This is a genomic window from Thauera chlorobenzoica, from assembly GCF_001922305.1.
In the GTDB taxonomy this organism is placed as follows: Bacteria; Pseudomonadota; Gammaproteobacteria; order Burkholderiales; family Rhodocyclaceae; genus Thauera; species Thauera chlorobenzoica.
Map to the genome: position 1 here is coordinate 2,422,701 of NZ_CP018839.1, position 55,882 is coordinate 2,478,582.

The window sequence follows — 55,882 nt, forward strand, 5'->3', positions numbered from 1 at the left end:
AACAGTGTCGAGAAGCGGTAGCCGGCGAGGTCGATGCCCGCCATGCGGCGGTATTCGCGGCCGCCGGCGAGCGCGTCGCTGAGCTCCTCGCTCGCCATGCGCACCATGGCGACGTTGGTGATGCCGTTGGCTGCGAGGTTGGCGTGGGCGGCGCGCACCGAGCTCTTGCTCAGCTCGGTGGCGAGCACGCGCTCGAACAGCGGCGCCAGGGCGACGGTGAAGTTGCCGTTGCCGCAGTACAGCTCGAGCAGGTCGCCGCCCAGGTCTCTGGCCTGCGCGCGCGCCCACGACAACATCTGCCGGTTCACCCCGCCGTTGGGCTGGGTGAAGCTGCCTTCGAGCTGCTGGTAGGACAGGCGCTTGCCGTCGACCTCGAGCACCTCCTGCACCCAGTCGCGTTCGAGGACGATCTTCTGCTTGCGGCTGCGGCCGATGAGCTGGATCTGCAGGTCGGTGGCGAGCGTGCGCGCGGCGGCCTCCCAGGCCTCGTCGAGCGGGCGGTGGTAGACCAGGCTCACCAGGCACTCGCCGCTCAGGGTGGCGAGGAACTCGACCTGGAAGATCTTGCGCCGCAGGGGGTCGCTGGCCTGCAGGCGCTCGCGCAGCAGCGGCATCAGGCGGGCGATCGGTTCGGCGGCGGCAGCGAAGGTGTCGAGCAGGATCGGCTGCTTCGGCTCGGCGCTGTCGAACATCGCGTAGTCGATGCGGCCCTCGTGGTGCCACAGGCGGAACTCGGCGCGCAGCCGGTAGTGCAGCGGGGCGGAGCGGAAGACGGCGGGCGCGGGCAGGCCGAACTCGGCGAACTCGGCGCGGTAGCGCGCGAGCTTGGCGGCGAGCTGGTCCTCGTAGCGGGCGGGGTCGATGGCGGGCAGGGCCATGGGTCAGGGTTCCTCGTCTTCGCTGCCGGCCTCGTCGGGCAGTACGTCGGCGAGTGCGAAGGCGTTGGTTTCCGGCAGCGGGTGGCCGGCGGCGGCGAGGACCTCGCCGAGCGTGCCGTGGATGATGCGGTCGGCGAGCACGCGGTAGTCGAGGGCGACGTCGAGCAGCGGGCCTTCGCTGATCAGGCCGTTGCGGCGCTCGATGAAGCCCAGCCGGGCGAGCTTGCCGAGCATGAAGTTGCGCACCTTGGTGCGTCCGCCCAGGCGCGGGCCGAAGTCGGCGATCAGCGAAGCTTCGGTGAGTGCGCCCGATACGCTGTCGCCGTGAGCGACCGGCTTGTCGGTGCCGAACAGATCGCTCTGGCCGTCGTCGACCCGCTCGCGGCGGGTGACCTGGCGCTCGCGCTTGGGCAGCACGATCAGCGCCCAGATCACCACCAGCAGGGCGATTTCGTCGCGCGTGAGGCCGAGGTTGCTGGCGGCGTACTCGCGGCCGGCGCCGAACACTGGATCGGCCAGCTCGGCCTGCAGGGCAAGGCCGACATGGGCGGCATAGGGGTTGTCGAGCAGGCGCAGGCCGACTTCGCCCAGGCGGCGGTCGAGTTCGTGGCGGAAGGTCTCGTCCACCAGCGCGCGGCGTACCAGGCGATCGCTGCGCGGCAGCCAGCGCTGGGCGAGGAGGCGGGCGGTGAGGGTCTTGAGTTCGTGTTCCATGCGGGAGGGGGGCGGATGGCGGGTCAGGCTGTGGGGCGGGCGGCGGCCCCCGGGCCGGCGGCTGGCGTCGCCGCGGTGGGCTGCGGTGGGCGCGGGCGCACTTCGCCGAGCGTGATGGTGGCGATCTCGTCCTCGCCGACTTCGGTCAGGCCGTCGGTGAACTCGACCTCGAGCGGCAGGCGCATGAAGGCGCCGACCGGGCCGTCTTCCGGGCCGCTGGCGCCGCCGTCGGCGAGCAGGGCGAGCAGCGACAGGCGGTAGCTTGCGGAAGCGAAGCCGTCGCCGGCGACGAGGTGGTGCAGGGGCCGGGGCGCCGGCAGGGTGGCGAGGCGATGGCTGAAATGCTCGAGCAGGCGCAGGTCCTCGGTCTGCGGTGCGGCATCGGTCGGTGCCCGCTCGGGCGGGGGCAGGCGGGGGTCGATTTCGGCGGCCGCAGTCTTGCCGTCGAGCATGCTTTCGGCGCGGTCGAGCAATTCGTGGCCGCCCGCCAGCAGCGCCAGCTCGGGTACTGCGGCGAGGGTGCCGGCCCCGAGTGCGGCGAGCGTGGCGGGATCGAGCCCGCGCAGCCAGGCGGTGACGTCGGACGACGAGATGCCCGATGCGCCCAGGGTCACGCGCTGCGCCTCGATCTTGTTGAGCGCGCGCTGGAAGGCCGCATCCACCCGTGCCAGGCGCGACTGGGCGAGCCCGATGCGCTGGGCGATGCGGGCGAGGTCGAAATCGGCTTCGGGGTCGGCGAGCAGGGTGTTGAGGATCGCGGTGCCGCGCTCGAGCCAGCGCCCGTTGGCCGACAGGCGGCGACGGGCGTCGAGGATGCGGAACTCCGAGCCGGAGGCGATCGCCTCCTCGAAATGCCAGGTGAGGTCGTTGAGCTTGGACAGCAGGTGGCCGAGCGCCTCGGGGGTGACGCTGCCCACCGCCTGCAGGCCGGCGAGCTGGGCGGTGAGGAAACCGAGCTCGGCATCCTCTTCCGCGCCGAAACGCAGCAGCATCGCGATCGCCGCCACCGCGTTGCGGCCGATGTCGGACAGCGCGTAGTGGCCGTCCTCGCCGATCGCCAGCAGGGCGTTGTCGCGCAGGCGCTTGAGCACCGTCTCGAGCTTGACCGCATCGAGATAGCTGAAGCGCGCGCGCAGCGCCTCCGGCGACCAGCGCGGGGCGTCGGCCTCGCGGCCGATCTCGCGCAGCACCAGGAGGCGCATCAGCACCTCGGCCTCGGTGCCGCGGAACAGCGTGATGAAGGCGTCGAGCAGCGGGCGCGCAGAATTCAGCGCCGCCAGCTCGGGCACTTCGTCGGCGTCGACGCCTGCAGCGAGGAAGTCGGACAGGAAGGGGTCGTTCAAGCCTGCAACGCCCTTGCCTTAGACACCCTGCTTGAGGCTTGCGCCGATGAAGTCGTCCAGGTCGCCGTCGAGCACCGCCTGGGTGTTGCCGACTTCGTAGTTGGTGCGCAGATCCTTGATGCGTGACTGGTCGAGCACATAGCTGCGGATCTGGTGGCCCCAGCCGATGTCGCTCTTGGAGTCTTCGAGCTTCTGCTGTTCGGCCTGGCGCTTGCGCAGTTCCAGCTCGTACAGGCGCGCCTTCAGCATCGACATCGCCTCGGCCTTGTTCTTGTGCTGCGAGCGGTCGTTCTGGCACTGCACGACGATGCCGGTCGGCTCGTGGGTGATGCGCACCGCGGAGTCGGTCTTGTTGATGTGCTGGCCGCCGGCGCCCGAGGCGCGGTAGGTGTCGATGCGCAGGTCCGCCGGGTTGATGTCGATCTCGATCGAATCGTCCACTTCCGGGTACACGAACACCGAGGTGAAGCTGGTGTGGCGGCGGGCGTTGGAGTCGAACGGTGACTTGCGCACCAGGCGGTGGATGCCGGTCTCGGTGCGCAGGTAGCCGTAGGCGTAGTCGCCGCTGAGCTTGATCGTGCAGTTCTTGATGCCGGCGACTTCGCCTTCGGTTTCTTCCATCAGCTCGACGGCGAAGCCCTTCTTCTCGCCGTAGCGCAGGTACATGCGCTCGAGCATCCCGGCCCAGTCCTGGGCCTCGGTGCCGCCGGCGCCGGCCTGGATTTCGATGAAGCAGTTGTTCGGGTCCATCGGGTTGCCGAACATGCGGCGGAACTCGAGCTTCTCGACTTCGGCGGCCAGCGCGCCGAGGTCGGCCTCGACCGCCTCGAAGGTGTCGTCGTCGTCCTCGGCTTCGGCGAGCTCGAACAGATCCTTCAGGTCGCGCGATTGCGTGTCGATGTTCTGCAGGGTGACGACCACGTCCTCGAGCTGGCGCTTTTCCTTGCCCAGCTCCTGGGCGCGTTCGGCGTTGTTCCACACCGCCGGGTCTTCCAGCGCGCGATTGACTTCTTCGAGCTTCGATGCTTTCACATCGTAGTCAAAGATACCTCCGTAGTTCGCGACCGCGGGCGGCGAGGTCGGCGAGTTTTTCGGCGATGGCGTTCTGGCGTTCGGCTTCCATGGCTGCGGCTCCGGCTGAATCTGGGAAACCGCGCATTATACCCGGGGGCGGGGAGCGCCGGACGGGCGATCGCACGCCCGCGGCACGGGGTATCGCCCTGGTCTATGTTGTAGAAGGAGGGCGGCTTGCGACTTGGGGCGATGAAGATGGCCGGCGCCGGATGTTGGTCGAGGGCGGCCGTTCGGGCGGAAGACGGGGGGTGACAGTGGATGCAGCATGGGCAGGGATGGCGGACGCCATCGATTACCGCACCGATCCATCGCGCTACCGGCACTGGTCGCTCGCGATCGATGGCGAAGTCGCGACGCTGACTCTGGACGTCGACGAGGACGGCGGCATCCGCCCAGGCTACAGGCTCAAGCTCAACTCCTACGACCTCGGCGTCGATACCGAACTGCACGACGCGCTGCAGCGCATCCGCTTCGAGCATCCCATGGTCCGCACCGTGGTGCTCACCTCGGGCAAGCCGAGAATCTTCTGTTCCGGCGCCAACATCCAGATGCTGGGGGCCTCTTCGGCGGCCTGGGTCGCGAACCTGTGCCGGTTTTCCAGCGAGATCCGCAACGGCATCGAGGACGCCAGCGAACATTCCGGCCTCAAGTTCATCGCCGCGTGCAACGGCACCACCGCCGGCGGCGGCTACGAGCTGGCGCTGGCGTGCGACGAGATCATCCTCGTCGACGACCGCAATTCGGTGGTGTCGCTGCCCGAACTCGTACTGCTGGGGATGCTCAGCGGCACCGGCGGCATCGTCCGCATGACCGACAAGCGCAAGGTCCGCCGCGACCACGCCGACCTCTTCTGCACCACTTTCGAAGGCGTGCGCGGCAAGCGCGCGGTGGAATGGCGTCTGGTCGATGCGGTGGTCAGGCGCAGCCGGTTTGCTGCGTACCTCGCCGAGCGTGCGCAGGCGCTCGCCGCCGGCTCCGACCGCCCCGTCGGCGCCAGGGGGGTGGCTCTGCCCACGCTCGAGCGCAGCGTCGAGGTCGCAGCCAACCACGACGCCCGCTACCACTACGAGTTCGTCGATGTCGCGATCGACGCCGCCGCCCGCAGCGCGACCCTGACCGTGCGCGCCCCCGCCGCCGTCACCGCGACCACGGTTGCCGAAATCGAAGCCCAGGGCGCCAACTGGTGGCCGCTGAAGATGGCACGCGAACTCGACGACGCGATTCTCAACCTGCGCACCAACCACCTCGACATCGGCCTGTGGCAGCTGCGCACCGAGGGTGATGCCGAGGTCGTGCTGGACATCGATGCCACCCTCGTCGCCCACCAGGCGCACTGGTTCGTGCGCGAGACGATCGGCATGCTGCGCCGCACCCTGGCGCGCCTGGACGTGTCCTCGCGCAGCCTCTACGCGCTGATCGAGCCGGGCTCGTGCTTTGCCGGCACCCTGCTCGAGATCGCCCTCGCCGCCGACCGCAGCTACCTGCGCGACGACGAGGGCGGCGCCAACCGCATCGGCCTCACGGCGATGAATTTCGGCCCCCTGCCGATGGTCAACGGCCTGTCGCGCATCGCCTCCCGCTTCTACCAGGAAGAGGGCCCGGTGGCGGCGGTGAAGGCGCGCAAGGGCGAGCTGCTGAGCGCGGCCGAGGCGATGGCGCTGGGCCTGGTGACGGCGATCCCGGACGACCTCGACTGGGCCGACGAAGTGCGCATCGCCTGCGAGGAACGCACCAGCCTGTCGCCCGATGCGCTCACCGGGCTGGAAGCCAACCTGCGCTTCGGCATCACCGAGACCATGAACACGCGCATCTTCGGTCGCCTGTCGGCATGGCAGAACTGGATCTTCAGCCGCCCCAACGCGGTCGGCGAGAACGGCGCGCTGAAGCGCTTCGGTTCGGGCAGAAGCGCGCGCTTCGATTGGGATCGGGTTTGAGCAGGGCCGTGCACCGCACCTTCCCGGAGTCGTGCCCATGAACGTGTTCCGCCGCCATCGCGAGCACCACCGCACCGAACGCAGCGGCTGGCTGCGCGCGAGCGTGCTCGGCGCCAACGACGGCATCGTCTCCACCGCGAGCCTGCTGGTCGGAGTCGCGGCCGCCGGTGCGGACAAGCACAGCGTCCTGGTGGCCGGTGTCGCCGGGCTGGTGGCAGGCGCGATGTCGATGGCCGCCGGCGAGTATGTTTCGGTGCATTCGCAGGCCGATACCGAAAAGGCCGACCTGTCGCGCGAGCGTGCCGAACTGGAGGCCGATCCGGTCGCGGAGCGCCGGGAGCTGACCGCCATTTACGTCGCCCGCGGCGTCGAGCCCGAACTCGCAGCACGGGTGGCCCGCCAGCTGATGGCGCGCGATGCGCTCGGCGCTCACGCGCGCGATGAACTGGGCATCACCGATGCGCTCGGTGCCCGCCCGGTGCAGGCGGGCCTGGCCTCGGCGGCCAGCTTCGCGCTCGGCGCCGCCCTGCCGCTGACGGTGACGGTGGTGATGCCGGCGCACGGCCTGATCCCCGCGATCGCCTCGAGCTCGCTCGCCTTTCTCGCCCTGCTGGGGGCGGTGGCGGCGCGGGTCGGTGGCGCCGATGCACTCGCCGGAGCGGGGCGGGTAAGCGTGTGGGGCGCGCTCGCGATGGCGATCACCGCCGGGGCGGGGGCCTTGTTCGGTGCCGCCGTTTGAGCGCCGGAGCACCGTCGACCCCGAAATGGATTGGCAGCATGTTCCGAACGGGGAGATGTCTCATGAACGCTGCCCGGGAAGCGGATCGGGCATGGCGGGCCCACTACGCATCGACGAGCGCAATTTGTAGCGGTTGCCCGGATGAATCAGGCGGGCATAGCTGATCAGATGATCGTCCGACCAGGTGCGGCGGGTCATGCTCAGACAGGGCGTCGTGGTATCGATGTCGAGCAAGTGCGTCACTTCGGCATCGACCAGCACGGCCTCGACCACATGCTCGACATCGGAAATCGGGCAGCTCGCGACCAGGACCTCATTGGGCGTCTGCTTGGAGAAATCGGTCCGCAAGTAATCGGGAGCCCAGCGCGGATTGACGAAACGATCTTCGAGCTGAATCGGAACGCCATCTTCCCGGTGCACCAGGACGGTATGAAAAACTCGCGCCCCCAAGCGCACGCCCAGACGCAGTGCGACCTCGTCGTCGGCCTGAACCTCCTCGCAGCGAATCACATCGTTGCTGTATTCGTGATCGCGACTGCGCACCTCGGCTGCGATATTGAACACTTCGAGCAAGGAGGACTCCGCCTTGCGGTCGGTGACGAAGGTGCCCAGCCCGGCTTGGCGCACCAGGTAGCCTTTCTGCACCAGGTCGCGGATCGCCTTGTTCGCCGTCATCCGGCTGACGCCGAAATCGCGCGCGAGCTGTTCCTCGGGCGGGATCTGGTGATGAACCGGGAATTCGCTGCTGCGGATGCGCTCGAGCAGGTAATCCTCGATCTGTCGATAACGCGGGGAAGTGCTACTCACGTGTCGTCCTCTGGCTGTCGCTGCGATGCCGGCATGATACCGGCCGATGCTGCCCGCTGCCTCCACGCGTCGGTGCACTGCCCGCTGGGCGCCGGTCAAGCCCACGAGGGTAACAGGCCCGCCGGCATCAGTGCCGACAGCCGGCGCTCGAGCAGCAGCGTGTTCGCCGCTTCGATGTCGGGGGCGAAGAAGCGGTCGCAGTCGTAGAACGGCACCTGCGCGCGCAGCAGGGCGCGCGCCTGCTCGAGCTTCGGCGAACTCTTGTGGCCGTCGCGGAAGTCCAGCCCCTGGCAGGCGGCGAGCCACTCGATGGCGAGCACGCCGCGGGTGTTGGCCGCCATCTCCCACAGCCGGCGGCCGGCGTTGGGCGCCATCGAGACGTGGTCTTCCTGGTTGGCCGAAGTCGGCAGGCTGTCCACGCTGGCCGGATGGGCGAGCGCCTTGTTGTCGCTCGCCAGCGCCGCGGCGGTGACCTGGGCGATCATGAAGCCGGAGTTGACGCCGCCATTGGCGACGAGGAAGGCCGGCAGCTGCGACATGTTCTTGTCCATCAGCAGCGACACCCGGCGTTCGGCCAGGGCGCCGATTTCGGCGAGCGCGAGGGCAAGGTTGTCGGCGGCCATCGCCACCGGTTCGGCGTGGAAGTTGCCGCCGGAGAGGATGTCGCCCCCTTCATCGCCCTCCTCGGCGAACACCAGCGGGTTGTCTGACACCGCGTTGGCCTCGACTTCCAGCACCTCGGCGGCCTGGCGGAGCTGGGTCAGGCAGGCGCCCATGACCTGTGGCTGGCAGCGCAGCGAGTACGGGTCCTGCACCTTGCCGCAGGCGAGGTGCGACCGTGCGATCTCGCTGTCGGCCTCGAGCAGGTGGCGGTAGGCGGCGGCGGAGTCGATCTGGCCGCGCTGGCCGCGCGCCGCGTGGATGCGCGCATCGAAGGGCACGCGCGAGCCGAGCGCCGCTTCCACGGTGAGGCTGCCGCACACCGTGGCGGCGGCGAACAGGTCCTCGGCCTCGAACAGGCCGCGCAGCGCGTAGGCGGTGGACACCTGGGTGCCGTTCAAGAGCGCCAGGCCTTCCTTCGCCGCCAGCGTCAGCGGCGCCAGCCCGGCTACCGCGAGCGCCTCCTTCGCCGCCAGCCACTGGCCGCGGTGGCGCGCTTTGCCCTCGCCGAGCAGGACCAGCGCCATGTGCGCGAGCGGGGCGAGGTCGCCCGAGGCGCCGGCCGAGCCCTTGGCCGGGATGTGCGGATAGACCTCGGCATTGAGCAGCGCGATCAGGGCGTCGATGACTTCGCGGCGGATGCCGGAGAAGCCGCGCGCCAGGCCGTTGACCTTCATCAGCAGGATCAGGCGCACGGTGGCGTCGTCGACCGCCTCGCCGATGCCGGTCGCGTGCGACAGCACCAGCGAGCGCTGCAGCAGCTCGAGGTCCTCGTGGGCGATGCGGGTCTGCGCGAGCAGGCCGAAGCCGGTGTTGATGCCATACACCGTGCGGTTCTCGTCTATGACCTGACGCACGCAGGCGACGCTGCGCTCGATCGCCGCCGCGGCGTTGGCGGCGAGGCGCACGCGCACGGGTTCCTGCCAGGCCTGGCGCAATTGGGAGAGGGTCAGGTGGCCGGGTTGCAGATCAAGGTCGAACATGAGGAGCAAGGTCTCCAGGGGGTGAAGGCAGCGCCGGAGTGCGGTCGTCGACGACCGCGCTCCGGCCCGGGTCTCCGCAACCGGGCAACTCAGGCGGTGGCGGAGACCTGGATGTCGAGATCGCTCCAGATCACGTCGAAGTGCTCGTTGAACTTGGCGGAACGTCGCAGGGCGATCGGATCATCTCCCTCGACCCCGAGATCGATCGGGTAGATCGACTTTACGGTACTCGGTCGATGCGACAGGACGAGAACCCGGTCGGCCATCGCGATAGCTTCGCCGATGTCGTGCGTCACCAGGATGGCGGACTTGTTGCGGTCGCGGATGATCCGCTTGACGTCGCCCTGGAGCACAAGCCGCGTCTGGAAGTCGAGCGCAGAAAACGGTTCGTCGAGCAGGATCACCTTCGGATCGAGCGCCAGAGTCCGCATGAAGGCGACCCGTTGTCGCATGCCGCCCGAGAGCGAGCTCGGTTTGGCCGCCTCGAAACCCGCCAGTCCATAGCTTCTGATCAGCCCTGAAGCGCGCTCCTTGGCGATCGCTGGATCGGTCCCGCGGACCTCGAGACCGAGGGTCACGTTCTCCATGACGGTTCGCCAGGGCAGGAGCAGGTCCTTCTGCAACATGTAGCCGACGTGTCCCCGTGCGCCATCGACCACTTCGCCGTCCACATGGACCGCCCCGGCGGTCGGCGCGAGCAAGCCGGCGATGATGTTGAAGAGCGTGGACTTGCCGCAGCCGGACGGACCGATGATGGCGAGGATCTCTCCCGCGTGGAGCTCGAAGTTGATGCCTCGAAAGACGTTCACCTCTCGCTCGGTACCCTGGTTGAAGGTCATCGAGACATCCCGTGCCTCGAGGACCGCTTCCTTCTTGATCTTCACCATTTGAACCTCGCTTCGACCTTGACCAGCAGGAAGTCGAGAACCAGCGCCATGACCATCAGGCAGAAGATGCCCACGAAGACCGAGTTGAGGTCGTAGAGTGCGCCGGCGTTGTAGATGAAATAGCCGAGACCGACCTTGGCCGAGATGTACTCGCCGACCACCGCGCCAATCATCGCGAAGCCGATGTTGAGGCGCATGGTGGCGAGGATCCATGGGGTCGCTCCGGGGACGATGACCTTTCTCCAGATCGTCAGCCGACGTGCACCGAGCGAGCGCATGAGCTTGACCAAGTCGGGATCCACCTCCTGGGTGCCCTGATACACGGAGATGAGCGCGACGATGAAGGTGAGGCTCGCAGCGATCGCCACCTTGGCACCGATATCTACGCCGAACCACACGACCACCAGTGGCGCAAGCGCGATCTTGGGCACGCCATTGATGGCCACGATGATCGGCCGGAGGATACGCGCCACCGTGTCGGACAGCCAGAGTGCAAGTCCGGTGATGCTGCCGAGGGTGGTCCCCACGACGAAACCCAGGATCGCCTCGAAGGCCGTCGCGCCCGCGTGGGTGAACAACTCCCCGCTGGTGGTGAGCGCGACTAGCTTCTGCAGGATTCCGGAAGGCTGACCGTAGAGGTACACCGGGGCCACGCCGGTACGGACGAGGACTTCCCACAGGATGAGGATGCCGGCGATCAGCAGGGTCTGGTAGATCGGGATCCGTGCCTTCGATGCGGTGGCCTGCGAACCGGTGGCACGGCGCGCAGGCGTCGCCTCGATTTGGGTCACTGTGCTGGCCATCGCGCTCACCCCGCCACACCGAATGCTGCGGTCGCCTTCTGCGCGAACCGGTTATCGACCATCTCCTCGAAAGGCAACTGCTTGCGGATCGTGCCAGCGAGGAAGTCGTGCTCGACACTGGCATCCCATTCGGCCTTGTCGACGATTGGATTGAGCGGCACGTAGCCCGGGGTGGCGAGCAGGCGGGCGCATCCGGCCTCGATGACCTGGCGATCGAGGTTGGAGAACTCCGCTCCCATCGCGCTCACGTAGGCGGCGGAGTTCTCGCGGATGAGCTTCATCGAGGCCGCGAGGGCATTGCAGAAGCGCTGCACGAGATCGGGGTTGGCCTCCAGGTAATCCCGCTTGACCATCACCGAGGTCAGCAGGATCGGCCCCATCTGCTCGGCAAACCCGTACGCGACCTGCAGCCCCTGTTGGGCGGCGATGCTCGCATCCCACTCGAACACCACCCCTACGTCGGCGCGTTTGTCGCGCACCGCCCCCACGATCGAGCCCGGAGGGCCTTCGATGAACTCCACGCCGTCGGCCTTGGGATCCATGGTGGCGAACTTCCTCATGGCGAAAGTCGGTGAGGTGATGGTGTTTGAGGGGTAGCGCAGGCACGCAACCTTCTTGCCCTTAAAGTCGGTGAGTGAGGTGAAGGTAGTCCCCGGCGGCGTGATCACCCACATGCCGAGCGCACCGCACATTTTGGCGACGACGGTCATCTTGCCGCCTTCGAGGGTGGAGTTGACCGCCATGCCGGTGCCGGTCGCGGCGAACTGGCCGCGCCCGGACAACGCGATGGAGACCGGCTCGACCACCGTTCCGCCCACGTTGATGGTGACCTCCAGGCCTTGCTGCGTGAACAGACCATTGCGCGCGGCGACGTAGATGGGGCCGTAGTTGGCGAGCTTGAGGCCGGTTGTCAGGGTGACGGGAATCGCGGCCTGGCCGTAGGCGTCGCGGATGGTGAGCGATGCCAGTCCGGGTGCGGTGCCGAATGCGCCGAGCATCCCGAGCGCCTTGAGCGCGCTGCGTCGACCGGGCCTGTGGTTTTCGTCTTTCATGTTTGAGTCTCCTCCTGTGCTGCGTAGTGTGGGCGTATGAGTCGATGCGCTCTAGCTTGTTACGGCCGGCCTTCCAGCCCGGCAGCCTCTTCGGCGGACGCCATCGGGATCCGCATCTCGAAGGTCTCGTCGACCACGGTGTAGTCGTAGTAGCCGAGACGAGCGATCGGCCGCGCCTTCTTGATGTCGAGCTTGCCGAACGCGTCGATGTATTCGTCCTTGATGTGGATCTTGACGACCTCGGCGAAGACGACGTCCACGGTGCCGACGTTCGAATTGCCCTTCAGCCGGTGGGTGGAGAGGTAGCGGCATTCGAAGTGGCAGGGGCTGTCGGCGACCATGGGCACGTCCGAGAGGTCCGCCTTGACCGTCCGCAGCCCGGCGAGCTTGATCTCGCTTTCTCCGTAGGGGACGGCCATGGCGCTGGTGTTCATCGCCTCGCGCAGATCCCAGGTGACCATGTTCCAGACGAACCAGCCGGTCTTTTCGGCGTTGATCACCGTGTCCTTGCGCCGACCATCCGGGTACTGGTTAGCTGCGAACATCACCATGGGCGGATCGAAGGTGAGGTTCTGCCACTGGCTGTAGGGCGCCAGGTTCTCGACACCGTCCGGGCTGATCGACGATAGCCAGCCGATCGGGCGCGGCACCGTGCACGCCTTGAAGGGAGAGAATGGCAAGGGGCACTTCTCGCTACCGGGCATGTATTTCATGATGGGTCCTTTGTTTTCGCTTACTTGATCATCGGCAGGTCGAGGCCGTTTTCACGGGCGCTATCGATCGCGATCGGGTAGCCGGCATCGGCGTGGCGCATCACCCCGGTACCCGGGTCATTGCGCAGCACGCGGCCGAGGCGGGTGTGGGCTTCGGGCGTGCCGTCGGCGACGATGACGACGCCGGAGTGCTGCGAGAAGCCCATGCCGACGCCGCCGCCGTGGTGCAGCGACACCCAGGTGGCGCCGCCCGCGGTGTTGAGCAGGGCGTTGAGCAGCGGCCAGTCGGAGACCGTGTCCGAGCCGTCCAGCATCGACTCGGTCTCGCGGTTGGGGCTGGCGACCGAACCGGAGTCGAGGTGGTCGCGGCCGATGACGATCGGGGCCTTCAGCTCGCCCTTCGCGACCATCTCGTTGAAGGCCTGGCCGAGGCGGGCGCGGTCCTTGAGGCCGACCCAGCAGATGCGCGCCGGCAGGCCCTGGAAGGCGATGCGCTCGCGCGCCATGTCGAGCCAGTTGTGCAGGTGCGGGTTGTCGGGGATCAGCTCCTTCACCTTGGCGTCGGTCTTGTAGATGTCCTCGGGGTCGCCCGACAGCGCCGCCCAGCGGAAGGGGCCGATACCCTGGCAGAACAGCGGACGGATGTAGGCGGGGACGAAGCCGGGGAAGTCGAAGGCGTTGTCGACGCCCTCTTCCTGCGCCATCTGGCGGATGTTGTTGCCGTAGTCGAAGGTGGGCACGCCCATTTTCTGGAAGTCGAGCATCGCGCGCACGTGCACCGCCATCGACTGCTTGGCGGCCTTGACCACCGCCTCGGGCTCCGTCTTGCCGCGGGCGACGTAGTCGTCCCAGCTCCAGCCGATGGGCAGGTAGCCGTGCAGCGGATCGTGAGCGCTGGTCTGGTCGGTGACCATGTCCGGGCGCACGCCTCGGCGGACCAGTTCGGGCAGCACCTCGGCGGCGTTGCCGAAGAGACCGATCGACACCGCCTTGCCCTCCGCGGTGTAGCGCGCGATGCGGGTGAGTGCGTCGTCGAGGTCCTTGGCCTGCTCGTCCAGGTAGCGGGTGCGCAAGCGGAAATCGAGGCGCGACTGCTGGCACTCGATGTTCAGTGAGCACGCACCGGCGAGCGTGGCCGCCAGCGGCTGCGCGCCACCCATGCCGCCGAGGCCGGCGGTGAGCACCCAGCGCCCCTTCAGGCTGCCGCCGTAGTGCTGGCGACCGGCCTCGACGAAGGTCTCGTAGGTGCCCTGCACGATGCCCTGCGAGCCGATGTAGATCCACGAGCCGGCGGTCATCTGGCCGTACATCATCAGGCCTTTGCGGTCGAGCTCGTTGAAGTGCTCCCAGTTGGCCCAGGCCGGCACCAGGTTGGAGTTGGCGATGAGCACGCGCGGGGCGTCGCGGTGGGTCTCGAACACGCCGACCGGCTTGCCCGACTGCACCAGCAGGGTCTGGTTGTCCTCGAGGCGGCGCAGCACCTCGACGATCTTGTCGAAGCACTCCCAGTTGCGCGCGGCGCGGCCGATGCCGCCATAGACCACGAGCTCCTTGGGGTTCTCGGCCACGTCGGGGTCGAGGTTGTTCATCAGCATGCGCAGCGCGGCTTCGGTGAGCCAGCTTTTGGCGGTGCGCTCGGTGCCGCGCGGGGCGCGGATTTCGATGTCGCGGAACTTGGTCATTGGAGTCTCCGTGGGTGGGATGTTGGGATGGAAGGCGGGGCTGGGGGTTTGCGCGGCGGTCATAGCCAGCCGAGCTTGTGGGCGAACTGCGCGAACGGGATGGTGAACACCAGGCTCAGGAAGGTGCGTTGCAGCCAGACCAGCAGCAGGTCACGCATGCGTAGCGGGATGCGCGTGGCGATCACGCAGGGGATCGAGGCCGACAGGAAGAGCACGCTGCTGACCGAGACCACGGCGACGGTGAAGCGCACGACCACGTCGGCCTCCTTCATCAGCATTGCGGGCAGGAACATCTCGGCGAGGCCCGAGGCCACCGCACGCGCCACCGCCATCGGCTCGTCGAGGCCGAAGGCCCAGGTCACCGGGTAGAGCAGCACGCCGAGGATGTCGAACACCGGGGTGTATTTGGCGGCGAGCAGGCCGAGCAGGCCCACGGCGAGGATGCTGGGCAGGATCGCGGCGGTCATGCGCAGGCCGTCGGTGAAGGTCTCGCGCAGCGAGGCCCATAGCGGCGGCGCGCTGCGCGCATGTTCCAGGCCGGCGTCCCAGGCGGCCTGCACGCGGCTGCGGCCGGTGGGTAATGCCGGATCGGCGCTGCCTTCGCTGGGTAGGCGCGAGATCGGGTAGATGCGCGCGCTTACCGCGGTGACCGCGAAGGTGATCGCCATGCAACCCCAGAAGTACAGGTTCCACGCCGGCATCAGGTCCAGCGTCTTGGCGACGATGACCATGAAGGGCGCCGACACGGTCGAGAAGCCGGTGGCGATGATCGCGGCCTCGCGCAGGGTGTAGTGGCCTTGGGCGTACATGCGGGCCGTGATCAGCAGGCCCACCGAGTAGCTGCCGACGAAGGAGGCCACGGCGTCGATTGCCGACTTGCCCGGCGTACGCCAGATCGGCCGCATCACCGGCTGCGTCAGCACCCCGGTGAGCTCGAGCAGGCCGAAGCCGATCAGGAACACCAGCGCAAGCGCGCCCAGCGGCACGATTAGCGCCAGGGTCAGCACCAGCTTGTCGAACAGGAAGGGCAGCATGCCCGGCGCGTACACCGCCTCGGGGCCGACACGGAACAGGAAGGCAACGCCGATCGCCAGGCCGAGCACCTTCAGCACCGAGAAGGCGAGCGCGACCGCGTTCTCGCGCCAGGTGCCGTGGATCCACGGCTGGAGGGCGCCATAGGCCATCAGCAGCATTGCGATCCCGATTACCAGGGGGCGCGCTTCCTTGAGCAAGAAGCTGGCCGCATGGTCGAGGACGATGGTGGACTTGCCGCCGATCTCGAAGGGCACGAAAAAGATCAGCAGGCCAACCAGGCTGTAGCCAAGCAGGCGCACCAGCGCCAGGTTCCGGGCAGGCGTAGGCACGGCCGCAGTGGGTTGTTCGGTCATCGGGGTCTCCTCCGGTGGATGGGTTTCGTTTGAGCTTGAGGGCGACGGCGTCGTGTTCAGCCGTTGAGGGTGAGCAGGTGGACCAGGCGCCCGGCGACACGGGCGGTGCGATGGTCGATGTCGTGTTCGGGGTTGAGTTCGGCGAGGTCGGCGACGCGCAGCTTGCCGCTGTCGCGCAGGTGTTCGACCAGCGCCTCGAGCAGCACCAGTGGCACGCCGCGTGCGGCCGGTGCGCTGACGCCGGGTGCCTCGCTGGCGGGCAGTACGTCGAGGTCGATCGTCAGGTAGAGGTGGTCACAATCGGCGATGAAGGTGTCGAGCGCGGCGCGCACCTCCGGCAGTGTGACCGGGGTGATCTCGCGGTCCTCGCGCACCAGCACGTCGAGCTCGGCGGCGCGGCGGAACAGCGCGCGGGTGTTGGAGGTCCGGCTCACGCCCAGGCAGGCGTAGCGGAAGGGCCAGCCGCGCGCCGCGGCGGCCTCGGCGATCTGCGCGAAGGGGGTGCCCGAAGAATGTGCATGGGCCGGGTCGCGCAGGTCGAAATGGGCGTCCAGATTGACGATGCCGATGCGCGGCGTGCGCTCACCGTTGTGCTTGAGATGGGCGGCGAGCCCCTGCCAGGTGCCGAAAGCGACCTCGTGGCCACCGCCTAGCACGAGCGGGAAATGCCCGCCGGCGAGGATCTCGGCGAGGTTCTGCGCCAGCCGCACCTGCGCGCCTTCGAGATCGCCGTCGGTGCACACCACGTCGCCGGCATCGTAAGCGGGACCGCTGCGGTGCCAGGCCAGCCCGGCGAGCGCCTTGCGGATCGCTGCCGGGGCGGCAGCCGCGCCCGGGCGGCCCTGGTTGCGGCGCACCCCCTCGTCGCAGGCGAAGCCGAGCAGCACCGCGCCCGGTGCGGCGGCGGTGGAGAATGGGACGATCACCTGATGCCAGCGCGGGCTGTCGGGTTCAGGGTCGATCCGGCCCATCCAGGCGTCCATCGTATTGCGGTCGGTATTCATCGTGCCTCCGGCGTGCGGCAATGGGTGATGCGGCCGCCGAACACGCGCTGGCGCAGACGACCCGGCTGCACGGCGTAGGCGAGTTCGGCACTGTGAGCGACGTCCCATACGCACAGATCAGCGCGCTGGCCGACCGCGATGCGGCCGATTTCGGCCAGGCCGAGCGCGCGTGCGCCGTGCGCGGTCATGCCGGCGAGCGCTTCGCGCGGAGTCAGGCGGAACAGGGTGCAGGCAAGGTTGAGCATCAGCGTCGGCATGAACAGCGGCGAACTGCCCGGGTTGGCGTCGGTGGCGAGCGCGATCGGTACGCCATGGCAGCGCAGCAGTTCGACCGGCGGCAGTTGCGTCTCGCGCAGGGTCAGGAAGGCGCCGGGCAACAACACGCCCACCGTGCCGGCGGCGGCCATCGCCTGCACGCCAGCTTCGTCGAGGTATTCGAGGTGGTCGGCCGACAGTGCGCCGTAGCGTGCGGCGAGCGCCGCGCCGCCCAGATTGGACAACTGTTCGGCGTGAACCTTGATCGCCAGGCCGTGGTGGTGTGCAGCCTGGAACACGCGCTCGCACTGCGCGGGGCTGAAGGCAATGCCCTCGCAAAACACATCGACCGCATCGGCCAGCCCTTCGGCCGCGGCCGTCGGGATCATCCGCTCGCACACCTGGTCGATGTAGCCGTCGGCGTCACTGGTGAATTCGGGCGGCAGGGCATGGGCACCGAGCAGGGTGGTCGTCACGCGCACCGGCAGCCCGCCTTCTTCCGGCTGGCCGAGGCGGCGCGCGACGCGCAGCATCTTCAGTTCGCCGGCCACGTCGAGGGCGTAGCCCGATTTGATTTCGACCGTGGTGACGCCATCGTCCACCAGTGCCTGCAGGCGGGGCAGGGCGGCCTCGAACAGAGCGTGTGCGCTCGCTGCGCGGGTGGCGCGCACGGTGCTCAGGATGCCGCCCCCGGCGCGCGCAATTTCGGCATAGCTGACGCCTTCGAGGCGTCTCTCGAACTCGCCGGCACGGCTGCCGCCGAACACCAGATGGGTGTGGCAGTCGACCAGGCCGGGCGTGACTAGACCGCCTCGCCCCGCCTCCCTGCAGCCTTCGGCCTGCGCCGGGTCGAAGCCGGCCTCGGGCCACAAGCCCGTGATCCGCGCCCCATCGATGCGCACCACCATCGGCTGCGGCAGCGTCTGCAGGCCGTCGAACACGGTTGCTTCCCGCCACAGCATTGATTGGCCGTTTTGTGTACTCACTTATCTGCTCATTAGTCCGGTATTTGTCTATACAATAGAGAAGCATCGAGAGCAGGTCAACACGCTTTGAAAGAAATTTTCCTGCCCGCCCCAGCGCTCTGTATAGGTACCGCAGCGGACTCGCCCTCAGTCGATATACCCGCTGGATCCACGACCCGTGGAAGCAGCGCTGGCCGCGTGCCTTTTCGTCTTCTTCCGCCACAGCAGCCCCAGGAGATCGCACATGGCATTTTGTGTATACAAAATCTCTACCCCCCTCACTCACAGGCCTCGCCGATGGAACTGAAATGGTTGGAAGATTTCCTGAGCCTCGCTGACAGTGGCAGCTTTTCGCGCTCGGCCGAGCAGCGCCATGTGTCGCAGCCGGCCTTCTCGCGCCGGATCCGTGCCCTCGAGGCTTGGCTCGGGGTGGTGCTCGTTGACCGCAGCACCTTCCCGACCCGCTTGACCGAGGCGGGCGAGGCCTTCAAGGGGCCGGCAGCCGACCTCATCAACCGCCTCCATGGGGCGCGTGCGCTGGTACGCGGCCACCAGGCCGCCGCCGGGGATGCGCTGGTGTTCGCAGTGCCGCATACCCTCGCGTTCGCCTTCTTTCCGGCCTGGCTCGGCCGTCTCAAGACCGGCTTCGGCGAACTGCCGGTGCGGCTGGTCGCCGGCAACGTTCATGACGTGGTGACCATGCTGGTGGAAGGTGGCTGCGATCTGCTGCTGTGCTACCACCACCCGGCGCAGCCAGTGTGGCTCGATCCGGGGCGTTTCGAGGGTCTGCGCCTGCCGCTCGAGCAGGTCCGCCCCTACCTGCCGCGGCGGCTCGTCGGGGCCGCCGACTGGCAGTTGCCGGGCCGCCCAGAGGAGCCGATCCCGTTCCTGCGCTACGGTTCCAATACCTATCTGCGGCGCATGGTCGACACCATCCTCGACCGCGCCGTCCGCCCCGCCCACCTCGCCATGCAGTACGAATCGGACATGGCCGAGAGCCTCAAGGCGATGCTGCTCGCCGGCCACGGATTGGCTTTCCTGCCGGTGAGCGCTGTCGCTCGCGAAGTGGAGCGTGGCGAGGTGGTGGTCGCCGGTGGGCCGGAATGGAGCCTGGAGATGGAAGTGCGGCTCTACCGTGACCGCGCCAACAGCCGGCCCGGATTGCTCCGGTTGTGGCAGTACCTGGCCGCGCAAACGGCACACCCCCCGGGCTGAGCAAGGCTGCGTAGGAGAAGCTCGCGCCTGGTGCCGCTCCCCCTATGCGCAATACGCATGGCCCGATGTAGCAACGGCATGTGCTTACGCCTTGCCGATCCACACAATGCACGCACCTTCCACCCCAGCCAGAGGCACACAGATGAGTGCGACACGACAAGACAAGACGAGCCCGGACCGGCTCGCCGGCCTTTCCTACCTCAATCCGGCCGCGCCCGAGCCGTGGGCGAGCTTCGTCGAGCAGATCGAGCGTGTGCGTCCCTACCTGGGTTCGCTCGAACGCTGGATCGAAACCCTGAAGCATCCCAAGCGCACCCTGATCGTAGATGTGCCGATCGAGCGCGACGACGGCACTGTCGCCCACTACGAGGGCTACCGGGTGCAGCACAGTCTGTCGCGCGGGCCGGGTAAGGGCGGCGTGCGTTTCCACCCCGACGTCACCCTCAACGAGGTCATGGCGCTCGCCGGCTGGATGACGATCAAGAATGCCGCGGTCGGTCTGCCCTTCGGCGGCGCCAAGGGCGGCATCCGGGTCGATCCAGCGAGCGTCAGCAAGGGCGAGCTGCAGCGCATCACCCGCCGCTACACCTCGGAGATCGGCATCGTCATCGGCCCCGATAAGGACATCCCGGCACCCGACGTTGGCACCAACGCAATGACGATGGCGGTGATGATGGACACCTTCTCGATGAACCGCGGCGGCACCGCCACCGGCGTCGTCACCGGAAAGCCGATCGCGCTCGGCGGCAGCCTCGGCCGCCAGGAGGCGACCGGCCGCGGCGTCTTCATCGCCGCGCGCGAAGCCGCCCGCCACCTGAAGCTGCCGATCGAGGGCGCGCGCGTGGTCGTGCAGGGCTTCGGCAACGTCGGCGGCATCGGTGCGCAGCTGTTCCACGAGGCCGGTGCGCGCGTGATCGCGATCGCTGACCACAGCGCCACCCTGGTCAACGAAGCCGGCATCGACATCCCCGCCGCGCTCGAACACGCCGCCGCGTACGGCGAGCTGGCCGGCTTCGGCGGTGCCGCGTCGCTCGACCTCGAGGCGTTCTGGCGCCTGGAATGCGAGTTCCTCGTCCCCGCCGCACTCGAAAGCCAGCTCACCGCCGAGCGCGCCGCCGGAGTGCATGCCTGCATCATCGTCGAAGGCGCCAACGGCCCGACCACCCCGGCGGCAGACGACGTGCTGCGCGAGCGCGGCATCCTGGTGGTGCCCGACGTGCTCGCTAATGCCGGCGGCGTCACCGTGTCCTATTTTGAGTGGGTGCAGGATTTCTCCAGCTTCTTCTGGACCGAGGACGAGATCAACGACCGCCTTGAGCGCATCATGGTCGGCGCCTTCGGTGCGATCTGGAAGGTGGCGCAGGAAAAGCAGGTGTCGCTGCGCACCGCCGCCTTCATCATTGCCTGTCACCGCGCGCTGGAGGCGCGCGCCGAGCGCGGGCTGTATCCCTGAATCACCGTCCCGGGACGTCCTGCCATTCCCGCCACGCGGACGTGCTCGATCGCGGGCAGTAGCCTGTCATGGGCCACCCGCGAATCGTTTTCGACCGCGACCGCGGCCGGCATTGTCCGGAGGCCGAATGCTGCGACGGGTGCAGTGGCTTCCGTGGGAAAGGCCATCGCCCTGATCAGCCGCCGTGCGCCGGATCCTTTAAGTCGGCTGCTGCAGATCGGCGATCACCGCGGCGAGGAAGCGGCCAGCTTCGCCGCCGGTGACCACGCGGTGGTCGAAGGTCAGGCTCAGCGGCAGCACCCGATGCACCACCGCGACCCCCTCGACCGCCACGACCTGGTCGTGGGCACGGCCGGCGCCGAGGATGGCGACGGTGGGCGGGACGACGACGGGGGCGGCGTACTTGCCCGCGATCATGCCGAAGTTCGACAGCGTGATCGTGCTGCCGCGCAGTTCCTCGGCGGGAATCTTGCGTGCGAGGACGTCGGCGCGCATGCGGTCGAGGCCGCGGCGCAGGTCGGCGGCGTCGCGCTGGGCGACGTCGCGCAGCACCGGCACGAACAGGCCCTCGGCGAGGTCCACGGCGATGCCGACGTCGACCCGCTCGAGCCGGCGCAGGCCCATCGAGTGGCCGTCGTACCAGGCGTTGAGCGCGGGCTCGGCGCGGCAGCCGGCGACCAGCGCACGCACCAGGCGGATGGTGATGTCGCTGCCGGGGGCCCAGGCGTGGATGTCGGCGTCGTCGATCACGGTGGCGGCGGCGACTTCGGCCTGGGCCAGCGCCATGTTCTGCGCCATCGCCCGGCGCACGCCGCGCAGCGGCTCGGCGGGGCCGGCGGCGGCGAGCTCCTTCGCCGCGCGCTGGACGTCGCTGCGGGTGATGATGCCGTCCGCGCCTGAAGGCGCGACCATCGCCAGCTCGATGCCGAGCTGACGTGCCAGTGCGCGCACCGCCGGAGTGGCGCGGACCGCCGACGGGCCGGTGCCGATCGCGGCCGGGGCTTCGGCATGGACTTCCTCGCCGACCTGCACCTCGCCCACCACGGTGCCGCTGTCGGCGTCTTCGTCCGTGCCCTCGAAGCCGGCCAGCGGGGCGCCGACATGGACGAGCCGGCCGGCTTCGCAGTACAGCTTGACGACGCGGCCGGAATGCGGAGAGGGAATCTCGACGATCGCCTTCGCCGTCTCCACCGACACCAGCGGCTGGTCGGCGGCGATGTCGTCGCCGGCCTTGACGTGCCATTCGACGATTTCAGCCTCCTGCAGGCCTTCGCCCAGGTCGGGCAGCTTGAAGATCTTCATGATGCCTCCTCCAGGGTGCGCCGCGCCGCGGCGACGATGCGCGCCACGCTCGGCAGGTACTGCTGCTCGAGCCGCGCGAGCGGGATCACGGTGTCGTAGCCGGTGACGCGCTGCACCGGGGCGAGCAGGGAATACAGGCCTTCCTCGGCGAGGCCGGCGGCGATCTCGGCGCCGAGCCCGGCGGTGCGCGCGGCTTCATGGACGATCACGCAGCGCCCGGTGCGCGCCACCGACTCGAGGATGGTCGCCATGTCGAGCGGCTTGAGGGTGGCGAGGTCGATGACTTCGGCCATCACCCCCTCGGCGGCGAGGGCGTCGGCGGCGGCCTCGGTCTCGTGGATCATCGCCCCCCAGCTCACCAGGGTGAGATCGGTGCCGCCGCGCAGGGTGAAGCACACGTCCAGCGGCAGGGCCTCGCCGTCGTCGGCGACGTCCTGGCGGAACAGGCGGTAGAGCCGTGTCGGCTCGAGAAAGATCACCGGATCGGGGTCGCGGATCGCGGCCAGCAGCAGGCCGTAGGCGCGTGCCGGCGAGGACGGCATCACCACGCGCAGGCCGGGGACGTGGGCGAGCATCGCCTCGGGGCTTTCGGAGTGGTGCTCGGGGGCGTGGATGCCGGCGCCGCAGGGGGTGCGCAGCACCAGCGGGCAGGACAGCCGCCCGCGGCTGCGGTTGCGCAGGCGCGAGGCGTGGTTGATCAGGTGATCCAGCGCCGGGTAGAGGAAGCCGGAAAACTGGATCTCGGCCACCGGCTTCAGCCCCATCGCTGCCATCCCCACGGCGGTGCCGGCGATCGCCGTTTCGGCGAGCGGGGTGTCGATCACCCGCTCCGCGCCGAAGCGCTGCTGCAGGCCGAGGGTGGCGCGGAACACGCCGCCGTTGGCGCCGATGTCCTCGCCCAGCAACACCACCGCGGGGTCGTGCTCGAGCGCGTGGGCGAGCGCCTGGTTGACTGCTTCCACAAGGTTGAGCTCAGCCATGTTCCCCTCCGAGCGTGTCGATGAGTCCGTTGTGCGGGTGAGGCCGGGGCCGCATGCCGGCCGCGCTGCGCTCAAGACGATTGGTCGTGGTCCCCGCCGTTGTGCGGCGCAAAGCGCAGCGCGCTGGCGCGTTGTCCCTGCAAGGCGACGGGCAAGGTGGCGTAAAGATAGTCGAACATCGCCGCGGTGTCCGGGGCCGGGGTGGCGAGATAGGCTTCGACCGCGGCGTTGACCGTCTCGGCGCATTCGTGGGCGAGAGCTTCTTCCTGCGCCTTGCTCCACGCGCCCAGGTGCAGCAGGTGCTTGCGCAGGCGGGCGACCGGCTCGAGCGCCCATTGTTCCTGCACCAGCGCGGGGTCGCGGTAGCGCGAGGCGTCGTCGGCGGTGGTGTGGTCGCCGAGGCGGTAGGTCAGGGCTTCGATCAGGGTCGGCCCGCCGCCGCTGCGCGCGCGCTCGATCGCCTCGCGGGCGATGTGGTGCACGGCGACGACGTCGTTGCCATCGACCTGGATGCCGTCGATGCCGGCGGCGATCGCCTTCTGCGCCAGCGTCGCGGTGGCGCTCTGCGCGCTGCGCGGCAGCGAGATCGCCCACTGGTTGTTGCTCACCACCAGCACCATCGGCGCCTTCCACACCGCGGCGAAGTTCATGCCTTCGTAGAAATCGCCCTTGGAGGTCGCGCCGTCGCCCATGAAGCACACCGCCACGCGTGCTTCGCCGCGCAGCTTGAAGGCATAGGCGGCGCCGGCGGCGTGGCACACCTGGGTGGCGATCGGCACGCAGTTGGGGAAGTCGCTGCGCGGCCCGGAGAAGTCGCAGCCGCGCTCGTCGCCGCCCCAGTAGCGCAGGCTTTCCTCGATCTTCACGCCGCGTACGAGCTGGGCCGCATGCTCGCGGTAGGACGGCAGCAGCACGTCCTCGGCGCGCATCGCCGCGGCGACACCGACGCCGACCGCCTCCTGGCCGAGCGCCGAGGCGAAGGTGCCGAGCTTGCCGGTGCGCTGCAGGGCGATCGCCTTGGCGTCGAAAGTGCGCGTCAGGTACATCGCGCGGTAGAGGGGAACGAGGGCGGCCGGGTCGCGTGCGAACGCGGGCAGCGGCGCGAGGGCTTCGCCTTCGGCGTCGATCAGGCGGACGTGTTCGATGTGGAAACGCGCGACGGTGCTCATGGCAATCTCCCTTTCCGGCCGAGGCTGGTGTGCAGGGGCGCGGAGTGATGCGGTTTCGGTCGCGGCCCGCCGTGCACGCCGCACAGCGACCTGCGGCGGGGGCATCGGGCGGTTCTCGTCATTTGTCTGTGCCGCCGTTTGCATATTTGGAACGTCCTGCCGCGGCGATGTTCCCGGTTCGGTGCACGCCGGACCGATAAAAGCGGGCTTGCGCCGTGCGCCGGGGCGGATGGCTCAGGGGAGCTGCGGCAGGGGAACGATCGACCAGCCGCGGGCTTCGAGCTCGGTGCGCAGGTGGCGTGCGCTGTCCACCGCGCCGCGGGTGTCGCCGTGCACGCAGATGCTGTCCATCGCCGTGCGCAGGATCTTGCCGCTCTGGCTGACCACCCCGCCGGCGTCGAGCATGCGCAGCACGTGGGTGACGAGCGCGTCGTGGTCGTGGATCACCGCGCCGGGCGCGCCGCGCGGGACCAGCGTGCCTTTGTCGGTGTAGGCGCGGTCGGCGAAGATCTCGCCGGCCACCTTCAGCCCGGCGCGTTCGCCGGCGAAGTAGAGCTCGGACAGCACCGGGGCGAGCAGGATCAGTCCGGGGTCGATCGCTTTCACCGCGCGCGCCACGGCGTCGGCCAGCACGGCGTCCTCGCAGGCCTGGTTGTTGAGCGCGCCGTGCGGCTTGACGTGGGTGACGCGGCCGCCTTCGGCCGCAGCGATGCCGGCGAGCGCGCCGACCTGGTAGATGATCATCGCTTCGAGTTCGGCCGGGGCGATCTTCATCGGCCGGCGGCCGAAGCCCTGCAGGTCGGGGTAGGCGGGGTGGGCGCCGAGGCTTGCCCCGGCGGCGCGCGCGCTGCGCACGGTGTGGCGCATCACCACCGGGTCGCCGGCGTGGAAGCCGCAGGCGATGTTGGCCGAGCGCACCACCTGCAGCAAGGCTGCGTCCTCGCCCATGGTCCAGGCGCCGAAGGATTCGCCGAGATCGGCGTTGAGGTTGATGGTCTGGTTCATCGGCGGGGCTCCGTGAGGTCGGGAGGGCGGTGGGGCGGGCTGTTGATCAGTAGAGCGGTCGATATTCGGCGGCGAGGGCGTGCACGACGCCGTCGACCAGGTTGCCGGTGTACAGCGCGACGAGGTCGATGCCGTCGGGCGGCAGGGTGCGGATCGAGGCGATCAAGGCCTGGGTCTCGGCTTCCGCGGCACGTGCGATGCGGGCGCCCTCGGCGGCGGTCACGGCGGCGAAGCGCAGCGCCTGGCCGGGGCGCAGCGCGGCGAGGCGGCCGAGGTCGGCGCTGATCACGGTGGCGATCTTGGGGTAGCCGCCGGCGGTCTGGGCGTCGGCGAGCAGCACGATCGGCTGGCCGGCGCCGGGGACCTGGATCGAGCCGGGCACGGTGGCGTCGGACACGATCTCGGCGGCGCCGGTGTGCTCGAGCGTTGCGCCCTCGAGGCGGATGCCCATGCGGTCGGCCTCGGTGGTGACGCGATACTCGCCACCCACCAGCGCTTCGAGCGCGGCGGGGCGGAAGTGGTCGTGCTGCGGGCCGGGCACCAGGCGGATCGGGGCGGGATCGGCCGCGGGCGGCTGGGTGAGCACGCGGTCGCTGCCCCAGGGCTCGGCGTCGGCGGTGAGTGCCAGGCGCGTGCCGGCGGCGAGCGCACGGCCATCCACGCCGCCGAGGCCGGCGCGCACATAGGTCGAGGCGCTGCCCATCACCGCCGGCGGCTCGAGGCCGACGACCGCGACCATGGCGATGCGCCCGCCGTCCATCTTGCGGATGCGCAACTGCTCGCCGTCGGCCAGGGTCACCGAGCGCCACGGCGCGAGCGGACGGCGGCCCTCGCTGCTTTCGTGCTCGAGCACCGTGTCGCCGGCCACCGCGATCTTCACCGCGCCGCCGCGCGCGGCGAGGCGCAGGCCGCCGTCGAAGCATTCGATCACCGCGGCGTCCTCGGTGCGGCCGGCGAGTGCGTTGGCGAGGCGCATCAGGCGACGATCGAGCACGCCCGCCCAGGGCACGCCGATGCGGCGGTGGCCGCGGCGCCCGCCGTCCTGGATCGAGGCGAAGGCGCCGGGGGAGAGGATCTCGAGTTCGGTGCGGGGGCTCATGCGGCGTTCTCCGCGGGGGACGGGGTGCTATCCAGCCACTGCAGGGGGTCGATGTCGGCGCTGGCGAGGCCGGCCTCGAGGGCGCGGCATTCGTCGGCGCTCACCGGGACGAAGCGCACCCGGTCACCGGCGGCGAGCAGCGAGGGCGCGGCGCGGCGGGCGTCGAACAGCGGCACCGGGCAGCGTCCGAGCAGATGCCAGCCGCCGGGGCTCTCCCACGGGTAGATCGCGGTCAGGCCGGTGGCGATTGCCACGCTGCCGGCGGGCACGCGCACGCGCGGCTGGGTGCGGCGCGGCAGGCGCAGGCGCTCGGGCAGGTCGCCCATGAAGGGGAAGCCGGGCAGGAAGCCGAGCATGTACACGAGGTACTCGGTGCCGCTGTGCAGGGCGATCACTTCGTCCGTGCCGATGCCGAGGGTTTGCGCCACTTCGGCCAGATCGGGCGCGGCCTCGCCCTCGTAGCACACCGGCAGGCGCCAGTGGCGACCGTCGGCGGGGCTACCCTGCCCGGCGGCGGCGATCAGCGGCTGCAGCACGCCGAGCACCGCGTCGCGGTCGGTGGCGAGTGGATCGAAAAACACCGTCAGCGAGCGGAAGGTGGGCATGGTTTCGGTCACGCCTGGCAGGCCGCCCGCCTGCTGCAGGCGCACGATGGCGGCGTCGAGCGCATTGACCGCGGCGAGCAGGGCGGGGTCGATGATGCTGCCGAACTCGATGGTGAGCGCGGCGTCGCCCGCGTCGAGAACCCGAAAACTCATGGCGGACCTCCTATAGTCAGAGCGGGGAGGTGGAGGCTGCGCGCGCGGCCTGGTCGTAACGCCCGGAGAGGGTGCGCAGCAGCTGGGCGAGTTCGGCGATGCGGGCGTTCTCGTCGACGCTGCCGCTGAAGCCCGGCATCAGGCAGGACTCGCGCACGTCGCGGTAGGCGAGGCAGGTCTCGCGCCCCTTGTCGGTGACCGAATAGAAGGCTTCCTTGCCGCGCTTGGCGCTCTGCACCAGTCCGAGCCCGCCGAGCTTGCGCAGCGAATAGGAGACGACGTGGGTGTCTTCCACATTGAGCACGAAGCCGATGTCGGCGAGGCGTTTCTCGGTGTCGCGGTGGGCGACGTGGTGCAGCACCAGGACGTCGATCGGGGTCATGTCCTTGACCCCGGCGGCGGTCATGCAACGCATCATCCAGCGCGCGAAGGCGTGCCAGGCGATGATCAGGCCGAACTCGAACTCGGACACCTGGGGAGACTTCGGTGAGACGAGGTGCTGTGAAGAAACGATGGGTCCGCTGTCGCTCATGGAAGCCTCCAGGTGTTTTCGAATACGTTTCGATGAAAAAACATCTACGTTTTGTTGACAAGATAACCACAAAATCTCTATCGTGCAATAACGGTGACTTATCGCAGACCGGTCGCCGCTCGCCAACCTGCGTTCCGGGCCTCCCGCCCTCCTCAATCAGGAGTACTCGCCATGCGCTTCCCGCATCCCTTCGTCAAGGTGATCACCACTTCCCTGGTCGGTCTGGGCGTCGCCGCTGCCGCCCATGCCCAGACTGCCTGGGACATGCCCACGCCTTACCCGGCCAGCAACTTCCATACCGAGAACATCCAGCAGTTCGCCAGGGAGGTCGATGAGGCCACCGGCGGCAAGCTCAAGATCACCGTCCATCCCAACGGCTCGCTGTTCAAGGCCAACGAGATCAAGCGCGCGGTGCAGGCCGGCCAGGCGCAGATCGGCGAGCTGATCATCTCTGGCCTGGCCAACGAGGACGCGCTCTACGCGCTCGACACCGTGCCCTTCCTGGCGACCGGCTACGAGGACTCGAAGAAGCTGTGGCAGGCCTCCAAGGCGGCGGTCGAAGCGCGCCTGGCGAAGAACGGCCTCAAGGTCCTCTACTCGGTGGCGTGGCCGCCGCAGGGGCTGTACGCCAAGACCGAGCTCAACACGATCGGCGACATCAAGGGCATGAAGATCCGCTCCTACAGCCCGACCGTGGCGCGCATGATCGAGCTGATGGGGGGGCAGCCGGTGACCGTGCAGGCCGCCGACCTCACCCAGGCGCTGTCGACCGGCGTCGTGTCGGCCAACCTGACCTCCTCGGCCACCGGCTACGACACCAAGAGCTGGGAGCAGCTCTCCCACTACTACGACATCCAGGCCTGGCTGCCGAAGAACATCGTGTTCGTGTCGAAGAAGGCCTTCGATGCGCTCGACCAGCCCGCCCGCGACGCCCTGCTCAAGGCCGCCGCCGCCGCCGAGGAGCGCGGCTGGAAGGTCTCGGAAGAGAAGACCGCCTGGTACATCGACCAGCTCAAAGCCAATGGAATGAAGGTCCAGCCCGCGCCGGCGGCGCTGCAGGCCGAACTGCTCAAGGTCGGCGAGAAGATGGCCGCCGAGTGGGTCGGGAAGGCCGGTCCCGACGGTCAGGCGATCCTCGACGCCTATCGCAAGCTCAAGTAATCGGCTGATGCATCGGCCCCGTCAGCGGCGGGGCCATTACTCTGTTCAGGAGAAATGCCCATGAGAGCGTTCCTCGATTCGCTGTACCGCCTGTCCGGAGGCCTCGCCGCGGTCGGCATGGTGGCCACGCTGGTGCTGGTCACCTCCGGCGTCGTGACCCGGCCGCTCGGCATCTACCTGCCGGGCACCGACGACTACGCCGGCTATGCGATGGCGGCCTGCGGCTTTCTCGCGCTCGCCTACACCTTCAAGCACGGCGAGCACATCCGCGTCGGTCTGGTGCTCGAGCGTGTGGGACCGCGCCTGCGTGCGGCGCTGGAGTGGTTTTCGCTCGCAGCCGGCACCGCGGTGGCGGCGACGCTGGCGTTCTACTCGATCCGGCTGGTGCTGCAGTCGCACGAATTCGAGGACATCTCGCAGGGCGTGGATGCCACGCCGCTGTGGATTCCGCAACTGACGATGGCGTTCGGTTCGGTGGTGCTGCTCGTTGCGCTCATCGACGACCTGGTGATGACCACCCTGGGGTGCGAACCGACGCGACTCGCACACGCCAGCGGCGAAGCCGCGCGCATGGAATGAGGAGCGCGCCATGGAACTGATGATTGCGGCCGTACTGATCGGCCTGATGCTGGCGCTGCTCGCCGGCGGCCTGTGGATCGGGCTGGCGCTGATGGCGATCGGCATCCTCGGCATGCTCGGCTTCACCCCGCGTGCGCCCGGCGACGGCATGGCGGTGGCGATCTGGAGCCACGGCTCGAGCTGGACCCTGACGGCGCTGCCGCTGTTCCTGTGGATGGGTGAGATCCTGTTCCGCACCAAACTGTCCGAGGACATGTTCAAGGGCCTGTCGCCCTGGCTCGAGCGCCTGCCGGGCCGCCTGCTCCACACCAACATCATCGGCTGCACGCTGTTCGCCGCGGTGTCAGGCTCGTCGGCGGCGACCTGCGCCACCATCGGCAAGATCGCGCTGCCCGAGCTCGAGCGCCGCGGCTATCCCGAATCGATGGCGCTCGGTACCCTGGCCGGTGCCGGCACGCTCGGCCTGCTGATCCCGCCCTCGATCATCATGATCGTGTATGGCGTGGCGGCCGACGTGTCGATCTCCAAGCTGTTCATCGGTGGCGTGCTGCCGGGCATCCTGCTGGCGACGCTGTTCATGGGCTGGGTGGTGGTGTGGTCGCTGCTGAACCCGGGCAAGATCCCCGCCGCCGACCTGAAGACCAGCTTCGTCGAGAAGCTCGTCGCCTCGAAGAACCTGATCCCGGTGATCCTGCTCATCGGCGGCGTGCTCGGCTCGATCTACAGCGGCATCGCCACCGCCACCGAGGCGGCGGCGATCGGCGTGATCGGCAGCCTGATCATCGCCGCCAGCCAGCGCACCCTGAACCGCGCGAGCTTCCTTGCCGCGTTGCTGGGTGCCACCCGGCTGTACTGCATGATCGCGCTGATCCTCGCCGGCTCGGCCTTCCTGACCCTGGCGATGGGCTACATCGGCCTGCCGCGCCACCTCGCCGGGTGGATCGGCGCCCTCGGCCTCAGCCCGGCGATGCTGCTGGTGGCGCTGGCGATCTTCTACGTGCTGCTCGGCTGCTTCCTCGACGGCATCTCGATCGTGGTGCTGACGATGGCGGTGCTGATGCCGACCATCCAGGCCGCCGGGATCGACCCGCTGTGGTTCGGCATCTTCGTCGTGGTGGTGGTGGAGATGGCGCAGGTGACCCCGCCGGTGGGCTTCAACCTCTTCGTGCTGCAGGGCCTCACCGGGCGCGACATGGCGGTGATCGCACGCTATGCGCTGCCCTATTTCCTGCTGATGGTGCTGGCGGTGGTGCTGCTCTACCTGTTCCCCGGCCTGGTGACCTGGCTGCCGGGGCACATGATCGGTTGATGAGCCCTCGTGCCCGCGGCCGGCAGGCTTCAGTCGCCGCGCGCGAGCGGGGGATTTTCGATCGGTTGCGCGGCGAGCTCCGCCGCGCGCGCCTCGGCCACCAGCCAGTCGTGCACCGTAGCCACGCGCGGGTCGGCGAGCGCGCCGGCGGAGTGGATGACGCAGTAGCGCTTGCCGGTGCACACCGACTGCGCGAAGGGCGCCACCAGGCGGCCGCTGTCGAGTTCGTCGGTGATCAGCGTGCGGCGCGCGATCGCCACCCCCATGCCGGCGATCGCGCACTGCATGGTGATGTGGTTGCGGTTGAACATGTAGCCGCGCCGCACCTCGACCTGGGGCGCACCGATCGCCTTCAGATAGCGCTCCCACTCGGCATAGGGCGGGCTGCCGCGCCAGGCGGTCATGTCGTGCAGCAGCGGGTAGTGGGCGAGGTCGTCGGGGGTCTGCAGCGGCGGCCGCCCCTCGAGCAGGAGCGGCGAGCATACCGGGAAGATCTCCTCCTCCAGCAGCACAGCGCTCTGGAAGCCGGGATAGCTGCCGTCGTTGAGGTCGATCGCGAGGTCGAACTCGCCGTCGCGCAGCGAATAGGTGCTGTCCTCGGCCACCACCTGGAGTTCGATCTGCGGAAAGCGCCGCATCAGCCGCGGCAGCCGCGGCACCAGCCAGGTGGCAAGGAAGGAGGGCAGGGTGCGCACCCGCACCACCCCGCTGAGCGCGCCGCCGCGCAGGCGGCCGATCGCCAGCTCGACCGCGGCATAGGCCGGATCGACCGCGGCGAGCAGGCGATTGCCCGCGTCGGTGAGCTCGAGGCGGCGCGGCAGGCGGCGGAACAGGCGCTGGCCGAGCCAGTCCTCGAGTAGCTTGATCTGCTGGCTGACCGCGCCGGTGGTGATGTTCAGTTCCTCGCCTGCACGGGTGAAGGACAGGTGGCGCGCGACGGCGAGGAAGACGCGCAGCCGGGTGTGGATCTGGGAAGGTGCGCTCGTACTCGGTCGGCGGCGGCTTCGTCGTCGACGCGGCGCAGGCGCAGTCGGGCGCCTCGACCGAGGCCGAGCTCGCCGTGCCCTATCCCTTCGACACCGGCGCCGAGCTGCTCGCCCAGTGCCGCCGCCATCGCCTGCGCATCAGCGAGCTGATGCTCGCCAACGAATCCGCCTGGCGCAGCGAGGCCCAGACGCGCGCCGCGCTGCTGCGCATCTGGGAGGTGATGCGTGCCTGTGTGGCGCGCGGCGTCGGCCACGAGGGCGTGCTCCCCGGCGGGCTCAACGTGCGCCGGCGCGCGCCCGCGCTGTATCGCAAGCTCAGCGGGCAGGCCCGCGGAGGTAACATGATCAGCGACTCGATGACGGCGCTCGACTGGGTCAATCTCTATGCGCTCGCGGTCAACGAAGAGAACGCCGGCGGCGGCCGCGTCGTCACCGCACCGACCAACGGTGCGGCCGGCATCATCCCGGCGGTGCTGCACTACTACATGAAGTTCATGCCCGGCAGCGACGAGCGCGACGTGGAAAATTTCCTCCTCGCCGCCGCCGCGGTCGGCGTGCTGTGCAAGAAGAACGCCTCGATCTCCGGCGCCGAGGTCGGCTGCCAGGGCGAAGTCGGCTCGGCCTGCGCGATGGCGGCGGCCGGCCTCGCCGAGGTGCTCGGCGCCACCCCCGAGCAGGTCGAGAACGCTGCCGAGATCGGCCTCGAGCACAACCTCGGCCTGACCTGCGACCCGGTCGGCGGGCTGGTGCAGGTGCCCTGCATCGAGCGCAACGCGATGGCTTCGATCAAGGCGATCAACGCCGCCCAGCTCGCCCTGCGCGGCGACGGCGCGCACACGGTGTCGCTCGACCAGGTGATTCGCACCATGCGCGACACCGGCCGCGACATGCTCGACAAGTACAAGGAAACCTCGCGCGGCGGCCTCGCGGTCAGCTTCCCGGAGTGCTGAGCGCGGCCTGATGGAACACGACCCCCCACCGATTCAGCGCAGCCGCTTCACCTCGGCCCGTGCGCGGCGCATCTCCGCCGCGCCGGGACGACCCCCGCCCCGGCATCCCTGACCACAACGTCATCCACGAGGAGACCCCCCGATGACCACCGCCACCCCCACGGTTTTCCAGCGCGTGCTGCGCATGAGCCTCATCTCCCAGATCGCCATCGGTCTGGTCCTCGGCGTCGCCCTGGCGCTGATTGCGCCCGGCGCGACCGAGTCGGTCGCCCTGCTTGGCGATCTCTTCATCGCCGCGCTGAAGGCGGTGGCGCCGATCCTGGTGTTCGTGCTGGTGGCGGCGGCGATCGCCAACCACAAGCACGGCCAGCCCACCCACATCCGCCCGGTGCTGGTCCTCTACCTGCTCGGCACCTTCGCCGCCGCGCTGGTCGCGGTGCTCGCCAGCTTCGCCTTTCCCACCACGCTGGTGCTCGACGCGCCGGCGGCCTCCGGCACCCCGCCGGGCGGCATCCTGATCGTGCTCAAAAACCTGTTGCTGAGCGCGGTCTCGAATCCGGTCAAGGCGCTGATGGAAGCCAACTTCATCGGCATCCTGGCGTGGGCGATCGGGCTGGGCATCGCGCTGCGCCACGCCGGTGAAGGTACGCGCAAGGTCCTCAACGACCTCGCCGGTGCGGTGTCGCAGATCGTGCATGTGGTGATCCGCTTCGCCCCGCTCGGCATCTTCGGCCTGGTCGCTGCGACCCTGGGCGAAGCCGGCCTCGATGCGCTGCTCGGCTATGGGCAGCTGCTGCTGATGATCGTCGGCTGCATGCTCTTCGTCGCGCTGGTGGTCAATCCGCTGTTCGTGTTCTGGAAGCTGCGCACCAATCCCTATCCGCTGGTGTTTGCCTGCCTGCGCGAGAGCGGCGTCACCGCCTTCTTCACCCGCAGCTCGGCGGCCAACATCCCGATCAACCTCGAGCTGTGCCGTCGTCTGGGCCTGCACGAGGACACCTACGCGATCTCGATCCCGCTCGGTGCCACCATCAACATGGCCGGCGCCGCGATCACGATCTCGGTGATGACGCTGGCCGCCGCCCACACCCTCGGCATCCCGGTCGACTTCCCCACCGCGCTGCTGCTGTGCATCGTGTCCTCGCTCGCCGCCGCCGGTGTGTCGGGCGTGGCCGGAGGTTCGCTGCTGTTGATCCCGATGGCGACCGCGCTGTTCGGCATCGAGGCCGACGTGGCGATGCAGGTGGTGGCGATCGGCTTCGTCATCAGCGTGGTGCAGGACTCGGCCGAGACCGCGCTCAACTCCTCGACCGACGTGCTGTTCACCGCCGCCGCCAGTGCCGCGGCGACCGGCGAGGCGCTGAACCTGGATCGTGCCTGAGCCCTCATGCAAGCGAGTCAACACTTCGCCAGCGGCAACTACGCCGGTGCCTGCCGGAGGCGCTGGCGGCCTGAACCGCCGCCACTCCTGCGGCGCAGCGCTTAGAAGCGGTAGCCGAGACCGACCATGAACACCCACGGGGCGACATCGACATCGACCGCGACCTTGTCGGTGCCGAGCCTGGCGGTGGCAGTGGTGTCGATGTCCACGTACCACAGCGCGGCGTTGACCATCACCCGGTCGGTGATCATGTAGTCGGTGCCGAGCTGCAGCGACAGACCCCAGGACGCGTCCAGTTCCAGGCTGGAAAAGCCGTTGGCGTGCTGTGCGCGGCTGAAGTCTTCGTCGAAAAACCGGGTGTAGTTGATCCCGGCGCCGATGTAGGGCTGCCACTTCGAGTCCGGCGCCAGCGGGAAATACTGCAGCGACAGGGTCGGCGGCAGATGCCTGAACTCGGCCAGCCTGCCGTCGATGCCGGGGGCGATGCCGGAGACCTTGACCTGGTGCTTGAATGGGGTGGCCGCGAGCAGCTCGATGCCGACGTGATCGGTCAGCATGTAGCTCAGGGTCAGGCCGAGCTGGGTGTTGTTGTCGATCGTCGCCTTGCTGCCGGGCACCGCACTGGCGTTGACCTGGACGGCAGAGCTGTCGTCCTGCGGGGCGACCACCGCGGCGCCGGTGCGCACGATGAAATCGCCTTCCTGGTACGCCATCGCGAGCGGGCTGGCGAGGGTGAGCGCAAGGGCAGAAGAGAGAAGGGCGCCTGTTTTCATTTCGGACTTCCTGAGCGGGTGAAAAAATTCGGTCCCGCTGATGCTATGACGTCAGGAAAGTCTGGATTTGATCCAAATCAATGTTCAATGGCGTCAAACATTGATCTGGATCAACAAATAAACATTTTGCAGTGCATCATGTTTCGATGTTTTTTGCTGCAATGACTGATTTTTAGTCATGCTGCGACGCAATGTGATGGAAAAACGGGCGAAACCCGGCGGGCCATGAGATGGCCGGCCGGGAGGTGGATACGGGGAATGCGGAGGCGAGCGCGCGATGCAGGGCGCCGTTGCGGCGCCGTGGTGCGTTCAGGCCGGCTCGAAGTGCTCCAGCAGCAGCTGCACGCTGCTGACGCCGTTGTACTCGTTGATGCCGAGCTTGTAGGCGGCGTGGATCTGGGCGGCGGCGCCGTCGGCGTGGTTGAAGCGGATCGCCTCATGGCGGATGCCGTTGCGCGACAGCTCGAGCTTCAGGTGACGGTTCTTGAGCAGGCGCTGGCGCTCGACGCGGAAAACATCGTCGAACAGTGGGGCAGGGAAGTCCTGGCCCCAGATTTCCGCTTCCAGCATGCGCACCGCATCGAGGGCGAAATAGCCGGACTCGAGGTTGCCGTCGGTGTCGACGCGGCGCTGCAGGTCGGCGGGGGCGATCAGCTCGCCGACGACCTCCTCGAAGGCGGCGTCGAAGTTCGCCAGCTCGCTCTCGCGGATGCTCAGTCCGGCGGCCATGGCGTGGCCACCGAAACGCAGGATGAGGTCGGGGTGGCGCTTGGTCACCAGGTCGAGCGCGTCGCGCAGGTGGAGGCCGGGAATCGAGCGCCCGGAACCCTTGAGCTCGCCGTCGGCGGCGCGGGCGAAGGCGATCGTCGGCCGGTGCAGGCGTTCCTTGATGCGGCCGGCAACGATGCCGATCACGCCCTGGTGCCAGTCGGGCTCGAACAGCGCGATCGTGGCGCGGCCACCGGCACCCGCATCAGCGTCGAAGCCGGCCAGCCGCGCGAGCGCCTCTTCCTGCATGCCGGCTTCGATCGTGCGGCGCTCGCGGTTGAGGCGGTCGAGCTCCTGGGCGATGTTCATCGCCCGCCCGGGGTCGTCGGTGACCAGGCATTCGATCCCCAGGCTCATGTCCGACAGCCGCCCGGCGGCGTTCAGGCGCGGGCCGATCATGAAGCCGAGGTCGGTCGTGCTGGCGCGCGCCGGGTCGCGCCCGGCGAGCGCGAACAGGGCGCGGATGCCGGGCTGCAGACGGCCGGCGCGCATGCGCGCGAGGCCCTGGGCGACGAGGATGCGGTTGTTGCGGTCGAGCTTGACGACGTCGGCGACAGTGCCGAGCGCGACCAGGTCGAGCAGCGCGGCGAGGTTGGGCTCCTTGCCGCCGGCAAACGCCCCGCGCTCGCGCAGCTCGGCGCGCAGCGCGAGCATGGTGTAGAACATCGCGCCGACGCCGGCCAGCGCCTTGCTCGGGAAGTCGCAGCCGGGCTGGTTCGGATTGACGATGACGTCGGCCTCGGGGAGGACGTCGCCGGGGAGGTGGTGGTCGGTGATCACCGTGGCCATGCCGTGGGCGCGCGCGGCGGCGATGCCTTCGACGCTGGCGATGCCGTTGTCGACGGTGATGAGCACGTCGGGCTCGAGCCGCGCGGCAATCTCCACCATCGCCGGCGTGAGGCCGTAGCCAAGGGTGATGCGGTCGGGCACCAGGTAGTGCACGTCGGCGCCGAAGGCGCGCAGCGCGCGCATGCCCACCGCGCAGGCGGTGGCGCCGTCGCAGTCGTAATCGGCGACGATGACCAGGCGCGCGCCGGCCTCGATGGCGTCGGCGAGCAGCTGCGCCGCTTCGCGGGTGCCTCTGAGGGCCTCGGGCGGCAGCAGGTTCTTCAGCGCGGTGTCGAGTTCGTCGGCGCGGGTGATGCCGCGCGCGGCGTAGAGGCGGGCGAGCAGCGGATGCAGGCCGGCGTCGGCGAGGCGGTCGAAGGCACGCTGTGGCACGGCGCGGGGCTGGATGCGGAGGGTGAGGCTCATCGGGAGGCGGGGGCGGAGGCTGCGCCGGAAAGCGGCGGGTCGGGGAGCGGGGCTAGGGTCTTGAGCAGGGCGCCGAAGGCATGGGGCTTGCACCAGAATTTCCAGCGGTCGCGGGCGCGCACGTCGAGTTCCAGGGTGCCGTGGTCGCCCGGCGCGCTCAGGTGCAGCACATCGATACCGCCACGGCCCAGGGCTGCGGCAAGGGGAGCGAACCAGTCGCGCTCGAGCGTCTCGAGGCCGGCACGCCAGCTGTCGACGTCGCGCTGCTGTGCTGCACGGAGCAAAGTGTCGAGCATCACCAGGGTGCCGCCGCGGAGGGCGGTTTCCAGGCACAGCGGGGCGGGCTTGAGGCCTGCTGCCCGCGCCAGGCCAGCGAACAGCGGCGCGCTCGCCTGCACGCCGGGCAGGGGCGCGCGCGGCTGTGCCGCCAGGGCGCCCGCACCCCACAGCCACAGGCTGTTGACCGCGCGCCGGCCGGTTTCTTCGCGGACGCGGTTGAGCGGATGATTGTGCAGCACGATCTGCGCTTCGTTCATCACGCGCTGCCACTGGCGGGCGTCTTCGCCTTCGGGGAGGAAGTGCTTCACCGGGCGGCCGACGACGTCGTCGAGCGGGTACAGCTTCACCCGCGCCGCTGCGGCCGGGCGCAGGTACCAGCGCGTTGGGGCACAGGCCTCGAAGTGGCCGAGATCGGCGAAGCTGTCGTTGAGTGCGGCGACCAGCTCCGCGGCCTCGGCGGCGTCGAGTTCGTCTTCGGCGAAGCTGTTCAGCAGCAGGTGTTCGCGGGCGAAGGACAGGTTCACCGGATCGGCGCACAGCCACACCGCGTCTGCGTCGGGACGATGGCGAGGATCGACGGCGTGACCGCCGGCTTCGCCCAGGCGGCGCAGCGCGGCCAGTGGCAAGGGCGCGCCGTCTTTGTCCGGGGGCAGGCCGAAGCGGCGTGCGAGCTGGCGCTCGAGCGGCTCGAAGTCGTGCATCCGCCAGCGCCCGAGGCCGAGCAGGCGCTCCAGTCCGGGCAAGGCCAGGCCGCTGGCGGGGCCGACGAGACTGGCGGACGGCCACAACAGGCCGGGAATCAGGAGCTGGATCGGCATTAGGGGAACAGGGTGGGAAGCGGCGCGAGTCTAGCATGCGTGCCTGCCGCGCTGCGGCGAGGCGCCAGGTCCGGGTGCGCGCGCGGGAATGGTGGATTCCGGAGCGAAAGGCCGGGGCTGGCGCAACCGAGTGTCCGCCAGCCTGTCGAAGAAAAACGGGGTTGATCGAGGAGGAAAGGCCATGAGCCCGGAACACCTGTCCGCACTGATCGCCGAGATCGAAGCCGAAACGCCGCTCGATTTCGGTGCCGTGGCGATCGATGCACAGTACGCACGGCGGCTGATGGCCAGCCATTTCTGTGAAATCGATGCGCGCCTGGCGGCCTGCGGCCTGCTCCTCGAGGACCGGCTGGAAATGATGGCGGCGATCGCCGCGCATGCGCTGGTCGAGAACATGCTGCTGCAGCTCGTGCAGCTGCGCACGGTGGCGGCGCTGCACGAACGGAGAAGGGCGCGCGGCGGCGAGCCACGGGGCTCCGGGGCGGCTGGCGGAGACGGGCCGAAGGCGGCGGAGGGGCCGGCGGCGGGGCTCGACGCAGGCGCCGATGCGTCCGTCGATGCCGCGTTCCGGGAGTGGATGCGGCGCCACGGCATCGGCTGATGATGGCCTGGAGAAGAGGGGCGATACATTGGCGGGGGGCGCCGATACAATAGCGGCCACCATGAAATCAAGCTCCTCGGCTTCCTCTCCCGTTCCCGGTTCACCGGCTGCGGTGCAGCTTCCGGGCGACGCCGGCGGCTCGGACGTTCTCGATCTTGCCGTCCCCGGCCACCGTGCCGCGCCCTTCCTGCCCATGTCCCGCGCCGAGATGGACGCGCTCGGCTGGGACGCCTGCGACGTCATCCTGGTCACCGGCGATGCCTATCTCGACCACCCCAGCTTCGGCATGGCCCTGGTCGGGCGCCTGCTTGAGGCCCACGGCTTTCGCGTTGGCATCCTCAGCCAGCCCGACTGGCACTCGGCCGAGCCCTTCCGTGCGCTGGGCAAACCGCGGCTGTATTTCGGCATCACCGCCGGCAACATGGACTCGCTGGTCAACCGCTACACCTCCGACCGCAAGATCCGCTCCGAGGACGCCTATACGCCGAATGCCGAAGCCGGCCGCCGCCCCGACCGCGCCGTCACCGTGTATGCGCAGCGCGCGCGCGAGGCTTTTCCCGAGGCCAACATCGTCATCGGCAGCATCGAGGCCAGCCTGCGCCGCATCGCCCACTACGACTACTGGTCGGACAAGGTGCGGCGTTCGGTGCTGCCCGATTCCAAGGCCGACCTGCTGCTGTTCGGCAACGCCGAGCGCGCCCTGGTGGCGCTCACCCACCGCCTCGCGGCGGGCGAGCCGATCGCGGCGATCCGCGATCTGCGCGGCACCGCCTTCATGGTCAGGCCGGGCTGGCTGCCGGCAGACGAGGATGGCGAGCCCTGGGTCGAGATCGACTCGCTCGCACTCGACAAACCCGGCCGCATCGACGCCCATCCCGATCCCTACGCGATGGAACCGGCGGCGGCCGCGCCCGGGCCCGCCGCCGATGGCGCCCAGCCGGTGCGCGTCGTGCCCGCGGCCGAGCGCATTGCACGACGCCTGGCGGCGCGCCGTGCCCGGCGCGGGCGCACGGTGGTCCGCCTGCCGTCGTATGAGCAGGTGAAGGACGACGCGGTGATGTACGCCCACGCTTCGCGCACCTTCCACCTCGAGTCCAACCCCGGCAATGCGCGCGCGCTGGTGCAGCGCCACGGCGAAGGCCCGGGCGCGCGCGACGTGTGGATCAATCCGCCGCCCGTGCCGCTGACCACGCCAGAGATGGATTTCGTCTACGGCCGCCCCTTCGCGCGCGCGCCGCACCCGTCTTACGGCGCGGCGCGCATCCCGGCCTGGGACATGATCAAGTTCTCGATCAACATCATGCGCGGCTGCTTCGGCGGCTGTACCTTCTGCTCGATCACCGAGCACGAGGGCCGCATCATCCAGAGCCGCTCGCACGAGTCGATCATCCGCGAGATCGAGGAGATCCGCGACAAGTCGCCCGACTTCAAGGGTCACATCACCGACCTCGGCGGGCCCACCGCCAACATGTACCGCATGGCGTGCAAGAGCAAGGCGATCGAGGAGAACTGCCGCCGCCTGTCCTGCGTGTACCCGGGCATCTGCGAGAACCTGAACACCGACCATTCCGCGCTGGTCGAGCTCTACCGCAAGGCGCGCGCGGTGCCCGGGATCAAGCGCATCACCATCGGCTCGGGCCTGCGCTACGACCTCGCGGTGCGCTCGCCCGAATACGTCAGGGAATTGGTCACCCACCACGTCAGCGGCCTCTTGAAGATCGCCCCCGAGCATACCGAGGCGAACACCCTCGCGAAGATGATGAAGCCGGGGATCGGCGCCTACGAGGAGTTCCGCCGGATGTTCGAGAAGTTCTCGGCGCAGGCGGGCAAGAAGCAGCACCTGGTGCCGTACTTCATCGCCGCCCACCCCGGCACCACCGACGAGGACATGCTGAACCTCGCGCTGTGGCTGAAGAAGCACGACTTCCGTCTCGACCAGGTGCAGACCTTCCTGCCCACGCCGATGGCGCTGGCGACGACGATGTACCACTCGCGCAAGAACCCGCTGAAAAAGGTCGCGGCGGATTCGGAGGTCGTGGAAACCGCCCGCGCCGGCAGGATCCGCAAGCTGCACAAGGCCTTCCTGCGCTGGCACGACCCGGAGAACTGGCCGATCCTGCGCGAAGGGCTGCTCAACATGGGGCGCGCCGACCTCATCGGCAACGGCCCGCACTGCCTGATTCCGCGCCAGCCGCCGCCCGCTGCGGCGGTGTCGGGATGCGCCCGCGGGACGCCGCCGGGAGGCAAAAAAGCCTCCACTCCGGCCCGGCCGGTGGACGGCGCCGGGCATCGGACGCCGCGCCAGCCGATGGGGCACGCCGCGGGCGCACGGGCAGCGCCATCCGCCCAGGGGCGGCAACCGGAGGGGCGCGGCGTGCGCAAGCCGGCGCGCGGGCGCTGAACGTTCTGCGCCTGCCGTCCCGCACGGCTTGCCACTTCGTCGTGCTTGAGGCTACGCGCGAAGCAGGGGCATCGGTTCGGTTTGTTATGGATATTAGTTATAATGAAGTTACTGAAATTGTATTTTTGGCGATAAAGAATCGCCCTATGCTCGGCCGACAACAATCCGGAAGCTGGCGTGCAGACGATGCCCCGCTTCCTTCCCCCGACCGTCAGAGGACCTTGCAGCCATGCTGAAAAAAGTCATTCTCCCCCTCGCCTTCGCTGCCACCACCGCCTTTTCCGCCTTCCCGGTACTGGCCACTACCCACTCCCCGGCACCGGCCGCGAGCGCTGCGGCCGCGGTGGCCGCGACCCTGCCGCCGCTGATCGATGCGCAGGCGCTCAAAGCCCAGCTCGGCCGCACCGACCTGCGCATCCTCGACATCCGCGCCGACAAGGACTACGCCGCCGGCCATATCCCGGGCGCGATCAACACCCCCTACGGCAAGTACCGCGGCCCGCAGGACAACCCCGGGCAGCTGCCGGCCGAAGCCGCGCTCACCGAACTGCTGCAGGCTGCCGGCGTCGATGCCGACACCCAGGTGGTGGTGGTCCATGGCGGCGCCAGTCACACCGACTTCGGCGCCGCGGCGCGCGTCTACTGGACGCTGAAGGTCGGTGGCCTGACCCGGCTGTCGATCCTCGACGGCGGCACCAAGGCCTGGCAGGCGGCCGGCGGTGCGCTCGACAGCGCGGCGCCGGCGGTGGCGCGCAGCCGCTTCAACTACCGCTACGACCAGGACCAGATCGTCAGCGGCGAGGAGCTCGCCGCCGCGCTCGAGGCCGACAAAGCCCCGGCGCTGATCGATGCGCGCCCGGCGAAGTTCTACTCCGGCGAGGTGCGCGTCGATGCCGCGGCGCGCTACGGCACCCTGCCCGGTGCGCGTTCGCTGGACAACGCCCAGTTCTTTCCCGAGGGCGGCACCACGCTCAAGCCCGCGGGCGAACTGAAGGCGCTGGTGGCCCAGGCCGGTGCGGCCGATGCCCCGGCGGTGTCGTTCTGCAACACCGGCCACTGGGCGGCGACCAACTGGTTCGTGATGTCCGAGATCGCCGGCAACAAGGAGGTCAAGCTCTACCCCGAGTCAATCGTGGGCTGGAGCAAGAGCCCGCTGCCGATGGAAAATGAGCCCTCGCGCGTGACCGCCCTGATCCAGGACGTCAAGCGCGCGCTGGACAAGTGAGCGGCACGGAGTTGCAGCGATGCGCTTGCTGACCCGATTCCTGTTCGTCCTCGGCGGGCTCGCCGGCGTGTTTGCGGTGATGCTCGCCGCCGGTCTGCGCCAGGGCCTGCTCGCCCTGCTCGGCATCGGCTTCGGCGCGGCGCTGCAGGGCGCGCGCTTTGGCTTCACCACCGGCTGGCGCGACTACATCGAGCGCCGCGACCCGCAAGGGCTGTGGGCGCAGATGCTGCTGCTCGCGCTGGCGGCGGCACTGACCCTGCCGCTGCTGGCGGCCAATCCGGGCGAACTGGTGGGGGCGGTGGCGCCGCTGACGGTGAGCCTGGTGCTGGGTGCGTTCCTGTTCGGCGCTGCGATGCAGCTCGCCGACGGCTGCGGTTCGGGCACCTTGTACAAGGCCGGCGCCGGGGCGCCGCTGTCGGTGGCGGTGCTGCCCACCTTCGCCATCGGCAGCTTCGTCGGCGCTTCGCACCAGCCCGCCTGGATCGCCCTCGGCGGCCTGCCCGCGGTCGATCTGCTCGCCCTCGGCTGGCCGCTCGCCCTGCTCCTCACCGTCGCCGGCTGCGCCCTGGTGGCCTGGCTGGCGGCGCGCGGTGCACGCCAGAACAGCCGGGCGCGGCTGAGCGGCGAGCCGGCCGCACTGCGCAGCGCGCTCGATGTCGCGTCGGGCTACGGCGGCTGGGCACGGCGGTGGTGGATCGGCGCGCTGGTGCTCGCCGTGCTGTACACCGCGCACCTGGTCGTTGCCGGCCAGCCGTGGGGCATCGTCTACGGCATCGGCGTATGGGGGGCGAAGCTCGCCGCTGCGCTGGGCTGGAGCCCGGTGGGCGATCCGTTCTGGGGGGCTGCCCCGCATGCGGCGCGCTTGTCCGAACCGGTGCTCGCCGACGTCACCTCGGTGACCAACCTCGGGCTGATCTACGGCGCCCTGGTGGCAGCGCGCTGGAACGGCGTGACCGCCTTCGCCACACCTTCGGTACGGCGCCTGATCGCCGCCAGCATCGCCGGGCTGGTGATGGGCTACAGCTCACGGATGGCCTTCGGCTGCAACGTCGGCGCGTTCTTCGGCGGCGTCGCCTCGGCCAGCGTGCACGGCTGGGTGTGGTTCGCGCTCGCTTTCGCCGGCTCGATCGTCGGCGTGCGGATCCGCCGCCGGGTGGCGGGCTGAAGGAGCGGACGAGATGGACGGACAAAAACTCTTCCGGGCCGCGACCGCGCTTTTCTGGGTGCTGGTGTTGGCACTGGTCGCGGTCGATACGCTCCATTCCAGCGGTGTGCGGGTCGAGCCGCCGCCGATCGCGCTCGGCAGCGGACAGATGGCCTCGGGCGGGCACTGCTCGGGACGCTGAGCCGGGCCGGGGCCGTTCCGGCTTCCCGCTGGACCGGGAGTGCACAAGCACCACCCATGCGCCCGCCGCGGCCGATGGTCCGGCGGGCGGATGCGGTGGCCTTGCCGCAGGCCGCGCCGAGCTTACATTCCGGCGCGCTTTAGTCTCCCCTTGTGTCCGATCCGCGGGCACAATGCCGGGCTGCATCTTCCCCATCCGGACCCCTCGACCATCCATGCGCTACGAATTCCTCGTGGGCCTGCGCTATACGCGTTCGCGCAAGCGGGCCCAGGGCCGCAATCGCTTCATTTCCTTCATCTCGCTGGTCTCCATGCTCGGCATCGCGCTCGGCGTCGCCGCGCTGATCGTCGTGCTCTCGGTGATGAACGGCTTCCAGGAGGAGCTGCGCACCCGCATCCTCGGCGTCGCCTCGCACATCCAGGTGCACAGCGTGGACGGCGGCCTCGAGGCCTGGCAGCAGGTGGCCGAGGAGGCGCTGCGCCATCCCGAAGTGAAGGCGGCGGCGCCCTACGTGCAGGAGCAGGGCATGCTGTCCTTCGACGAGGCGGTGCGGGGCACGATCGTGCGCGGGGTGATTCCGGCGGAAGAAGAGAAGGTCGCCGAGTTTGGCCGTCACATGCAGGCGGGCGCATTCGAGGCGTTGCAGGCGGGGCGCTTCGGCATCGTCCTCGGTCGCGACCTGGCCCACGCGCTGCGCGTGCAGGTGGGCGACAAGCTCACCCTGATCGCGCCCCAGGGGCTGGTGACGCCGGCCGCGGTGCTGCCGCGGGTCAAGCAGTTCGAGGTCGTCGGCATTTTCGAGGCCGGCATGTACGAGTACGATTCCGGACTCGCGCTGGTGCATCTGGCCGACGCCCAGGCGCTGTACCGGCTCGGTGACGCGGTGAGCGGGGTGCGGCTCAAGCTCGACGACCTCTTCGCCGCGCCACGGGTGGCGCGCGAGCTGGCGCTGACGATCGGTACGCCCGGGCTGGCGGTGGCCGACTGGACCCGCAGCCATGCCAACTTCTTCCGCGCGGTGGCACTGGAAAAGACGATGATGACCCTGATCCTGTTCCTGATCGTCGCCGTGGCCGCGTTCAACATCGTGTCCACGCTGGTGATGGCGGTGCAGGAAAAATACGCCGACATCGCCATCCTGCGCACCCTGGGGGCGAGCCCGGCGTCGATCATGACGATCTTCGTGCTGCAGGGCACGGTCATCGGCTTCGTCGGCCTCGCCGCGGGGGTGGCCGGGGGGCTGGCGATCGCACACAACCTCGACGTGGTGATCCCGGCGTTGGAGGCGGTCACCGGCGCCACGCTGTGGAACAAGGAGATCTACTACATCAACGAGCTGCCCTCGCAGGTGCTGGCGGCCGACGTCGTCTCGATCGTCTCGGTGTCCTTCGTGCTGACCCTGCTTGCCGCGCTGTACCCGAGCTGGCGGGCGTCGCGGGTCAATCCGGCGGAGGCGCTGCGCTATGAATGAGGCCGCGATCGTCCGCGATGGCGCCGGATCGGCGCCGGTGCTGGCCTGCGACGGCCTGGCCAAGCACTTCCGCGAGGGGGCGGAGGCGGTGAAGGTGCTCGATGAGGTCAGCCTGCGCGTCGGCCGCGGCGAGCACCTCGCCATCGTCGGCGCTTCGGGTTCGGGCAAGAGCACGCTGCTGCACCTGCTCGGCGGGCTGGACGTGCCCAGCGCCGGCGCGGTGCGGCTGATGGGGCAGGATTTCTCGGCCTTGTCGGAGGCCGCGCGTGGCCGGCTGCGCAACAGCGCGCTCGGCTTCGTGTACCAGTTCCACCACCTGCTGCCCGAGTTCACCGCGCTCGAGAACGTCGCCATGCCGCTGTACATCCGGCGCATGGACAAGGCCGCGGCCGATGCGCGCGCCGCCGCGATGCTGCAGGAGGTGGGACTGGGCCACCGCCTCGACCACACCCCCGGCGAACTCTCCGGCGGCGAGCGCCAGCGTGCGGCGATTGCCCGCGCGCTGGTGACCCAGCCCGCCTGCGTGCTCGCCGACGAGCCCACCGGCAACCTCGACCGCCGCACCGCCGGGGTGGTGTTCGACCTGATGCTGTCGCTGAACGAGCGCCTGGCGACCAGCTTCATCATCGTCACCCACGACGAGACCCTCGCCGCTCGCGCCCAGCGCAGCCTGCGGCTGTGTGACGGGCGGCTGGAGTAGGCTGCGTCCGAGCGGCACGGCTTGGCCACGGCTGTCAGCGCTCCGGTACAGCGGGAGCGCGCGGTGGGTTGAGCGATGGGCCTGCGATACGTCTTTAGGGTGGCGCAGGGGCGACTCTATTGGCATCATCGTATGTCATGAGAATTGTTGCGGTGTCCTTCCTGCTCGGTGTCGGCGTGCTGCAGATGCAGCCCTCCCTGGGCGGACGCGAGTTCTACCTGATGGTCCTGGCAGGGGGGCTCGGCGCGGTGGCAGCGGGCATGCTGCTGTGCGGCCGGTGGGTGAAGCGGGCTGCGCACCGAACCTGGTTACGCCCTGCGCTGCTCGCCGCCCTGGCCTTCGTCGCCGGCTTCGGCTGGGCCGGGCTGCGGGCAGAGGCGCGGCTGGGCGATGCGCTGGCGGGGACGCTGGAAGGCGTGGATGTGGTCGTGCGCGGGCGCATCGCATCCTTGCCCCAGGCCGTGGGCGAGGGCTGGCGCTTCGTGTTCGAGGTCGAGGCAGGCGAAGTCGATGCAGGAGAGGTCGATGCAGGAGAGGCCGGGGCGGGTGAAACCGGGGTCCCGCAGCGCCTGCTGCTGTCCTGGTATCCCGATCGCCGCGCTGCGGCGGTGCTGCCGGCACTGACCCCCGGGGAACGCTGGCAGTTCGTGGTCCGGCTCAAGCGCCCGCACGGTTTTGCCAACCCGTCCGGGTTCGATTACGAGGCCTGGCTGCTCGAGCGCGGCGTTCGCGCCACCGGGTACGTGCGCGCCGATGCCCGCCTGCTCGAGCGCGAGCCGGCGGGTTTGATGCAGCAGGTCCATCGCCTGCGCGCGCAGCTGCGTGAGCGGATGCTGGCGGCGCTGGTGGACGCGCCCCATGGGGCGATCCTGGTCGCGCTCGGCGTCGGCGATCAGCAGGGCATCCGGGCGCAGGACTGGGCGGTTTTCCGCCGTACCGGCATCGGCCACCTGGTGTCGATTTCGGGCCTGCACGTGGCGCTGGTCGGCCTGCTCTGCGGTGGCGGGGTGGGCGCGGCGTGGCGGCGCATCCCGGCCCTGGCGCTGCGCCTGCCGGCACAGAAGGCGAGGGCGGTGGCGGCGCTGGCGGGGGCGAGTGCCTACGCCCTGCTCGCGGGAATGGGCATTCCGGTGCTGCGAGCCTGGCTGATGCTCGCCGTGGTGGTGCTGGCGATGCTGTCGGGGCGGGCCGCCGCGCCTTCGCGGGTGCTGGCGATCGCGCTCTTCATCGTGCTCGTGGTCGACCCCTGGGCCGTGCTGGCGGGCGGGTTCTGGCTGTCGTTCGGGGCGGTGACGGTGATCCTCGCGTGCACCGGCGGGCGGCTGCGGGCGGTGGCCGGCTGGCGCGCGGCGCTGCGCATCCAGCTCGCGCTCAGTGTGGCGCTGATCCCGCTGCTGTTGGCCCTGTTCCAGTCCTTTCCGCTGGTGTCGCCCCTGGCCAACCTGTTCGCCGTTCCGCTGGTGAGCTTCGTCATCACCCCGCTGGTGCTGGCCGCGCTGCTGCTGCCGATGTTGCTGGTGCCCGCCCACGCCGCCACGGTGGCGATGATGGCCGTGCTCGAGCGCCTGGCGGCGCTCGAGCACGCGCTGTGGGAGCAGGCGCCGCCTCCGCCCTGGCTGCTGGGTGCGGGCCTGGTGGCGGTGGGGCTGCTGCTGTTGCCGCGCGCCACGCCCGGCCGGCTGGCCGCGCCGGCCCTGCTGCTGGCCTTGCTGAGCTGGCAGCCGCCGCGCCCCGCGGCGGGCGCCTTCCGTGCCGTGGTGCTCGATGTAGGGCAGGGGCTGGCCGTCCATGTGCAGACGCGCAGCCACGAGCTGCTGTTCGACGCCGGTCCGGCCTACGGGGGCGACGCCGATGCCGGCGGCCGGGTGGTCCTGCCTTACCTGCGTGCGACCGGGGTGCGCCGGCTCGATGCCCTGCTGCTTTCGCACGAGGACATCGACCACGTCGGCGGCGCGGTGAGCGTGCTGGATGGGATCGCGGTCGGGGAGGTGATGGCCACGGAGCCGGACGGCCTGGTGCACTGGGCGCAGGCGCGCCGGCCGGACACGGCGCTGCGCCGCTGCGCGGCGGGGCAGAGCTGGTTTTGGGACGGGGTGCGTTTCGACGTCCTTCATCCCGCGTCCGCGGGCGACGGAGGCGGGCGCCTGGAGCACGACAACAACCGTTCCTGCGTGCTGCGGGTGTGGGCGGCAGGAGGCGCGCTGCTGCTGACGGGCGACATCGAGGCGGTCGCCGAGCGCGCCATCCTCGCCCGCCATGGGGCGGCGGCGGTTGCCGCCGAGGTGGTGGTGAGCGCTCATCACGGCAGCCGCTCGTCATCGTCCCCTGCATTCGTCGAGGCGAGCCGGGCGACGGCGGTGATCCATTCTGCCGGTCACCGCAACGCCTTCGGCCACCCCCATGCCCAGGTCCGGGCGCGCTGGGCCGCGGCCGGTGCGCGCAACTGGCGCACCGACAGCCAGGGCGCGGTCGAGGCCCGCTTTGCCGCGACGGCCGATGAAGGTGCCGGCGTCAGCGCCTGGCGCGACGTCCAGCCACGTTACTGGCACGGCCGCTGAGCCCGTCCCGGCCGGTGATCCGCTGGTGCGCACATGGAATTCGGCAAAAGATTCAGGCTAGACTCGAGCCCTGTTCCACCCTCGGCGCCAGGCGCCGGCCCGCACACCATGAGCTTCCTGTCTGCCTTGCGCCGCCTGCTGGCATCGCCCCCCGAACTTTCGCGCCCCACCCCCGGCCTGCGCGAACGCTTCGTGCAATGCATCGGGCCGCACGGCCTGCACCGCATGGCATACACCGAATGGGGCGATCCGGATAATCCGCGGGTACTGATCTGCGCCCACGGCCTGACCCGCAACGGGCGCGATTTCGACGACCTGGCCCGTGCCCTGGCGCGCGATTACCGTGTGGTCTGCCCCGATGTGGTCGGGCGCGGGCGCAGCGACTGGCTTGGGGTGAAGACCGACTACGGCTTTCCAGTGTATGTGGCGGACATGGTGACGCTGATCGCACGCCTCAATGTGGAGGGCGTGCACTGGGTGGGAACGTCGATGGGCGGGATCATCGGCATGCTCCTCGCCAGCCAGCCGCACACGCCGATCCGCCGCCTCGTGCTCAATGACGTCGGGCCGGTGATCACCGCCGTTTCACTGCGCCGGATCGCCCAGTATGTCGGCACCGCGCCGCGCTTTCCGAGCATCGAGGCGGCCGAGGCCTACCTGCGCGAAGCCTGCGCCCCGTTCGGGCCGCTCACCGACGCGCAGTGGCGCCACCTGACCGCGCACGCGGTCCGGCCGGTGGCGGGCGGCGACGGCTTCGCGATGATCTACGACCCTGCGCTGGGCGAAGCCTTCCGTGCCGCGCCGATCCTCGCCGACATCGACCTGTGGCCGGTGTACGAGCGCGTGCGCTGTCCGACCCTGGCCTTGCGCGGAGCCGACTCCGATCTGCTCGAGCCGGCGACGTTCGCGGCGATGGCCGCGCGCGGACCGCGGGCGCAGATGGTCGAGTTCGCCGGGGTGGGGCATGCGCCGATGCTGATGGACGAAGCGCAGATCGGCGTCGTGCGCGATTTCCTGCTCGCCGGCTGAGATCACATCCCCACGCTCACCAGCCCGGGTTGAGCCGGCGCGCCTGGTCGATTTCGCTGCGGATGGTGCGGAAATGTTCCCAGCGCCGCGGGTGGATGGCGCCGCTCGCGACCGCGGCGAGCAGCGCGCAGCCGGGCTCGGCCTCGTGCCGGCAGTCGCGGAAGCGGCAATGCCCGAGGTGGGGGCGCAGCTCGAGGAAGGCTTCGGCGAGCTCGTCGTGCGACAGGTGGGCGAGGCCGAACACCTGCAGCCCGGGACTGTCGATCAGCCAGCCCGGCAGGGCGGCGTCGGTGGCGGGCGGCAGTGGATAGAGACGGGCGAAGGTGGTGGTGTGCTTGCCGGAGTCGAGGGCGGCGGAAATCTCCCGGGTGGCGGCCCGCGCTTCGGGAATCAGGGCGTTGGTGAGGGTCGATTTGCCCATCCCGGACTGCCCGACCAGGATCGCGTGCAGCCCGGACAGGCGCGCGCGCAGGCGCGCCGCGCCGTCGAGGGCGGATACTTCGAGCACTTCGTAGCCGAGCGCGCGAAAGGGCGCGAGCTGGGCGCGCGCGGCCGTCAGGCGATCGGCGAGGTCGGCCTTGTTGAGCACGATCAGGGGGGTGATTTCCTGGCTTTCGGCGGCGGCGATGCAGCGCGACACCAGCAGGTCGGAAAACCCCGGCTCGGTTGCGACCACGATCACGATATGGCTGAGGTTGGCCGCGATCAGCTTCTCGCGGAAGGCATCCGAGCGCCACAGCAGGTTGCGCCGCGGCTTGAGCGCGGCGATGACGCCCTGACCGTCACCACCGGGGAGGATTTCCACGACATCGCCGCAGGCGAAGCTGCTTTTCTTGCCGCGCGGATAGCACTGCAGGCGGCCAGCCGGGGTGTCGACTTCGTAGTGGCGGCCGAAGGCGGCAGCGATGATGCCGTCGAGCCGGGTTTCGGCGCGGGCGGCCGGGCGGGTGCGGGGTCTCACTCGGGGCGGGTCCTCGGAAGTCAGGCGTGGTGGGACAGCAGGCGGCCGATCCGCTCCGCGGCCGGCGGGTGTGAGTCGAAAAAGCGCGAATACAGCGGGTCGGGGGTGAGGGTCGCGGCGTTGTCGCGGTAGAGCTTGACCAGCGCGGAGGCGAGCGCGGTGGCGCTGCTCTGGCGTGCTGCGTAGGCATCGGCCTGGAATTCGTGGGTCCGCGACCAGTGGCTGAGCAGCGGGGCGAAGGGGAAGGTGAACGCCGGCAGGATCAGGAAGAACAGCGCCAGCGCGCTGGCGCCGTCCTGCGCCTGCATGCCCAGTGCGGTGAAGAACCCGGGCTGCGCCGCGAGCCAGCCGAGCACGGCGAGCAGGGCCAGGCTGGCCGGAGCGAGGACGGCGAGGCGCCGGAACAGGTGGCGGTGGTGGAAGTGGCCGAGCTCATGGGCGAGCACGGCCTCGACTTCGTCGGCGTCGAGCTTGTCGAGCAGGGTGTCGAAGAACACGATCCGCTTCGCCGCGCCGAGACCGGTGAAATAGGCGTTGCCGTGGGCCGAGCGGCGCGAGCCGTCCATCACGAACAGGCCGCTGGAGCGAAAGCCGCAGCGCGCGAGGAGGGCTTCGACGCGTGCCTTCAGGGCGGCATCGGCGAGCGGGGTGAAGGTGTTGAACAGCGGTGCGATGAACGTCGGCCAGATCAGCATCACCAGCACGTTCACCCCCAGCCACAGGGCCCACGCCCACAGCCACCACCATGCGCCGGCGAGCCCGATCAGCCACAGCAGCACGGCGAGCAGGGGCAGGCCGATCGCCGCGGCGAGCGCCGCTTCGCGTGCGGTGTCGGCGATGAACAGGCGCGGCGTGATGCGGTTGAAGCCGAACTTCTTCTCCACCCCGAAAATGCGGACCAGGACGAAAGGCAGCTCGAGCGCCCAGCCGAGCACACCCAGCGTCGCCAGCAGGGCGGTGCCGTGGGCCACGCTGCCGGCGGGCAGGAGCGCGGCCCAGGCCGCATGCACGGCCTGCAGCCCGCCGCCAAAGGTCAGCGCGAGGGCGAAGGCTGCGGCGGCGATCGCCTCGCCCGCGGCCAGCGGTGCCCGTGCCGCGGTGTAGTCGGCCGCACGCCGGTGCGAGGCGAGCGCAATCGCGGCCGCGAACGCTGTCGGCACGGCATCGCGGTGCGCACGCACGTGGCGGACCTGGCGGCGGAGCAGGGCGAGGCGGGCGGCGAGGCCGAGCAGCAGCGCGCAGAGGAAGAGGACGGCAAAGGCGTTCATCGGGCGATCGCTGGGGGCAGAGTGGTCCGGGGGGCGCGCAACGGCGCAGGCGTGCCGGGAGCGGGATCTATGACACAATCGCGCCCTTCGATGTTTCCCGACCACAAGGTAGCGAGAGAAAAGGCGGATCGATTATGGCACAGGACCCGAAAACCCTGATATGGCTCGACATGGAGATGACCGGTCTCGAGCCCGAGCGCGACCGCATCATCGAGATCGCCGTCGTGCTCACCGACGAGAACCTGAACACGGTCGCCGAGGCCCCGGTGCTCGCGGTGCACCAGCCCGACACGGTGCTCGATGCGATGGACGAGTGGAACCGCAATACCCACGGCAAATCCGGCCTGATCGCGCGGGTGAAGGAGTCCACCGTGTCCGAGGCCGAGGCCGAGGCCCAGGTGCTCGCCTTCCTGAAGGAACGGGTGCCGGCGCGCACGTCGCCGATCTGCGGCAATTCGGTGTGCCAGGACCGGCGCTTCCTCGCGCGCTGGATGCCGGCGCTGGAAGCCTGGTTCCACTACCGCAACCTGGACGTATCCACCCTCAAGGAGCTCGCCCGGCGCTGGCGGCCGGCGGTGTATGAAGGGGTGAAGAAGGCTGGCAGCCATACCGCGCTCGCCGACATCCACGAATCGATCGCCGAGCTGCGCCATTACCGGGATCATTTCCTGAAGCTGGATTGACCCGGGCGGGGGTCAGGGAGGGGTGCGGCGCAGCAGGCGGAAGCTTTCCTGGCGCTTGCCGGCACCGCGGCGGAACTCCCACACCGGCTTCCATTCCGGTGCCAGCGCGCGCAGCTCGTCGCGGCCTTCGGCGTGGACGAGCAGCAGCGTGCACGGCGTGGCGCCGCCTTCGACGCGCTGGGTGCGCAGTCCGGCGAAGTAGTCCAGCGAACTGCGCAGGGCGTCCGGCAGCCCGGTGGTGGCAATGCAGGCGCCGGGGTGCTCGCTGCGTTCTCCCGCCACGGCGATGGCGAGCGAGCCGGCTACCGCGCGATAGCTGCGGCCATGGTCGAACCAGGGCATCAGCAAGACCACGGCCAGGCACCACAGCATGGTGAGCCCGATCGCCCAGTTCGCCGGCGCACGCGACAGCGAGCGCGGCAGCCGCCACACGAGGACGATCCACAGCAGGCTGATCGCGCCGCCCGTGAGCAACTGGAAAGGCCCCCCGGGAAGCACGAAATCGGGTGCGTTGCGGGCCACGTGGCGGGCCAGTCCGGGGGGCCAGCCCAGCGCCTGGGCGGTCCATGCCAGCCACACCAGCACGCCGAACAGGGCGAGGCTCATCAGCGCGAACCAGTCGAAGGCATTGGCGGCGCCGCGGCGCAGGGTCGGCACCCCGCCGGCGGCCAGCAGTGCGGCGGCCGGCACCATCAGCAGCATGCCGGCCTGGGAAAGGTCGCCGCTCAGCACCAGCCAGCCCAGCACCAGTACTGCGCTTTGCAGGGGCAGCAGCGCGGGCAGGGCGGCGAGCCGGCGGCGCTCGCGCCACAGCGCCCACAGCGCGATCGGCCACAGCGGCCACAGGAACCAAGCGAGCAGCTCGAGCAGGCGCGGAGTGTCGTCGAGGGCGAGCTGCGGTCCGGCGAGGCGCGACCACTCCGCACCCAGCCAGCGCAGGAACAGGGCGGGGTCGTGAAGGTGCAGGGTCAGCGGCCAGATCGCGGCCAGCGTCAGCGCCAGGCACAAGCCCAGCAGCAGGGCGCCGCTCGCACGCGGGGTGCGGCAGTCGGTGCCCAGCAGCAGGGCCAGCGGCAGCAGCGGGGCGGTGATCAGCAATCCGCCGAGCCCCCCGGCAAGGAAGGCGAGGGCGCTGCCGAGCCCGGCCTTGAGCGCACCGCCGATCGGGCGCTGGGGCACTTCGGCAAGTCCTTGCAAGGTGAGCGCGAGCATTGCGAACACGGCCAGCAGGGGCTGGGTTTCATGCGCATGCAGCACCAGCCCGAGAGCGCCGAGGGCGAGCAGCGCGGCCGGCGTGCGCGCCGGGCGGCCGTGCAGCGCCTCGGCGGTGCGGGCGACGAAATAGATCGCCAGGGCGACGAAGAACGCGCTCGCCAGGCGCGCCCCGCCGTGCACCGGGAGCACGGCGCTGGCGAGCCAGGCGAAGCTTGCCGCAGTCCAGAAGTACAGCGGTGGGTAGTCGGTCAGCGGTTCCCCGGCAAGCTGCGGGAACAGCCAGGATTCGCCGCGCAGCAGTTCCAGGACCGGGCCGAAGTAGCGCGCGTCGCTGCCGCGCCAGGGGTCGTGCACGGTGAGGCCGACGAGCAGGTAGAGGCCGACCAGCGCGGCCAGGCCGACGGTGCCGTAGATGCGACGCTGGAACAGGGTGGGGGTTATGGGGTCGCGGATCATGCGCGCATTGTGCGGCGGAGTGCCTGGACAGGCAAAGACTGCCGGGAGCGTTCACCCGGGGGGCGGCCGTCCGGGGGCGATAAAAAAGGCAGCCGCGGCTGCCTTTCGGTTCGGCGCCCGAGAACGGGGGCCGTGGCGTGCGGGGGCAAGCCCCGGCGTCTCAGCTCGCGCGCTGGACGTTGCCGTATTTCTGGCGGAAGCGCTCGACGCGACCGGCGGTGTCGACGATCTTCTGCTTGCCGGTATAGAAGGGATGGCAGGCCGAGCACACTTCGACGTGGTACTGGTCCTTGCTCAGCGTGGAGCGGGTGGTGAAAGTGTTGCCGCAGGAGCAGGTCACGTTCACGTCGTTGTACTTCGGATGGATGTCCGCTTTCATGATGGTTTCCTGGAATCGCGCGGGCGGCGGATGTGACCGCCCTGTTTGGTAAAGGGCGAAATTATCCTGCAAGCCATCCCTGCTGGCAAGCAAAAGAGCTGCAAGCGCGGCGCGTGCGCGCATTACAATCGCGCCTTTGCCAACCGGGGCCGCGAATGCGGCGGGGAGAATCGGGGTGCGTCTGCTGCTCGCGCCGATGGAAGGCCTGCTCGACGAGGCGCTGCGCGCGATGGTGACGCGGCTCGCCCGCTACGACTACGCGGTCACCGAGTTCGCCCGGGTGTCGGGCACCTTGCTGCCGGATCGCTTCTTCCGCCGCATCGCGCCCGAGCTCGATCACGCCAGCTGCACCGCGGCGGGCACGCCGGTACGGGTGCAGCTGCTCGGCTCCGACCCGGCGTGCATGGCGGACAACGCCGCGCGCCTGGCACGGCTGGCGCCGGCAGGTGTGGATCTGAACTTCGGCTGCCCGGCGCCGACGGTGAATCGCCATCGTGGCGGTGCGGTGCTGCTCGACGAGCCGGAGCTCTTGCACCGGATCGCCGCCGCAGTGGCCGCAGCCTTGCCCGCCGGGCTGCCGCTGACGGCGAAGATGCGGCTCGGCGTCGCCGATCCCGGGCGGGCGTGCGAGTGCGCCCAGGCGCTGGCCGAGGGCGGGGCGGCGGCGCTGGTCGTGCACGCGCGCACCCGCCAGCAAGGCTACCGGCCGCCGGCCCACTGGGAGTGGGTGGCGCGGGTGGCGCAGGCGGTGCGGGTGCCGGTGGTGGCCAATGGCGAAGTGTGGACCGCCGCGGACTGGGCGCGCTGCCGTGCGCTGTCCGGGGTGGCGGACGTGATGCTCGGCCGCGGCGCGGTGGCCGACCCCTTTCTCGCCCGGCGCATCCGCGACGGGCGTCTCGATCCCCCGGACGCGGCCGAGCGGGAACGGGAGTGGCAGGCCCTGCTCCCGGCGCTCGGTGAATTCAGCGCGCGCGTGCAGCGCAAGGTCGAGGCGCGCCATGCCCCGGGGCGGATCAAGCAGTGGCTGCATCTGCTGGCGCGCTCGTATCCGCAGGCCCGGCACCTGTTCGCTGCGATCCGCGGGCTGCGCACGTTGGCCGAAGTCGAGGTCATGCTCGGCCGTCATGGGGTGCCGCTTCCCGGGGCCCATTCTCCGGCGCCGGCCTGCACGGCTTGAGCGCGCTAGGATGCGGCGCCGGCGCGCGGCAGCACTTTTCGCTACGGTGCCTACCCTCCATCAGGAAACACGATGAGCTACGCCAATTCCCTCATCCCGCACAGTGCCCAGCAAGGCGTGCACGAGGCGCTGCGCGCCCGGGTGCAGAAGCATCTTGCCGAGCCGTTTCGCAAACCCTTCGCCGATTACAACCGTGCCGCGCTGCAACTCGCGCTCGCCGGCTGGGACGGGCGGGCGCCGCTGATCCTGGATGCCGGCTGCGGCGTCGGCCACAGCACGATCCAGCTCGCCCGCCAGTTTCCCGAGCACTGGGTGATCGGCGTCGATCAGTCGCAGGACCGGCTCGAACGGCGCAAGCCCTACCCCGAGGCCTTGTTGCCGCAGAACATGGTGTTCGTGCGTGCCGATCTGGTCGATTTCTGGCGCCTGCTCGATGCCGCCGGGGTGCGCCTGGCGCGGCACTACCTGCTGTACCCCAACCCCTGGCCGAAGATCGGCCATCTGGGGCGGCGCTGGCATGCACACCCGGTGTTTCCGTGGATTCCCCGCCTCGGCGGGGTGCTGGAATGCCGCAGCAACTGGCAGGTCTATATCGAAGAGTTCGCGCTGGCGCTGGGCGAGGTGCTGCAGCGGGAGGTGCCCTGGGAGCGCTTCGAGGCGTCGCAGCCGTTGACGCCGTTCGAGCGCAAGTACCGGGATTCGGGCCAGAGCCTGTTCCGCCTCGGGGTCGCGCTGTCCGTGGTCTGAGACGCAGGCGCGG

The 55,882-nt window shown here is 69.6% G+C and carries 49 protein-coding genes and 1 pseudogene (1 of these 50 running past the window's edge); 21 read left to right on the forward strand and 29 right to left on the reverse strand.

Going from position 1 to position 55,882, the window contains the following annotated elements; all coding sequences use genetic code 11:
* From trmA to prfB, 4 genes are all read right to left on the reverse strand, one after another.
* Positions 1–878, reverse strand: the 5' portion of a protein-coding gene (trmA, locus tag Tchl_RS11210; RefSeq protein WP_075148491.1) for a tRNA (uridine(54)-C5)-methyltransferase TrmA. The gene continues 211 nt to the left of window position 1, outside the view; only the first 878 of its 1,089 coding nucleotides appear in the window; its start codon is at positions 876–878; its stop codon lies off the left edge, out of view.
* 3 nt (positions 879–881) lie between these two features.
* Positions 882–1,592, reverse strand: a complete 711-nt coding sequence (locus Tchl_RS11215) for a hypothetical protein (RefSeq protein ID WP_075148492.1) — start codon at positions 1,590–1,592, stop codon at positions 882–884.
* A gap of 23 nt (positions 1,593–1,615) precedes the next feature.
* Positions 1,616–2,935, reverse strand: coding sequence for a hypothetical protein (locus tag Tchl_RS11220; RefSeq protein WP_075148493.1), 1,320 nt, complete (start codon positions 2,933–2,935; stop codon positions 1,616–1,618).
* A gap of 18 nt (positions 2,936–2,953) precedes the next feature.
* Positions 2,954–4,058 (reverse strand): peptide chain release factor 2 gene (gene prfB / locus Tchl_RS11225; RefSeq protein WP_103893747.1). Its coding sequence is split into 2 segments (ribosomal slippage): positions 2,954–3,976 and positions 3,978–4,058, totalling 1,104 coding nucleotides; the frame shifts between segments, so codons are not numbered across the junction.
* A gap of 226 nt (positions 4,059–4,284) precedes the next feature.
* Between prfB and boxC the strand changes: the two genes are divergently transcribed.
* Positions 4,285–5,943 carry a 2,3-epoxybenzoyl-CoA dihydrolase gene (gene boxC / locus Tchl_RS11230; RefSeq protein WP_232311565.1) on the forward strand — a complete coding sequence of 553 codons (1,659 nt, stop codon included), beginning with the start codon at positions 4,285–4,287 and terminating at the stop codon, positions 5,941–5,943.
* A 37-nt stretch (positions 5,944–5,980) separates the two neighbouring features.
* Entirely contained in the window at positions 5,981–6,682 is a 702-nt protein-coding gene (locus Tchl_RS11235) for a VIT1/CCC1 transporter family protein (RefSeq protein WP_075148495.1), read from the forward strand.
* 60 nt (positions 6,683–6,742) lie between these two features.
* Here Tchl_RS11235 and hutC read toward each other — a convergent pair whose 3' ends face one another.
* The 10 genes from hutC to hutI form a co-directional block, all read right to left on the reverse strand.
* Positions 6,743–7,594, reverse strand: coding sequence for a histidine utilization repressor (hutC, locus tag Tchl_RS11240; protein WP_232311566.1), 852 nt, complete (start codon positions 7,592–7,594; stop codon positions 6,743–6,745).
* Complete coding sequence (gene hutH, locus Tchl_RS11245; protein ID WP_075148497.1) at positions 7,585–9,132, reverse strand: histidine ammonia-lyase; 1,548 nt, start codon at positions 9,130–9,132, stop codon at positions 7,585–7,587. The genes hutC and hutH overlap by 10 nt, the downstream gene beginning before the upstream one ends.
* A gap of 89 nt (positions 9,133–9,221) precedes the next feature.
* On the reverse strand, positions 9,222–10,019 hold the full coding sequence (locus tag Tchl_RS11250) for an ABC transporter ATP-binding protein (RefSeq protein ID WP_075148498.1): 798 nt from the start codon (positions 10,017–10,019) through the stop codon (positions 9,222–9,224).
* Positions 10,013–10,822, reverse strand: a complete 810-nt coding sequence (locus tag Tchl_RS11255; protein WP_232311567.1) for an ABC transporter permease — start codon at positions 10,820–10,822, stop codon at positions 10,013–10,015. Before Tchl_RS11255 ends, Tchl_RS11250 begins: the two co-directional genes overlap by 7 nt.
* Positions 10,823–10,827: 5 nt before the next feature.
* Positions 10,828–11,874, reverse strand: a complete 1,047-nt coding sequence (locus Tchl_RS11260) for an ABC transporter substrate-binding protein (protein WP_075148499.1) — start codon at positions 11,872–11,874, stop codon at positions 10,828–10,830.
* Between the two features lie 59 nt (positions 11,875–11,933).
* Complete coding sequence (locus Tchl_RS11265; protein WP_075148500.1) at positions 11,934–12,587, reverse strand: flavin reductase family protein; 654 nt, start codon at positions 12,585–12,587, stop codon at positions 11,934–11,936.
* A 20-nt stretch (positions 12,588–12,607) separates the two neighbouring features.
* Positions 12,608–14,269 (reverse strand): urocanate hydratase, encoded by a 1,662-nt coding sequence (gene hutU / locus Tchl_RS11270; protein ID WP_075148501.1) that lies wholly within the window; start codon positions 14,267–14,269, stop codon positions 12,608–12,610.
* 59 nt (positions 14,270–14,328) lie between these two features.
* Positions 14,329–15,657 (reverse strand): YjiH family protein, encoded by a 1,329-nt coding sequence (locus tag Tchl_RS11275; protein WP_075148502.1) that lies wholly within the window; start codon positions 15,655–15,657, stop codon positions 14,329–14,331.
* Between the two features lie 56 nt (positions 15,658–15,713).
* The gene (gene hutG, locus Tchl_RS11280; RefSeq protein ID WP_075148503.1) at positions 15,714–16,661 is read right to left on the reverse strand and encodes a formimidoylglutamase; all 948 of its coding nucleotides are present in this window, start codon (positions 16,659–16,661) and stop codon (positions 15,714–15,716) included.
* On the reverse strand, positions 16,658–17,902 hold the full coding sequence (gene hutI / locus Tchl_RS11285; protein WP_232311568.1) for an imidazolonepropionase: 1,245 nt from the start codon (positions 17,900–17,902) through the stop codon (positions 16,658–16,660). Before hutI ends, hutG begins: the two co-directional genes overlap by 4 nt.
* A 276-nt stretch (positions 17,903–18,178) precedes the next feature.
* On the opposite strand from hutI, the gene Tchl_RS11290 reads away from it, so the two are divergent.
* Complete coding sequence (locus tag Tchl_RS11290; RefSeq protein WP_075148505.1) at positions 18,179–19,096, forward strand: LysR family transcriptional regulator; 918 nt, start codon at positions 18,179–18,181, stop codon at positions 19,094–19,096.
* A 142-nt stretch (positions 19,097–19,238) separates the two neighbouring features.
* Positions 19,239–20,549, forward strand: coding sequence for a Glu/Leu/Phe/Val family dehydrogenase (locus Tchl_RS11295; protein WP_075148506.1), 1,311 nt, complete (start codon positions 19,239–19,241; stop codon positions 20,547–20,549).
* A 198-nt stretch (positions 20,550–20,747) separates the two neighbouring features.
* On the opposite strand, the gene Tchl_RS11300 is transcribed toward Tchl_RS11295, so the two are convergent.
* From Tchl_RS11300 to Tchl_RS11330, 7 genes are all read right to left on the reverse strand, one after another.
* On the reverse strand, positions 20,748–21,851 hold the full coding sequence (locus tag Tchl_RS11300) for a dihydrolipoamide acetyltransferase family protein (protein ID WP_075148507.1): 1,104 nt from the start codon (positions 21,849–21,851) through the stop codon (positions 20,748–20,750).
* The gene (locus Tchl_RS11305; RefSeq protein WP_075148508.1) at positions 21,848–22,831 is read right to left on the reverse strand and encodes an alpha-ketoacid dehydrogenase subunit beta; all 984 of its coding nucleotides are present in this window, start codon (positions 22,829–22,831) and stop codon (positions 21,848–21,850) included. Before Tchl_RS11305 ends, Tchl_RS11300 begins: the two co-directional genes overlap by 4 nt.
* A 71-nt stretch (positions 22,832–22,902) precedes the next feature.
* Entirely contained in the window at positions 22,903–24,000 is a 1,098-nt protein-coding gene (pdhA, locus tag Tchl_RS11310; protein ID WP_075148509.1) for a pyruvate dehydrogenase (acetyl-transferring) E1 component subunit alpha, read from the reverse strand.
* 234 nt (positions 24,001–24,234) lie between these two features.
* Positions 24,235–25,005, reverse strand: coding sequence for a LamB/YcsF family protein (locus Tchl_RS11315; protein ID WP_075148510.1), 771 nt, complete (start codon positions 25,003–25,005; stop codon positions 24,235–24,237).
* Positions 25,006–25,051: 46 nt separating this feature from the next.
* Positions 25,052–26,104 carry a 5-oxoprolinase subunit C family protein gene (locus Tchl_RS11320; protein ID WP_075148511.1) on the reverse strand — a complete coding sequence of 351 codons (1,053 nt, stop codon included), beginning with the start codon at positions 26,102–26,104 and terminating at the stop codon, positions 25,052–25,054.
* A complete protein-coding gene (pxpB, locus tag Tchl_RS11325) occupies positions 26,101–26,862 on the reverse strand; it encodes a 5-oxoprolinase subunit PxpB (protein WP_075148512.1) in 762 nt (253 codons plus the stop codon). The genes Tchl_RS11320 and pxpB overlap by 4 nt, the downstream gene beginning before the upstream one ends.
* Positions 26,863–26,878: 16 nt before the next feature.
* Entirely contained in the window at positions 26,879–27,394 is a 516-nt protein-coding gene (locus Tchl_RS11330; RefSeq protein WP_075148513.1) for a winged helix DNA-binding protein, read from the reverse strand.
* A gap of 171 nt (positions 27,395–27,565) precedes the next feature.
* Between Tchl_RS11330 and Tchl_RS11335 the strand changes: the two genes are divergently transcribed.
* From Tchl_RS11335 to Tchl_RS11345, 3 genes are read left to right on the forward strand one after another with little or no spacing between them, the layout of a single operon-like run.
* Entirely contained in the window at positions 27,566–28,555 is a 990-nt protein-coding gene (locus Tchl_RS11335; protein ID WP_075148514.1) for a TRAP transporter substrate-binding protein, read from the forward strand.
* 60 nt (positions 28,556–28,615) lie between these two features.
* Positions 28,616–29,134 (forward strand): TRAP transporter small permease, encoded by a 519-nt coding sequence (locus tag Tchl_RS11340; protein ID WP_075148515.1) that lies wholly within the window; start codon positions 28,616–28,618, stop codon positions 29,132–29,134.
* Positions 29,135–29,144: 10 nt separating this feature from the next.
* Positions 29,145–30,443, forward strand: a complete 1,299-nt coding sequence (locus Tchl_RS11345; RefSeq protein ID WP_075148516.1) for a TRAP transporter large permease — start codon at positions 29,145–29,147, stop codon at positions 30,441–30,443.
* 29 nt (positions 30,444–30,472) lie between these two features.
* On the opposite strand, the gene Tchl_RS11350 is transcribed toward Tchl_RS11345, so the two are convergent.
* A complete protein-coding gene (locus Tchl_RS11350) occupies positions 30,473–31,411 on the reverse strand; it encodes a LysR substrate-binding domain-containing protein (protein ID WP_075148517.1) in 939 nt (312 codons plus the stop codon).
* Between the two features lie 17 nt (positions 31,412–31,428).
* Between Tchl_RS11350 and Tchl_RS11355 the strand changes: the two are divergent.
* Both Tchl_RS11355 and sstT read left to right on the forward strand, forming a co-directional pair.
* Positions 31,429–32,379 (forward strand): annotated as a pseudogene (locus Tchl_RS11355) (L-serine ammonia-lyase); the annotation flags it as partial.
* 142 nt (positions 32,380–32,521) lie between these two features.
* Complete coding sequence (gene sstT / locus Tchl_RS11360) at positions 32,522–33,760, forward strand: serine/threonine transporter SstT (RefSeq protein ID WP_075148519.1); 1,239 nt, start codon at positions 32,522–32,524, stop codon at positions 33,758–33,760.
* 101 nt (positions 33,761–33,861) lie between these two features.
* Here sstT and Tchl_RS11365 read toward each other — a convergent pair whose 3' ends face one another.
* The 3 genes from Tchl_RS11365 to Tchl_RS11375 all read right to left on the reverse strand — a co-directional run bounded on the left by Tchl_RS11365 (position 33,862) and on the right by Tchl_RS11375 (position 37,652).
* The gene (locus tag Tchl_RS11365; protein ID WP_075148520.1) at positions 33,862–34,533 is read right to left on the reverse strand and encodes an OmpW/AlkL family protein; all 672 of its coding nucleotides are present in this window, start codon (positions 34,531–34,533) and stop codon (positions 33,862–33,864) included.
* Positions 34,534–34,842: 309 nt separating this feature from the next.
* The gene (recJ, locus tag Tchl_RS11370) at positions 34,843–36,555 is read right to left on the reverse strand and encodes a single-stranded-DNA-specific exonuclease RecJ (protein ID WP_075148521.1); all 1,713 of its coding nucleotides are present in this window, start codon (positions 36,553–36,555) and stop codon (positions 34,843–34,845) included.
* Complete coding sequence (locus tag Tchl_RS11375) at positions 36,552–37,652, reverse strand: hypothetical protein (protein ID WP_075148522.1); 1,101 nt, start codon at positions 37,650–37,652, stop codon at positions 36,552–36,554. Before Tchl_RS11375 ends, recJ begins: the two co-directional genes overlap by 4 nt.
* A 181-nt stretch (positions 37,653–37,833) precedes the next feature.
* Between Tchl_RS11375 and Tchl_RS17980 the strand changes: the two genes are divergently transcribed.
* The 9 genes from Tchl_RS17980 to Tchl_RS11415 all read left to right on the forward strand — a co-directional run bounded on the left by Tchl_RS17980 (position 37,834) and on the right by Tchl_RS11415 (position 48,983).
* Complete coding sequence (locus Tchl_RS17980) at positions 37,834–38,253, forward strand: hypothetical protein (RefSeq protein ID WP_075148523.1); 420 nt, start codon at positions 37,834–37,836, stop codon at positions 38,251–38,253.
* Between the two features lie 193 nt (positions 38,254–38,446).
* Positions 38,447–40,654 (forward strand): YgiQ family radical SAM protein, encoded by a 2,208-nt coding sequence (locus Tchl_RS11385; protein ID WP_075149695.1) that lies wholly within the window; start codon positions 38,447–38,449, stop codon positions 40,652–40,654.
* 229 nt (positions 40,655–40,883) lie between these two features.
* The gene (locus Tchl_RS11390; protein WP_075148524.1) at positions 40,884–41,879 is read left to right on the forward strand and encodes a sulfurtransferase; all 996 of its coding nucleotides are present in this window, start codon (positions 40,884–40,886) and stop codon (positions 41,877–41,879) included.
* A 19-nt stretch (positions 41,880–41,898) separates the two neighbouring features.
* Entirely contained in the window at positions 41,899–43,044 is a 1,146-nt protein-coding gene (locus Tchl_RS11395; RefSeq protein WP_075148525.1) for a YeeE/YedE family protein, read from the forward strand.
* Between the two features lie 13 nt (positions 43,045–43,057).
* Positions 43,058–43,225: a hypothetical protein gene (locus Tchl_RS17985; protein WP_198158942.1), complete on the forward strand. Its 168-nt coding sequence runs from the start codon at positions 43,058–43,060 to the stop codon at positions 43,223–43,225.
* 214 nt (positions 43,226–43,439) lie between these two features.
* Positions 43,440–44,696, forward strand: coding sequence for a lipoprotein-releasing ABC transporter permease subunit (locus Tchl_RS11400; RefSeq protein WP_075148526.1), 1,257 nt, complete (start codon positions 43,440–43,442; stop codon positions 44,694–44,696).
* Complete coding sequence (lolD, locus tag Tchl_RS11405) at positions 44,689–45,396, forward strand: lipoprotein-releasing ABC transporter ATP-binding protein LolD (protein WP_075148527.1); 708 nt, start codon at positions 44,689–44,691, stop codon at positions 45,394–45,396. Before Tchl_RS11400 ends, lolD begins: the two co-directional genes overlap by 8 nt.
* Before the next feature lie 137 nt (positions 45,397–45,533).
* Positions 45,534–47,954, forward strand: coding sequence for a DNA internalization-related competence protein ComEC/Rec2 (locus Tchl_RS11410; RefSeq protein ID WP_075148528.1), 2,421 nt, complete (start codon positions 45,534–45,536; stop codon positions 47,952–47,954).
* A gap of 108 nt (positions 47,955–48,062) precedes the next feature.
* The gene (locus Tchl_RS11415; RefSeq protein ID WP_083945219.1) at positions 48,063–48,983 is read left to right on the forward strand and encodes an alpha/beta fold hydrolase; all 921 of its coding nucleotides are present in this window, start codon (positions 48,063–48,065) and stop codon (positions 48,981–48,983) included.
* 16 nt (positions 48,984–48,999) lie between these two features.
* On the opposite strand, the gene rsgA is transcribed toward Tchl_RS11415, so the two are convergent.
* Positions 49,000–49,944, reverse strand: a complete 945-nt coding sequence (gene rsgA, locus Tchl_RS11420; RefSeq protein WP_075148529.1) for a ribosome small subunit-dependent GTPase A — start codon at positions 49,942–49,944, stop codon at positions 49,000–49,002.
* A 20-nt stretch (positions 49,945–49,964) separates the two neighbouring features.
* Positions 49,965–51,212, reverse strand: a complete 1,248-nt coding sequence (locus Tchl_RS11425; RefSeq protein WP_075148530.1) for a M48 family metallopeptidase — start codon at positions 51,210–51,212, stop codon at positions 49,965–49,967.
* A 134-nt stretch (positions 51,213–51,346) separates the two neighbouring features.
* Between Tchl_RS11425 and orn the strand changes: the two genes are divergently transcribed.
* Entirely contained in the window at positions 51,347–51,895 is a 549-nt protein-coding gene (gene orn / locus Tchl_RS11430) for an oligoribonuclease (protein ID WP_075148531.1), read from the forward strand.
* Between the two features lie 12 nt (positions 51,896–51,907).
* Here the strand turns inward: orn and Tchl_RS11435 are convergent, their stop codons facing one another.
* Both Tchl_RS11435 and rpmE read right to left on the reverse strand, forming a co-directional pair.
* Positions 51,908–53,566 carry an ArnT family glycosyltransferase gene (locus Tchl_RS11435; protein ID WP_075148532.1) on the reverse strand — a complete coding sequence of 553 codons (1,659 nt, stop codon included), beginning with the start codon at positions 53,564–53,566 and terminating at the stop codon, positions 51,908–51,910.
* Between the two features lie 160 nt (positions 53,567–53,726).
* Positions 53,727–53,945, reverse strand: a complete 219-nt coding sequence (gene rpmE, locus Tchl_RS11440) for a 50S ribosomal protein L31 (RefSeq protein WP_075148533.1) — start codon at positions 53,943–53,945, stop codon at positions 53,727–53,729.
* A 175-nt stretch (positions 53,946–54,120) separates the two neighbouring features.
* Here rpmE and Tchl_RS11445 point away from each other — a divergent pair, with 175 nt between their 5' ends.
* Positions 54,121–55,122, forward strand: coding sequence for a tRNA dihydrouridine synthase (locus tag Tchl_RS11445; RefSeq protein WP_232311570.1), 1,002 nt, complete (start codon positions 54,121–54,123; stop codon positions 55,120–55,122).
* 72 nt (positions 55,123–55,194) lie between these two features.
* On the forward strand, positions 55,195–55,869 hold the full coding sequence (gene trmB / locus Tchl_RS11450; protein ID WP_075148534.1) for a tRNA (guanine(46)-N(7))-methyltransferase TrmB: 675 nt from the start codon (positions 55,195–55,197) through the stop codon (positions 55,867–55,869).
* The last annotated feature ends 13 nt before the right edge of the window (positions 55,870–55,882 follow it).

What these genes read in the sequence shown, in the direction of transcription:
- hutU (WP_075148501.1), bottom strand. Translation starts at nt 14,269, where the DNA reads ATGACCAAGTTCCGCGACATCGAAATCCGCGCCCCGCGCGGCACCGAG.
- hutH (WP_075148497.1), bottom strand. Translation starts at nt 9,132, where the DNA reads ATGTTCGACCTTGATCTGCAACCCGGCCACCTGACCCTCTCCCAATTG.
- Tchl_RS17985 (WP_198158942.1), top strand. Translation starts at nt 43,058, where the DNA reads ATGGACGGACAAAAACTCTTCCGGGCCGCGACCGCGCTTTTCTGGGTG.
- Tchl_RS17980 (WP_075148523.1), top strand. Translation starts at nt 37,834, where the DNA reads ATGAGCCCGGAACACCTGTCCGCACTGATCGCCGAGATCGAAGCCGAA.
- Tchl_RS11300 (WP_075148507.1), bottom strand. Translation starts at nt 21,851, where the DNA reads ATGAAGATCTTCAAGCTGCCCGACCTGGGCGAAGGCCTGCAGGAGGCT.
- Tchl_RS11410 (WP_075148528.1), top strand. Translation starts at nt 45,534, where the DNA reads ATGAGAATTGTTGCGGTGTCCTTCCTGCTCGGTGTCGGCGTGCTGCAG.
- Tchl_RS11395 (WP_075148525.1), top strand. Translation starts at nt 41,899, where the DNA reads ATGCGCTTGCTGACCCGATTCCTGTTCGTCCTCGGCGGGCTCGCCGGC.
- Tchl_RS11390 (WP_075148524.1), top strand. Translation starts at nt 40,884, where the DNA reads ATGCTGAAAAAAGTCATTCTCCCCCTCGCCTTCGCTGCCACCACCGCC.
- rpmE (WP_075148533.1), bottom strand. Translation starts at nt 53,945, where the DNA reads ATGAAAGCGGACATCCATCCGAAGTACAACGACGTGAACGTGACCTGC.
- Tchl_RS11345 (WP_075148516.1), top strand. Translation starts at nt 29,145, where the DNA reads ATGGAACTGATGATTGCGGCCGTACTGATCGGCCTGATGCTGGCGCTG.
- boxC (WP_232311565.1), top strand. Translation starts at nt 4,285, where the DNA reads ATGGCGGACGCCATCGATTACCGCACCGATCCATCGCGCTACCGGCAC.
- Tchl_RS11305 (WP_075148508.1), bottom strand. Translation starts at nt 22,831, where the DNA reads ATGGCTGAGCTCAACCTTGTGGAAGCAGTCAACCAGGCGCTCGCCCAC.
- lolD (WP_075148527.1), top strand. Translation starts at nt 44,689, where the DNA reads ATGAATGAGGCCGCGATCGTCCGCGATGGCGCCGGATCGGCGCCGGTG.
- Tchl_RS11330 (WP_075148513.1), bottom strand. Translation starts at nt 27,394, where the DNA reads ATGAGCGACAGCGGACCCATCGTTTCTTCACAGCACCTCGTCTCACCG.
- Tchl_RS11315 (WP_075148510.1), bottom strand. Translation starts at nt 25,005, where the DNA reads ATGAACCAGACCATCAACCTCAACGCCGATCTCGGCGAATCCTTCGGC.
- Tchl_RS11260 (WP_075148499.1), bottom strand. Translation starts at nt 11,874, where the DNA reads ATGAAAGACGAAAACCACAGGCCCGGTCGACGCAGCGCGCTCAAGGCG.
- Tchl_RS11435 (WP_075148532.1), bottom strand. Translation starts at nt 53,566, where the DNA reads ATGATCCGCGACCCCATAACCCCCACCCTGTTCCAGCGTCGCATCTAC.
- Tchl_RS11250 (WP_075148498.1), bottom strand. Translation starts at nt 10,019, where the DNA reads ATGGTGAAGATCAAGAAGGAAGCGGTCCTCGAGGCACGGGATGTCTCG.
- Tchl_RS11295 (WP_075148506.1), top strand. Translation starts at nt 19,239, where the DNA reads ATGAGTGCGACACGACAAGACAAGACGAGCCCGGACCGGCTCGCCGGC.
- pxpB (WP_075148512.1), bottom strand. Translation starts at nt 26,862, where the DNA reads ATGAGTTTTCGGGTTCTCGACGCGGGCGACGCCGCGCTCACCATCGAG.
- Tchl_RS11340 (WP_075148515.1), top strand. Translation starts at nt 28,616, where the DNA reads ATGAGAGCGTTCCTCGATTCGCTGTACCGCCTGTCCGGAGGCCTCGCC.
- Tchl_RS11415 (WP_083945219.1), top strand. Translation starts at nt 48,063, where the DNA reads ATGAGCTTCCTGTCTGCCTTGCGCCGCCTGCTGGCATCGCCCCCCGAA.
- recJ (WP_075148521.1), bottom strand. Translation starts at nt 36,555, where the DNA reads ATGAGCCTCACCCTCCGCATCCAGCCCCGCGCCGTGCCACAGCGTGCC.
- Tchl_RS11235 (WP_075148495.1), top strand. Translation starts at nt 5,981, where the DNA reads ATGAACGTGTTCCGCCGCCATCGCGAGCACCACCGCACCGAACGCAGC.
- Tchl_RS11290 (WP_075148505.1), top strand. Translation starts at nt 18,179, where the DNA reads ATGGAACTGAAATGGTTGGAAGATTTCCTGAGCCTCGCTGACAGTGGC.
- Tchl_RS11265 (WP_075148500.1), bottom strand. Translation starts at nt 12,587, where the DNA reads ATGAAATACATGCCCGGTAGCGAGAAGTGCCCCTTGCCATTCTCTCCC.
- Tchl_RS11335 (WP_075148514.1), top strand. Translation starts at nt 27,566, where the DNA reads ATGCGCTTCCCGCATCCCTTCGTCAAGGTGATCACCACTTCCCTGGTC.
- orn (WP_075148531.1), top strand. Translation starts at nt 51,347, where the DNA reads ATGGCACAGGACCCGAAAACCCTGATATGGCTCGACATGGAGATGACC.
- Tchl_RS11320 (WP_075148511.1), bottom strand. Translation starts at nt 26,104, where the DNA reads ATGAGCCCCCGCACCGAACTCGAGATCCTCTCCCCCGGCGCCTTCGCC.
- Tchl_RS11275 (WP_075148502.1), bottom strand. Translation starts at nt 15,657, where the DNA reads ATGACCGAACAACCCACTGCGGCCGTGCCTACGCCTGCCCGGAACCTG.
- Tchl_RS11375 (WP_075148522.1), bottom strand. Translation starts at nt 37,652, where the DNA reads ATGCCGATCCAGCTCCTGATTCCCGGCCTGTTGTGGCCGTCCGCCAGT.
- Tchl_RS11400 (WP_075148526.1), top strand. Translation starts at nt 43,440, where the DNA reads ATGCGCTACGAATTCCTCGTGGGCCTGCGCTATACGCGTTCGCGCAAG.
- Tchl_RS11425 (WP_075148530.1), bottom strand. Translation starts at nt 51,212, where the DNA reads ATGAACGCCTTTGCCGTCCTCTTCCTCTGCGCGCTGCTGCTCGGCCTC.
- Tchl_RS11385 (WP_075149695.1), top strand. Translation starts at nt 38,447, where the DNA reads ATGTCCCGCGCCGAGATGGACGCGCTCGGCTGGGACGCCTGCGACGTC.
- sstT (WP_075148519.1), top strand. Translation starts at nt 32,522, where the DNA reads ATGACCACCGCCACCCCCACGGTTTTCCAGCGCGTGCTGCGCATGAGC.
- hutG (WP_075148503.1), bottom strand. Translation starts at nt 16,661, where the DNA reads ATGAATACCGACCGCAATACGATGGACGCCTGGATGGGCCGGATCGAC.
- Tchl_RS11215 (WP_075148492.1), bottom strand. Translation starts at nt 1,592, where the DNA reads ATGGAACACGAACTCAAGACCCTCACCGCCCGCCTCCTCGCCCAGCGC.
- Tchl_RS11255 (WP_232311567.1), bottom strand. Translation starts at nt 10,822, where the DNA reads ATGGCCAGCACAGTGACCCAAATCGAGGCGACGCCTGCGCGCCGTGCC.
- pdhA (WP_075148509.1), bottom strand. Translation starts at nt 24,000, where the DNA reads ATGAGCACCGTCGCGCGTTTCCACATCGAACACGTCCGCCTGATCGAC.
- trmB (WP_075148534.1), top strand. Translation starts at nt 55,195, where the DNA reads ATGAGCTACGCCAATTCCCTCATCCCGCACAGTGCCCAGCAAGGCGTG.
- Tchl_RS11365 (WP_075148520.1), bottom strand. Translation starts at nt 34,533, where the DNA reads ATGAAAACAGGCGCCCTTCTCTCTTCTGCCCTTGCGCTCACCCTCGCC.